Origin of the sequence: Limosilactobacillus difficilis (assembly GCF_947387495.1) — a bacterium.
In the GTDB taxonomy this organism is placed as follows: Bacteria; Bacillota; Bacilli; order Lactobacillales; family Lactobacillaceae; genus Limosilactobacillus; species Limosilactobacillus difficilis.
Window position 1 is genome coordinate 1 of record NZ_CANDNU010000005.1, and the last position, 57,671, is coordinate 57,671.

General features: G+C 51.4%; 45 protein-coding genes, 1 other RNA gene and 1 other annotated feature (1 of these 47 running past the window's edge). Of the genes, 38 read left to right on the forward strand and 8 right to left on the reverse strand.

Annotated elements, in window-relative coordinates; translation table 11 throughout:
- Nucleotides 1-178: 178 nt before the first annotated feature.
- The 4 genes from ssrS to rpsD form a co-directional block, all read right to left on the reverse strand.
- Nucleotides 179-366: non-coding RNA, 6S RNA (gene ssrS / locus QOR82_RS01660), on the reverse strand.
- Nucleotides 367-427: 61 nt separating this feature from the next.
- Entirely contained in the window at nucleotides 428-1,723 is a 1,296-nt protein-coding gene (locus tag QOR82_RS01665) for a replication-associated recombination protein A (protein WP_283583033.1), read from the reverse strand.
- A gap of 12 nt (nucleotides 1,724-1,735) precedes the next feature.
- Nucleotides 1,736-2,200 (reverse strand): YueI family protein, encoded by a 465-nt coding sequence (locus QOR82_RS01670; protein ID WP_283583034.1) that lies wholly within the window; start codon nucleotides 2,198-2,200, stop codon nucleotides 1,736-1,738.
- Between the two features lie 97 nt (nucleotides 2,201-2,297).
- Nucleotides 2,298-2,903, reverse strand: a complete 606-nt coding sequence (gene rpsD, locus QOR82_RS01675; RefSeq protein ID WP_283583035.1) for a 30S ribosomal protein S4 — start codon at nucleotides 2,901-2,903, stop codon at nucleotides 2,298-2,300.
- A gap of 312 nt (nucleotides 2,904-3,215) precedes the next feature.
- Between rpsD and ezrA the strand changes: the two genes are divergently transcribed.
- From ezrA to QOR82_RS01730, 11 genes are all read left to right on the forward strand, one after another.
- Nucleotides 3,216-4,922, forward strand: coding sequence for a septation ring formation regulator EzrA (gene ezrA / locus QOR82_RS01680; RefSeq protein ID WP_283583036.1), 1,707 nt, complete (start codon nucleotides 3,216-3,218; stop codon nucleotides 4,920-4,922).
- 99 nt (nucleotides 4,923-5,021) lie between these two features.
- On the forward strand, nucleotides 5,022-6,176 hold the full coding sequence (locus QOR82_RS01685) for a cysteine desulfurase family protein (protein ID WP_283583037.1): 1,155 nt from the start codon (nucleotides 5,022-5,024) through the stop codon (nucleotides 6,174-6,176).
- 23 nt (nucleotides 6,177-6,199) lie between these two features.
- Nucleotides 6,200-7,417 (forward strand): tRNA uracil 4-sulfurtransferase ThiI, encoded by a 1,218-nt coding sequence (gene thiI, locus QOR82_RS01690; RefSeq protein WP_283583038.1) that lies wholly within the window; start codon nucleotides 6,200-6,202, stop codon nucleotides 7,415-7,417.
- A gap of 116 nt (nucleotides 7,418-7,533) precedes the next feature.
- Nucleotides 7,534-8,028 carry a thiol peroxidase gene (gene tpx / locus QOR82_RS01695; protein ID WP_283583039.1) on the forward strand — a complete coding sequence of 165 codons (495 nt, stop codon included), beginning with the start codon at nucleotides 7,534-7,536 and terminating at the stop codon, nucleotides 8,026-8,028.
- A 38-nt stretch (nucleotides 8,029-8,066) separates the two neighbouring features.
- Nucleotides 8,067-8,281 (forward strand) — a binding site (T-box leader).
- A 62-nt stretch (nucleotides 8,282-8,343) separates the two neighbouring features.
- Nucleotides 8,344-11,001 carry a valine--tRNA ligase gene (locus tag QOR82_RS01700; RefSeq protein WP_283583040.1) on the forward strand — a complete coding sequence of 886 codons (2,658 nt, stop codon included), beginning with the start codon at nucleotides 8,344-8,346 and terminating at the stop codon, nucleotides 10,999-11,001.
- A 327-nt stretch (nucleotides 11,002-11,328) separates the two neighbouring features.
- Nucleotides 11,329-13,335, forward strand: a complete 2,007-nt coding sequence (locus tag QOR82_RS01705; RefSeq protein WP_283583041.1) for a YSIRK-type signal peptide-containing protein — start codon at nucleotides 11,329-11,331, stop codon at nucleotides 13,333-13,335.
- Nucleotides 13,336-13,472: 137 nt separating this feature from the next.
- On the forward strand, nucleotides 13,473-13,775 hold the full coding sequence (locus QOR82_RS01710; protein WP_283583042.1) for a hypothetical protein: 303 nt from the start codon (nucleotides 13,473-13,475) through the stop codon (nucleotides 13,773-13,775).
- 22 nt (nucleotides 13,776-13,797) lie between these two features.
- Nucleotides 13,798-15,342, forward strand: a complete 1,545-nt coding sequence (asp1, locus tag QOR82_RS01715) for an accessory Sec system glycosyltransferase Asp1 (RefSeq protein ID WP_283583043.1) — start codon at nucleotides 13,798-13,800, stop codon at nucleotides 15,340-15,342.
- Between the two features lie 3 nt (nucleotides 15,343-15,345).
- Nucleotides 15,346-16,869 (forward strand): glycosyltransferase, encoded by a 1,524-nt coding sequence (locus QOR82_RS01720; RefSeq protein WP_283583044.1) that lies wholly within the window; start codon nucleotides 15,346-15,348, stop codon nucleotides 16,867-16,869.
- Between the two features lie 16 nt (nucleotides 16,870-16,885).
- Nucleotides 16,886-17,683, forward strand: coding sequence for a tyrosine-protein phosphatase (locus tag QOR82_RS01725; protein ID WP_283583045.1), 798 nt, complete (start codon nucleotides 16,886-16,888; stop codon nucleotides 17,681-17,683).
- 127 nt (nucleotides 17,684-17,810) lie between these two features.
- The gene (locus tag QOR82_RS01730) at nucleotides 17,811-19,190 is read left to right on the forward strand and encodes a hypothetical protein (protein WP_283583046.1); all 1,380 of its coding nucleotides are present in this window, start codon (nucleotides 17,811-17,813) and stop codon (nucleotides 19,188-19,190) included.
- 48 nt (nucleotides 19,191-19,238) lie between these two features.
- Here the strand turns inward: QOR82_RS01730 and QOR82_RS01735 are convergent, their stop codons facing one another.
- Both QOR82_RS01735 and QOR82_RS01740 read right to left on the reverse strand, forming a co-directional pair.
- Complete coding sequence (locus tag QOR82_RS01735) at nucleotides 19,239-20,402, reverse strand: MFS transporter (protein WP_283583091.1); 1,164 nt, start codon at nucleotides 20,400-20,402, stop codon at nucleotides 19,239-19,241.
- Between the two features lie 41 nt (nucleotides 20,403-20,443).
- Complete coding sequence (locus tag QOR82_RS01740; RefSeq protein ID WP_283583047.1) at nucleotides 20,444-20,680, reverse strand: hypothetical protein; 237 nt, start codon at nucleotides 20,678-20,680, stop codon at nucleotides 20,444-20,446.
- Between the two features lie 143 nt (nucleotides 20,681-20,823).
- On the opposite strand from QOR82_RS01740, the gene QOR82_RS01745 reads away from it, so the two are divergent.
- The 27 genes from QOR82_RS01745 to alaS all read left to right on the forward strand — a co-directional run bounded on the left by QOR82_RS01745 (nucleotide 20,824) and on the right by alaS (nucleotide 55,024).
- Nucleotides 20,824-21,090, forward strand: a complete 267-nt coding sequence (locus QOR82_RS01745; RefSeq protein WP_283583048.1) for an ACT domain-containing protein — start codon at nucleotides 20,824-20,826, stop codon at nucleotides 21,088-21,090.
- A 14-nt stretch (nucleotides 21,091-21,104) separates the two neighbouring features.
- Entirely contained in the window at nucleotides 21,105-22,448 is a 1,344-nt protein-coding gene (locus QOR82_RS01750; protein WP_283583049.1) for a PFL family protein, read from the forward strand.
- A gap of 254 nt (nucleotides 22,449-22,702) precedes the next feature.
- Nucleotides 22,703-24,370 carry a glycoside hydrolase family 13 protein gene (locus QOR82_RS01755; protein WP_283583050.1) on the forward strand — a complete coding sequence of 556 codons (1,668 nt, stop codon included), beginning with the start codon at nucleotides 22,703-22,705 and terminating at the stop codon, nucleotides 24,368-24,370.
- A gap of 286 nt (nucleotides 24,371-24,656) precedes the next feature.
- Nucleotides 24,657-25,511 carry a transporter substrate-binding domain-containing protein gene (locus QOR82_RS01760; protein ID WP_283583051.1) on the forward strand — a complete coding sequence of 285 codons (855 nt, stop codon included), beginning with the start codon at nucleotides 24,657-24,659 and terminating at the stop codon, nucleotides 25,509-25,511.
- A 7-nt stretch (nucleotides 25,512-25,518) separates the two neighbouring features.
- Nucleotides 25,519-26,679 (forward strand): ArgE/DapE family deacylase, encoded by a 1,161-nt coding sequence (locus QOR82_RS01765; protein ID WP_283583052.1) that lies wholly within the window; start codon nucleotides 25,519-25,521, stop codon nucleotides 26,677-26,679.
- Nucleotides 26,680-26,832: 153 nt separating this feature from the next.
- Nucleotides 26,833-28,188: an APC family permease gene (locus QOR82_RS01770; RefSeq protein ID WP_283583053.1), complete on the forward strand. Its 1,356-nt coding sequence runs from the start codon at nucleotides 26,833-26,835 to the stop codon at nucleotides 28,186-28,188.
- A 122-nt stretch (nucleotides 28,189-28,310) separates the two neighbouring features.
- Nucleotides 28,311-29,630 carry a bifunctional folylpolyglutamate synthase/dihydrofolate synthase gene (locus QOR82_RS01775; protein ID WP_283583092.1) on the forward strand — a complete coding sequence of 440 codons (1,320 nt, stop codon included), beginning with the start codon at nucleotides 28,311-28,313 and terminating at the stop codon, nucleotides 29,628-29,630.
- Nucleotides 29,631-29,682: 52 nt separating this feature from the next.
- Complete coding sequence (locus QOR82_RS01780; RefSeq protein WP_283583054.1) at nucleotides 29,683-30,363, forward strand: JAB domain-containing protein; 681 nt, start codon at nucleotides 29,683-29,685, stop codon at nucleotides 30,361-30,363.
- Between the two features lie 167 nt (nucleotides 30,364-30,530).
- Nucleotides 30,531-31,535, forward strand: a complete 1,005-nt coding sequence (locus QOR82_RS01785) for a rod shape-determining protein (RefSeq protein WP_283583055.1) — start codon at nucleotides 30,531-30,533, stop codon at nucleotides 31,533-31,535.
- A 94-nt stretch (nucleotides 31,536-31,629) separates the two neighbouring features.
- The gene (gene mreC, locus QOR82_RS01790) at nucleotides 31,630-32,487 is read left to right on the forward strand and encodes a rod shape-determining protein MreC (RefSeq protein ID WP_283583056.1); all 858 of its coding nucleotides are present in this window, start codon (nucleotides 31,630-31,632) and stop codon (nucleotides 32,485-32,487) included.
- Nucleotides 32,488-32,493: 6 nt separating this feature from the next.
- Nucleotides 32,494-33,027 (forward strand): rod shape-determining protein MreD, encoded by a 534-nt coding sequence (mreD, locus tag QOR82_RS01795; RefSeq protein WP_283583057.1) that lies wholly within the window; start codon nucleotides 32,494-32,496, stop codon nucleotides 33,025-33,027.
- Between the two features lie 111 nt (nucleotides 33,028-33,138).
- Nucleotides 33,139-34,395, forward strand: coding sequence for an EF-P 5-aminopentanol modification-associated protein YfmF (yfmF, locus tag QOR82_RS01800; protein ID WP_283583058.1), 1,257 nt, complete (start codon nucleotides 33,139-33,141; stop codon nucleotides 34,393-34,395).
- Nucleotides 34,388-35,680, forward strand: a complete 1,293-nt coding sequence (gene yfmH / locus QOR82_RS01805) for an EF-P 5-aminopentanol modification-associated protein YfmH (RefSeq protein ID WP_283583059.1) — start codon at nucleotides 34,388-34,390, stop codon at nucleotides 35,678-35,680. Before yfmF ends, yfmH begins: the two co-directional genes overlap by 8 nt.
- An 85-nt stretch (nucleotides 35,681-35,765) precedes the next feature.
- Nucleotides 35,766-36,890, forward strand: a complete 1,125-nt coding sequence (locus tag QOR82_RS01810) for a helix-turn-helix domain-containing protein (protein ID WP_283583060.1) — start codon at nucleotides 35,766-35,768, stop codon at nucleotides 36,888-36,890.
- 41 nt (nucleotides 36,891-36,931) lie between these two features.
- Nucleotides 36,932-37,519 (forward strand): CDP-diacylglycerol--glycerol-3-phosphate 3-phosphatidyltransferase, encoded by a 588-nt coding sequence (gene pgsA, locus QOR82_RS01815; protein ID WP_283583061.1) that lies wholly within the window; start codon nucleotides 36,932-36,934, stop codon nucleotides 37,517-37,519.
- A 139-nt stretch (nucleotides 37,520-37,658) separates the two neighbouring features.
- The gene (locus tag QOR82_RS01820) at nucleotides 37,659-38,903 is read left to right on the forward strand and encodes a competence/damage-inducible protein A (protein ID WP_283583062.1); all 1,245 of its coding nucleotides are present in this window, start codon (nucleotides 37,659-37,661) and stop codon (nucleotides 38,901-38,903) included.
- A 79-nt stretch (nucleotides 38,904-38,982) separates the two neighbouring features.
- Nucleotides 38,983-40,059 carry a recombinase RecA gene (gene recA, locus QOR82_RS01825; RefSeq protein WP_283583063.1) on the forward strand — a complete coding sequence of 359 codons (1,077 nt, stop codon included), beginning with the start codon at nucleotides 38,983-38,985 and terminating at the stop codon, nucleotides 40,057-40,059.
- A gap of 172 nt (nucleotides 40,060-40,231) precedes the next feature.
- The gene (rny, locus tag QOR82_RS01830) at nucleotides 40,232-41,791 is read left to right on the forward strand and encodes a ribonuclease Y (RefSeq protein ID WP_283583064.1); all 1,560 of its coding nucleotides are present in this window, start codon (nucleotides 40,232-40,234) and stop codon (nucleotides 41,789-41,791) included.
- Between the two features lie 106 nt (nucleotides 41,792-41,897).
- Nucleotides 41,898-44,546, forward strand: a complete 2,649-nt coding sequence (gene mutS / locus QOR82_RS01835; RefSeq protein WP_283583093.1) for a DNA mismatch repair protein MutS — start codon at nucleotides 41,898-41,900, stop codon at nucleotides 44,544-44,546.
- A gap of 10 nt (nucleotides 44,547-44,556) precedes the next feature.
- Complete coding sequence (gene mutL / locus QOR82_RS01840) at nucleotides 44,557-46,602, forward strand: DNA mismatch repair endonuclease MutL (RefSeq protein ID WP_283583065.1); 2,046 nt, start codon at nucleotides 44,557-44,559, stop codon at nucleotides 46,600-46,602.
- Nucleotides 46,603-46,658: 56 nt separating this feature from the next.
- The gene (gene ruvA / locus QOR82_RS01845) at nucleotides 46,659-47,258 is read left to right on the forward strand and encodes a Holliday junction branch migration protein RuvA (RefSeq protein WP_283583066.1); all 600 of its coding nucleotides are present in this window, start codon (nucleotides 46,659-46,661) and stop codon (nucleotides 47,256-47,258) included.
- Nucleotides 47,259-47,276: 18 nt separating this feature from the next.
- Nucleotides 47,277-48,296, forward strand: a complete 1,020-nt coding sequence (ruvB, locus tag QOR82_RS01850; protein WP_283583067.1) for a Holliday junction branch migration DNA helicase RuvB — start codon at nucleotides 47,277-47,279, stop codon at nucleotides 48,294-48,296.
- A 14-nt stretch (nucleotides 48,297-48,310) separates the two neighbouring features.
- Nucleotides 48,311-49,141, forward strand: a complete 831-nt coding sequence (locus QOR82_RS01855) for a tRNA-guanine transglycosylase (RefSeq protein WP_283583068.1) — start codon at nucleotides 48,311-48,313, stop codon at nucleotides 49,139-49,141.
- A gap of 108 nt (nucleotides 49,142-49,249) precedes the next feature.
- Nucleotides 49,250-49,657 carry a preprotein translocase subunit YajC gene (yajC, locus tag QOR82_RS01860; RefSeq protein ID WP_283583094.1) on the forward strand — a complete coding sequence of 136 codons (408 nt, stop codon included), beginning with the start codon at nucleotides 49,250-49,252 and terminating at the stop codon, nucleotides 49,655-49,657.
- A 110-nt stretch (nucleotides 49,658-49,767) separates the two neighbouring features.
- Nucleotides 49,768-50,724, forward strand: a complete 957-nt coding sequence (locus tag QOR82_RS01865; RefSeq protein ID WP_283583069.1) for a DHH family phosphoesterase — start codon at nucleotides 49,768-49,770, stop codon at nucleotides 50,722-50,724.
- Between the two features lie 2 nt (nucleotides 50,725-50,726).
- On the forward strand, nucleotides 50,727-52,112 hold the full coding sequence (locus tag QOR82_RS01870) for a DEAD/DEAH box helicase (protein WP_283583070.1): 1,386 nt from the start codon (nucleotides 50,727-50,729) through the stop codon (nucleotides 52,110-52,112).
- A gap of 257 nt (nucleotides 52,113-52,369) precedes the next feature.
- Nucleotides 52,370-55,024, forward strand: a complete 2,655-nt coding sequence (alaS, locus tag QOR82_RS01875; RefSeq protein ID WP_283583071.1) for an alanine--tRNA ligase — start codon at nucleotides 52,370-52,372, stop codon at nucleotides 55,022-55,024.
- Between the two features lie 90 nt (nucleotides 55,025-55,114).
- Here the strand turns inward: alaS and QOR82_RS01880 are convergent, their stop codons facing one another.
- Nucleotides 55,115-56,083: an AEC family transporter gene (locus QOR82_RS01880; protein ID WP_283583072.1), complete on the reverse strand. Its 969-nt coding sequence runs from the start codon at nucleotides 56,081-56,083 to the stop codon at nucleotides 55,115-55,117.
- A 36-nt stretch (nucleotides 56,084-56,119) separates the two neighbouring features.
- On the reverse strand, nucleotides 56,120-57,671 hold the 3' portion of the coding sequence (locus QOR82_RS01885; RefSeq protein ID WP_283583073.1) for a malolactic enzyme. The gene runs 86 nt beyond the window's last position; the window shows 1,552 of its 1,638 coding nt (coding positions 87-1,638); its start codon lies beyond the right edge, outside the window; its stop codon occupies nucleotides 56,120-56,122.

Below are 57,671 nucleotides of genomic sequence, written 5' to 3' on the forward strand. Positions count from 1 at the left end.
CACATAAGCATTTCGCGTTCTTTTATAGTAAGATGTATATAGCTCATAACGGATTACCTCGATTAGTTTGATTTGGTTATTAAACTAATTCTACCCGTTATGGGTTATTTTTTTAATTTATGTTGCACTTGAATTGTAAATTCTCAAGAACTAAAAAAGCCCCAGGTAAAACCCAGGGCGAAACTCCGTTCGTGCCGTTAATTGTCATTCAGTGTTGACCTGTATGTGAAACAGGTGGGGCACGGCCGCAGAGCTTTCAACTACCAAGTGAAAAGGCATGTTGTCCGCAAAGCGATGCACTAGTCCCAATATAATAAGACTGTAAGGCAAACCTGCGTTTAGACAACGCGTACACAACAGAATTTCTATTAATTATGCTAGCAGGTTTTGCGAAGAATTACAATCAAGTCGCCTGTATTAGGCCAGATTAATGGCGTTTTTTAGCGAGCCCCTGTTCTTGCGCCCGTTTGAGCCGCTCGTACTGATTGCGATAGCTGGCCTCAAAGGTTCCGTTGCCCTTTGGCCGGAAGTAGTGGGCGTGTTGGATCTTATCGGGGAGATATTGTTGGGCCACCCAATCTTGGGGAAAATCGTGTGGGTACTGGTAGTTAAGGCCATGTCCCAATTTGTGAGCCCCCTTATAGTGAGCATCCTTGAGATGGTCAGGGACTTCACCGTAATTGCCCTGCCGGATTTGTTTGATAGCGCGGTCAATCGCCATGATTCCCGAATTGGATTTTGGCGAGAGACAGAGCTCAATGACGGCGTCGGCCAGGGGAATCCGTGCTTCCGGGAATCCCAGTTGCTGGGCCGCCTGGACTGCTGTGACGGCACGCTGAGCCGCTGGCATGTTGGCGAGACCGACGTCTTCGTAGGCGATTACCATCAGTCGTCGCGCGATGCTAGTGAGATCGCCGGCCTCGATCAGGCGGGCCAAGTAGTGGAGGGCGGCATCAGTGTCCGAACCGCGAATTGACTTCTGGAAAGCTGAGATGATGTCGTAGTGGGCGTCACCGTCAGCGTCGGCCGCTAAAGTTTTTTTCTGGATGCTTTCCTGGATCACCGGCACCGTCAAGTGGATTGTCCCGTCATCATCCGGATCCGTCGAGCGGGCGGCTAATTCTAGACCGTTGAGGGCGGAACGCAGGTCGCCATTGGTTGCCCGGCAGAGGAGCTTTTTAGCATCGTTATCCAAAGCGAGCTTCATCTCGCCGAGGCCCCGCTTTTTATCGCTCATTGCCCGGTCGATAGCGGTGGCAATGTCTTGTTCGCTGAGGGGGTAGACCGGGAAGATCTGTGTCCGGCTCCGGATCGCTGGGTTGATGGCGATGTAGGGGTTTTCGGTTGTTGCCCCGATCAGGATGATCCGGCCGCTTTCGAGGTGGGGGAGGAGGAAATCCTGCTTGGTCTTGTCAAGGCGGTGGATTTCGTCGAGCAGGAGAATCATCGTGCCGCTCATCTTGGCTTCCTCTGCCACGATTTGTAGGTCCTTCTTGCTATCGGTAGCGGCGTTGAGCATTCGCAGGCCATACTTGGTTGATCCGGCGATGGCGCTGGCAATGCTGGTTTTGCCAGTCCCCGGTGGTCCATAGAGGATCATCGATGACAGCATGTGGGCTTTGACCATCCGGTAGATAATCTTGCCAGGGGCGACAAGGTGGCGTTGGCCGACCACCTCGTCGAGGCTGCGCGGCCGCATCCGAAAGGCTAGTGGTTGTGGCAAATTAACACCTCCTTAGTGTTTGAACAAGTGGAAGAAACCATGTTTATGTGGCTTCTTGGCTGCCGTTTTGGGTTCTGGGGCGGCTGAATCCGGATAGCGTTGGGAAATATCGACGGGACTTTGGTAGACGGCATCTGCGGCGGCATAGACGATCGCTAGTTTATCTGGATCAGTGCGGAATTCCGGATCACTTTTCAAGGTGAAATGGACGTTGGCTTTGCTGGCTGCCAGCATGTAAGGATGGACCAGGTCGTGGTTGAGGTTATTGTTAATGAAGAGGGTTGCCTGCGGGTGGGCCTGGAATTCTTGCTGTAGCTGGTTGATCCAGGAACGCTCTTTGATTTCTTGACAGCTGATGGTGACGTAGACGCGTTCGCGAAAGGTACCGAGGTAATGACGCTGTTCGTCGGGATTGATTTTGCGTTGGCCGTAGATTCCTTGCTTGAGACGGTCTTGGACGTTATTTTCTTCGGTCATTTGCTCATCCTCCTCTCATCACATCTTGGGTGATATGTCGAAAATAAAAAATCCCATGGAAGACTCCACGGGATTTGTGAATGACAACGAGTAAAAATTACTTGTTGTAGTATTCAACGATCAGTGATTCATCGATGTCAGCATCGAGGTCGTCACGTTCTGGCAGACGAACCAGCTTGCCTTCCAGCTTGTCAGCGTCGAATTCAACGTATGACGGACGGGAAACAACTGATTCAACGGCGTTGGTGATCACGTCCAACTTCTTGGACTTGTCACGAACGGCGATGATTTGGCCAATCTTCACTTCGTATGAAGGAATGTCAACGCGCTTGCCATCAACGGTGATGTGACCGTGGTTTACCAGCTGACGAGCCTGACGACGCGTCGTTGCCAAGCCCAAACGGTAAACCATGTTGTCAAGCCGACGTTCGAGGAGGATCAGGAAGTTATCACCGTGGGTGCCTTCCTTGATCTTGCCGGCACGAACGAAGAGGTTGGCAAATTGACGTTCAGTCATGCCGTACATCATCCGAACCTTTTGCTTTTCCCGAAGTTGGGTGCCGTATTCTGACATCTTGCCATGACGGTCGCGACCATGGTCACCAGGAGCGTATGGACGACGAGCCAATTCCTTACCAGTACCAGACAGTGAGATGCCAAGACGACGAGATACACGCCAACTTGGACCAGTATAACGAGACATATTAATGTTCCTCCAATAAAATAGTTTGGAGTAAAATAATCCGATTGTGAGTTTGGTATTCGTGCAGGTTGATTTGAATTTTTCACCTTTGCAGCATCGGTTACTGAAAACACCATGCGGCACCAATCTGTTGACGAGCTTACCACTCACCGCTGCAATTATTTTACACGCGTATCATCATACAGCAATGACCAGGAGCGTGTCAACGTTTTGCCCCGGCTTTTGTCGGAATTATTATTAGAATGTTCATAATTAGTGGGGCTTCTTATGCTATAATTTTGGGTGATAATTTACTTTAGGGTGGGATTTTACATGTTTCAGGTTGTTGTTGGGGTCTTAGTACTGGTTATTATTATTTTGGTGGTGATCTACGTCATGCAGCGGCGCGCATTGACGACTATCCGTCAGGCCAAACACCTGCACGAGCAGCTAGCCACACAAAAGATTGACGAAGAGTTGGCAAAATTGGATGAAATGGAGCTCAGTGGCGATTCCAAAAAAGAAGCGGAGCGGCTTCACCAACAGTATGACCAGCAAGTGAAAGACTCATTGCAGGCGGTCCGCAAACAGGTTGTCCAACTGGAAAGCAACCTGCACGGCATCCGGGTCTTCACCATTGGCAAGCAGCTGAGCGATCTACAGCAGGCGGCTTCGAAAATCAACCAAACAGCTGCTCGAATTAAGCTGCAGATCAAGCAGATCCGCGACCAGCAGACAGCCCAGCAAGAAGCCGTTGCGAGTCTCAACAAGGAGTTGCAGACGGCCGATAATAAGCTGGAAGACGACGGTTACCTTTATGGCGACAGTTTGAGCGCCCTAGAGAAACAATTGACAACCCTCAAGGCAGACTACCAAAGTTTCGTCCAACTCGTTCACAGTGGCGACTATGCAGCAGCTGAGCAGAACCTGAGCCAGCTGCAAACGTCCCTCGCCACCTTTCAGGACTTGTTGAAGAAAATTCCGCCTTTGTATAAGCCGTTGCTGACGGTTTATCCGGATCAGCTCAAAGAATTGGCAGGGGGCTATCAGCAGCTCCATGAGCAGGGCTATCACTTCGTAGAAGAAGCGATCGATCAAAAAGTCGACCGTCTGCAGGAGCAGCTGACACTCGCCAAACAACAGCTGAACCGGTTAGAATTGACCGATGTTGCCCACACCAACCAAGAACTTACCAAGCAGATCGAACATTATTATGACATCATGCAGCGCGAACTCGATGCTCGGCCGCACGTCCATGACGCCCTAAAGAAGTGGGGCCAGCATCTCGAACACGCCCACAAGCAGAATGACACCTTGCTGGACCTGCTTAATCGCCTCAGCCAATCCTACACCCTTAACCACGATGAAATGGCCCATACCCGTGAACTGGATGAGCAGCTTCAGCAGCTGGCCGACGAATATCACCAGACGACTGCCGCCGTCAACGGCAAGGAAGCGGTCGACAGTCAAGTACTAGCCCAGGCCAAGCAAGCCAAGGCGACCCTCGATCAGATCGAAAGCCAGCAGGAAAAGCTCAACGACCAGGTGGCAACGATGCGTGACGACGAACGGCGGACCCGCAAAGCCGTTACCAAGTTCGTTACCAAAATCCGGACAATCAAGCGGCGGGTGGAGAACCTGAACCTGCCAGGAATTGATAAGTCCTACATGGACTACTTCTTCCTGGTCAGCGACGAAATTTCGCGGCTGGATAAGGATATCAACAAGCCTAAGATCAACATGGACGACATTACCAAGCAACTGCTGATGGTTCAATCCGATCTCCAAACCCTGGAGGATAAGACCGACGACCTCCGCGACAGTGCTGAGCTGACGGGCCGTCTGATTCAGTACGCTAACCGGCTGGCTGAACAAAATGCCGCTGTCGCTAAGGCCATTGACGAGTCGCAGCAGCTTTACAGCAAGTACCAGTACCAAGAAGCGCTCGAGAAGATCGCAACGGCACTGGAAGTGGCGGAGCCGGGAGCCTACAAACGACTTGAGGACGGCTACTACCGGGATATCAATGGGGAAGGTTAGCCTTCACTTCCCTAAAGTAAGTAATGTTGTTATAATGAGGCAAAAAGGGGCGTGGTGCGATGCAACGCCCCTTCTTTAATCGAAACGAGGAGAAATTCAATGATTTACTTTGATAACAGTGCGACGACGAAAATTGATCCGTCGGCTTTAAAGAGTTATGACCAGGTTTCGCAGAAGATCTGGGGCAACCCGTCGAGCCTTCACCAGTTTGGTGAACAGGCTTGGCATCTCCTGGAACAGTCACGACAGCAGATTGCGTCCCTGTGCGGCGTTAAACCAGCGGAAATCATCTTCACCAGCGGCGGTTCGGAAGGCGATAACTGGGTGATCAAAGGCACCGCCATCGCCAAGCACGAATTCGGCAAGCACATTATCACGTCAAGTGTCGAACATGGGGCGGTGATGAATGCGATGCACCAGCTGGAAGAACTTGGTTTTGAGGTCACCTACTTGCCGGTCGATTCAAAGGGGCGGGTCAGCCCCGACGATGTGGCCCGGGCCATTCGTCCCGACACGATTTTGGTGTCGATCATGGCAGTTAACAACGAAATCGGTACGATTCAACCGATTAATGAGATTGGCAAGGTCCTGGAAAAGTACCCGAAAATTCACTTTATGGTTGACGCAGTGCAGGCGGTCGGCAAGCAGTTAGATTCGATGGTCTTTGGGCCACGGGTTGATTTTGCTACTTTCTCCGGCCACAAGTTCCACGCTCCGCGGGGTACCGGCTTCGTTTACGCCCGTGCCGGCCGCAAAATCGCGCCCCTGGTGAACGGTGGCGGTCAGGAACGTGGCATGCGCAGCGGCACGGAGAACACGCCGGGTGACGTTGCGATGGCCCGGGCCTTGCGGCTAGTCAAGGATGGGGAAGCAGCCGCTTGCCAGCAGGAACGGCAGATCAAGCAGCGGATCTATGACCATATCAAAGATCTGCCACACGTCCACGTTATTTCCGGCGACGGTCACGATCAGGGCTTTGCGCCGCACATCCTGACCTTCGCGATCGCCGGCGTCCGCGGTGAGACGATCGTCCATGCCTTTGAAGAACACGACATTTATATCTCAACGACCAGTGCCTGTTCATCAAAGAAACACGTCGAAGCTGGTACGCTGGCCGCAATGAAGGTGCCGGACGAGATTGCTACTAGCGCGGTGCGGATTAGTCTGGGCGACCAGAATACCCTGGCAGAGGCTGATGAATTTAACCGCGTCTTCGACGAACTCTACGCTGGCTTCAAGAAGATTATTGATTAAGGAGAAAGGAGACTTCTACTTTCATGCACTATGATGAAATCATGGTTCGCTACGGGGAGTTGTCAACCAAGGGCCGCAACCGCAAGTCCTTCATTGACCGTCTCGGCAGCAACATCCGGGCCGCCCTCCACGATTTTAGCGACCTCGAGATTCACCCCGGTCCTGCCCGAACCCACATTGTTTTGAATGGTGACGACTATGAAGCCGTCATGCAGCGGTTGAAAAACGTCTTTGGCATTCAAAGTTTTTCACCGGTTTTGAAGGTCGACCGCGATTTTGCGGCGGTGGCTGCCGCGGCCGAGGAGATGATGGCGGCCCTGGTCAAGCAACCGACGACCTTTAAGATTCAAACCCGGCGGGCTGACAAGAAATTCCCAATCGATACCTTTACGATGAACGACCGGCTAGGCGGTGACCTGCTGGATCACTTTGACCAGCTATCGGTTGACGTCCACCACCCGGATCTGGAAATGCGGGTGGAAATTCGGCGTGATGGTATTTATCTCTCCTGCGAGACGATTCCGGGTGCTGGCGGTCTGCCGGTTGGGACCGCGGGCAAGGGGATGATGATGCTCTCCGGCGGCATCGATTCTCCCGTGGCGGCCTACTTGGCGATGAAGCGGGGCGTCTCCCTGGAGATGGTCCACTTCTACAGTCCGCCTTACACCTCGGAGCAGGCTCTCGCCAAGGCTAAGGAACTGACGGCGCGCTTGGCCCAGTACTGTGGTTCGATTAAATTCATCCAAGTGCCCTTTACCGAGAGCCAGGAGGACATCAAGGAAAAGGTGCCGGAGGGCTATCTAATGACGGTTCAGCGGCGGATGATGTTGCGCTTGGCAGTGGCACTGGCTCACCGGCGGCGCGGTCTAGCCATCTTCAACGGCGAATCTCTCGGTCAGGTGGCTTCACAGACGATGCAGTCGATGCGGGCCATCGAGGACGTCACGACCTTGCCGGTTTTGCGCCCGGTCCTCAGCTATGATAAGAACGAAATCATCAAGATCGCCAAAGATCTGGATACCTATGATCTTTCGATCTTACCTTATGAAGACTGCTGCACGGTCTTTACCCCGCCGCGTCCGAAGACGAAGCCGCGGGTTGACCGGGCCCGGGAGTGTGAGGACTTGATCGACGTTCACGGTTTGATGGAGCGTGCTCTGGCAGGCATCAAGATCACGACAATCCATCCCGGCGACGAGTTCCTCAACCAAAATGAGGATGTTTTTGCCGAATTATTGTAAAAAACGTTTTCAGGGACTTTCAACTGCGTCAATCTGTGTTATTCTAGAACCTAACCTAGCGTCGGGTTGGCGGCGATAAGACCGTTGCCCAGGAATTTTTGAAAGGAGCGTTCGTTGTGCAAGTAACCATTGAAGGAAAGCCATACCAGTTGGTGGGGGATTTGCCGAAGGTCGGCGTTGATATCCCACACTTTAAATTGTTCGATAAGACGAATCAACGGGTGAAGACCCGGGAATTGTTCGGTAAGGTAACGCTGTTTAGCGTCGTCCCGGACATCAATACAGACGTCTGCAGCATTCAGACCCGCAAGTTCAACCGGGCGATGGAGGATTATCCGCAGGTCAACTTCATTACCGTCTCTACCAACACGGTGGCCGAACAACGCGGCTGGTGCGCTGCCCAGGGTCTGGATAATATCCGTCTCTTATCGGACGCTGAACAGTCCTTTGGTTACGCCCTGAAGGTGCTGATTCCGGATACTGGCAACTTGGCCCGGTCGATCTTCATTATGGATGCGGATGGCAAAATCCGTTATGAACAATTAGTACCGGAAGAAACCGATGAACCGGATTACCTGGCAGCGTTGAACGCTTTGAAAAAGTTGCTCTAAGCCTTGACGCTCGAAGAAAAAGCAAGTACACTAATTTCAATCAAGCAACGACCGAGAGAGTACGACCAAGCTGCCGTTTCAGCGAGTACCCAAGGAGTGAAAGGGGTGCCGGCAATTGGCTCGGAAAGTAGCTCGCGAGCTGATCCGCTGAAAAAGGTAGGCGGATCCGGAGATTCTGCTTCGTTAACAAGTGACTTAAGTGGGGCCCGGAAGGCCTAAGTTAGGTGGTACCGCGAGCAAGCTCGTCCTATGTTTTAGGACGGGCTTTTTCTTTGGCCCAGCGCTGGAGTCATTTGGCAGTGAGGAGGTTATTTTATGGTAGAAAAAAAGCAAATGTCCACCAAGTACGACCCGACAGCAGTGGAAAAGGGCCGCTACCAATGGTGGATCGACAACGGCTTCTTCAAGCCGAGTGGTGACAAAAAGGCCCACCCGTATTCGATCGTGATTCCACCGCCGAACGTCACCGGGAAGCTGCACCTGGGTCATGCCTGGGACACCACCCTGCAAGACATCATCATCCGACGGAAGCGGATGCAGGGTTATGACACCCTCTGGGTTCCGGGGATGGACCATGCCGGGATTGCGACCCAGGCGAAGGTTGAGGCTCGCTTACGCCAGGACGGCATTTCCCGTTATGACCTGGGCCGGGAGAAGTTTATCAAACAGGTCTGGGACTGGAAGGACGAATATGCTGATATCATCCACCAACAATGGGCCAAGATGGGCATTTCCGTCGACTACGACCGGGAACGCTTTACCCTGGATAAGGGACTGAACAAGGCCGTTCGCAAGGTCTTCGTCGACCTCTACAAGAAGGGTCTGATCTACCGGGCAACTTACATCATCAACTGGGACCCACAGGCCCGGACCGCCCTGTCTGACATCGAAGTGGAACACAAGGACGACAAGGGGGCCTTCTACCACGTCAAGTACCCGTTCACCGATGGCACGACTTTCAATGGCAAGGATTACATCGAAATTGCAACGACCCGGCCAGAAACGATGTTCGGTGACGAAGCTGTGGCTGTTAACCCGCACGATGAACGCTACAAGGCGCTCGTCGGCAAGCACATCAAGGTGCCGTTGGTCAACCGGGAAGTGGAAATTATCGCTGACGACTACGTGAAGACCGACTTCGGGACCGGGATGGTTAAGATCACGCCAGCCCACGATCCGAATGACTTCCTGGTCGGCAAGCGTCACAACCTGCCGGAGTTGAACACCTTCAACGAAGATGCCAGCTTGAACGAAAATGGCGGTAAGTACGAGGGGATGGACCGTTTTGAGGCCCGCAAGGCCATCGTTGCCGACTTGAAGAAGGAAGGCTACCTCCTGAAAGTGGACCCGATCGTCCACTCCGTTGGCCACTCGCAGCGGACTGGCGTGCAGGTCGAAGCTCGCTTATCCACCCAGTGGTTCGTTAAGATGAAGCCGCTGGCCGAGGCCGCACTGAAGAACCAGGATGGTGACGACGCCATCAACTTCGTTCCAAAGCGTTTCGAACATACCTTCAAGCAGTGGATGGAAAACTGCCATGACTGGGTTATTTCCCGGCAACTTTGGTGGGGCCACCGGATTCCGGCCTGGTATCATAAGAAGACCGGCGAAGTTTACGTCGGCATGGAAGCTCCAAAGGACGAAGAGAACTGGACTCGCGACCCCGATGTCCTTGATACTTGGTTCTCCAGTGCCCTCTGGCCATTCTCGACGATGGGCTGGCCGGACACCGATGCCGCCGATTTCAAGCGCTACTTCCCGACCACGACCCTGGTCACCGGCTACGACATCATCTTCTTCTGGGTTGCCCGGATGATCTTCCAGAGTCTGGAATTCACCGGCAAGGCCCCGTTTAGAAACGTCATCTTGCACGGGCTGATCCGGGACGAACAGGGACGGAAGATGTCCAAGTCACTAGGCAACGGGATTGACCCGATGGACGTGATCAAGAAGTACGGGGTCGATGCTCTGCGCTGGTTCCTGATTTCCGGTTCGACGCCAGGGCAAGACATTCGTTTCTCCTACAAGAAGATGGATGCTGCCTGGAACTTCATCAACAAGATCTGGAACGCCAGCCGTTACGTGATCATGAACCTCGACGATCAAACCAAGCCGGAACTGCCGGACGAAACCAAGTGGAACTTGTCCGATCGCTGGATTTTGTCAAAACTCAACGCGACGGTCAAGCAGGTCAACACCCAGTTGGAGAAGTTCGAGTTTGGTGAAGCCGGCCGGGCAATGTACAACTTCATTTGGAATGATTTCTGTGACTGGTACATTGAGCTGACCAAGGAAACCCTGAATAACGGGACGGCTGAAGAAAAGACTGCCACTCGTGACATTCTTTGCTACGTCCTCGACCAGACCCTGCGCCTGATCCACCCCGTGATGCCGTTTGTCAGTGAGGAACTCTGGCAAGAGATGCCACATACGGGCAAGTCGATCATGGTCAGCGCCTACCCGGTTGAACATGACGACTTCGCTAACCCTACGGCCGAAGAGGGGATGGACCGGCTGATCGAACTGATCACCGCCGTCCGGAATATCCGGAGTGAGGCCAACGCCCCGCTGTCCAAGCCGGTGGAATTGCTGATCAAGCCCGCTAACGACCAGATCGCAAAGATCTTTAAAGACAACGAAGACTACATTAACCGCTTCTGCAACGTCTCCGCAATTAAGCTGGATAAGGCGATGCAGGCACCGCGTTTGGCGATGAGTGCGGTAATTACCAACGCGGAAGTCTTCATCCCGATGCAAGAATTGGTCGACATGGATGAAGAACGCGCCCGGATGCAAAAGGAAATCAAGAAGCTGGAAGCTGAAGTGAACCGTTCCGCCAAGAAACTGGGGAATGAAAAGTTCGTCAACAACGCGCCAGCCAAGGTTGTCGCTGCTGAAAAGCAGAAGGCGGCAGACTGGCAAGATAAATTGGCGGCTGCGAAGGAGCGTCTCGCTTCACTGAATGCTAACTAAAGTCAATTAACCCCGTGTCTGTTGAGGATGCGGGGTTATTTTGACGGACAATTCAGATCAAGCGATAGGCCGAATAACAAAAAAGATTTGAAAAAGATTAAAAATTCACAAAAAATTAAAATAATTTAAAATTATTTTTCAACAATTCGTCGCTACAACCAGTCCACAAAGGGCGAAACAACGGCAATGAGAACTAAATGAAATCTGAGAAGTGGCCAGAGCCTTTCACTTAGCGGTTGATCAAAACGGGCGGGGGGGGGTAAGATATGAGTGGCCAATAGTTTAGCTACCGCATTATTTCTATTTACTATTAGGAGGTAAATTGTTATGTTTTCTAGCAATAATAAGGAAATGAATCGCGTACGGAAGGCTAAGAAGATGCCTAAGTACGGTCTGGCTAAGTTGAACGTGGGTGTTGCTTCCGTTCTGCTTGGTACTGGTTTAGTATTTGCCGGCGGTGCTTCAGTTGCACATGCCGATGTTAACACCTTACCACAGGATGCTAACCAGGCTACCTTACTGGCTCAACAAAACCAGAACTCAGCTGCTAACAGCAGTGCTACTTCACGTGAACAGGCTATCTCAGACGCTCAAAACACGGTTAACCAAAACAGCTCTGCTGTAGCAAGCGACCAAGCTCTGCTGAAGTCCGCTCAGGCTGGTTCTTCTGCTGCTGCACAATACTCAGACGCTGTTAAGAGTGCTTCTGCTGCTAGCGACGCCGAAGACGCTGCTAACACGAGCCTATCTAACGCCCAAGTTGCTAAGGACAACGCGCAGAACAACTACAACAACGCTTCAGCTGCTGCTTCCAACGCTAACGGCGCTTGGAACATGTGGGGTTCATCCGCTGCTTCATCACTGCAGGCTCGTCTGTCAGCCGCTACTGACTCAGCTAACGCTGCTTCTGCCGCTGCTTCAGCTGAATGGGTAAAGCATAACACTAACAAGCAGAACCTGGCTGACGCCAACGAAGTTCTGTCAAACGCTAAGACTGAGAGTGCTAAGAAGGCTGCTCAGGAGACGGTTGACAGCTATGCTAAGTTGTTGAAACATGACCACATCAAGACCTTGGACGCTGCTTACCAGCAAGCTGCCGGTAAGGTTAGCTTCATCAAGGAAATGCTTAATGGTCAGCGTGCATGGAACAGCAATGGTGACAAGCGAGACTTCGACGCAATGGCTAAGGATGTCATCGCCAAGAACAGTGCTGCTGCTCAGGCACAAAACGAATTAGCCAAGGCTAACAGCGACCTGGTTAACGCTAAGGCTGCCCTGGCTACTGCTACTGCAAACGCCAATGCTGCTTGGAAGACCCTGCAAGACATTGAAACGGCTGCTTACCTGCATGAAGACAGCTACTACACTGACGCTATCAACAAGGCTCAGTCTGCTAAGAGTACTGCTGTTGCCAAGGCTCAGCAGAGCGGCGCTTACAATTCTTACATCAGCAATTCCAACAAGGTTAAGGAAGAACAGGCTAAGATCAAGCACAGTCAAAGTGTCCTTTCAGATGCACAAAATGATCTGAAGAACGCTAAGAACGATGCCCAAAAGGCGGCTGCTCAAAACCACATTAAACTCGCTCAAAAGGCATTGGCAGAACAACAAGCTCGTTTGGCTACGGCACAAGCCAAGGTTGATGCTAACAAAGATGCTGCTGCACCATTCATCAAGGCAATCAACGATGCTAACCAAGCAATCAAGGATGCTAAGAATGCTAACAAGCTGCACCAGGCTGCTGTCAAGAACTCTGCTGACTACGAAAAACTGGTTGCACCAATCGTTGATCAACTGAAGCAGGACCAAGCTAACTACGACGAAGCCGTTGCTGCTCTGAACGCGCTGACGAACAACTCTTCAGCAAACTCCAGCGCCAACAGTTCTGCTAACTCTTCAGCAAACTCCAGTGCCAACAGTTCTGCTAACTCTTCAGCAAACTCCAGTGCTAACAGCTCAGCAAACAGTTCTGCTAACTCCAGTGCTAACAGCTCAGCAAACAGTTCTGCAAGTTCTGACGCATCAACTGACAAGACTGCTGAAATTAACCAGCTGATCCAAGAAGCTAAGGACCTGCTGAACCAAGCTTCAGCTGCTCTGAAGGCTGGTAACGCTAGTCAAGCTCAAAAGCTGGCTAACCAAGCTCTGGCTCTGTTGAACCAGGCCAAGGCACTGCAGGAACAAGTTAACACTTCAGCAAAGCAACCAGCTGCTGCTACTGCTAACAAGCTGCCACAGACTGGTAACGCCAACGAAGCCGCTGTTGCTGGCTTGGGTGTTGCTGCTCTGACGGCAATGCTTGGCATGGGCGTTATGTCCAAGAAGCGTGCTTAATTCTTCGCTGAAGAATAAATATTAGCTAATATAATAAGGAGGCTGCCATGCATGCGTATGGCGGCCTTTTTTGGGTAAAGATTCGGTGTTCCTGTGTGTTATACTCAGGAAGGAAAATGTTTTTAAAGGAGTTTGCAATGGTAAAAAAAGACCTTGGCTTTTCGATCCAGTATCCGGATAGTGAAAAAGCCCAGACACCAAAAGTTAAGCAAGATTTCGACATTGATGAATATGATCCAGAAGAAGTCGCCAAAATGCGCAAGCAAGCCGAAACGATTATTAAACTCACCAAGGCGATGGGCGTAAACACGGCGGATTCGATGAACGACAGTGCAGCAGCCTCAGCAGCTCAGCCACAGTCTACGGCCCCTTCCCACATGACCCGTGAACAGTACCGGGCCGATATGGCTAACTCTTCCCACCCGAATGCCCGTCACTGAGTTTTGACTAATGGAGACTACAATGATTTATTTTATTAACTTTAACCTACCCGAAAAAAAGTCCGGTATTGAGCACGCAGAACTCAAACGGATGAAACTCTTTGCTGAGCACCAAACACCGGCCAAGCTGATCACTCGTGAATGGAGTGCCAACCTGCACGATGTTGCCGCGGCGGCTGGTTTAGTAGACGACCAGCTGCTGAGCATGTTTGATTACTATCAAGGACGGGAACACGTCGTTCGCCAAACGCTTCACGTCAATGACCTCGACTTCGGGGTTGACAACATCACCATCCAGGACGAGACCAACAATGTCCGTTACCTCTTAAACCGGCCGGATGGTCATTTCCTGGCGCGGGTCAACTACGATCCTGCTCACGATAAACAGGTGATGAGCACGGAAATGTTTGACGGTTATGGCAACCTTTACTGTGTTAACAACTACGACAGCCGGGGCTTTGTGTCGGAGATCGACTGGTATTCGCCAGATAACAAGGTCGAACGCAAGGAATGGCTAGCGGCTGATGGCCAGGTGGTCATTCAGCAGTTCTTCCACTATGACCTGCATCAAAAGCTGGTTGATACCGGTTGGTGGCTACGGGACCATCAAGGAAAAATCTTCACCTTTAATACCTTGCGAGAATTCTTCCAAAAATTTCTCAACGATGTCAACGCAACTGGCAAGAACATTTTCATTTTGGACCGGTCTCTGCTGGCCGATGACATCATCCTAGATCTGAAGCGGCCGGCTTACACCGTCTTCCACCTGCACAATTCCCAGGGGGCCGATGCCCAGGACGAGATGCATTCGATCCTCAACGACAACTACGAATACGGTTTATACAACATCGACAATTATTCGGCCGTCGTCTCGGCAACCCCGAACCAGACCGAAGACGTGCAGAAGCGTTTCCACCCGCAGCATGCTAAGCTCTTCACCATCCCCGTGGGAATTGTACCCGATGAGCGCCTGAATGCGCCGCGGATTAGCGAAGAAGACCGGACCTTTGGCAGAGTGATCATCGCTGCCCGGATTTCGAGTGAAAAGCAAATGCCGCGGATCGTTCATTCACTGGCACTGGTCCACAAGGAAGTACCCGAAGTCAGCTTGGACATCTGGGGCTACACCAACTCCGAAAAAGAAAAGGATGCGATCAAGAAGGCTGCCGAGGAAGGTGGTATTGCGAATGCTGTATCGATCAAGGGCTATTCCGAAGATATCGGGGAAGTTTACGACCATGCCCAAATCTTCGCCTTGGCGTCGACGATGGAAGGCTTCAACCTCGCGATCATGGAAGCTATTTCACACGGGGTGGTCGGGGTGACCTATGACACCAATTACGGTCCCAACTCGATTATCCAGGACGGTAAAAATGGTTATGTCGTGCCGTACAATGACGAACAAGCGATGGCCGATCGGATCACCAAGTTGCTGAAGGATCCGCAACTGCTGCAGACGATGAGCACGAACGCTTATGAATCAGCGCAACGTTACTCCAGTGACAATGTTTGGAAAGCCTGGAAAGCATTGCTGGACGATGCCAAGAAGCAATTAGGGGAGGACTAGACTGTGAATTACTTAGTTAGCAACAACGTTTTTACCTTTAACAACGGTCCCGAATTCTCGGCATTTGAGCGTTTGGCAGCTTTCAACCGGCACGGAATTCCCACTAAGCTGGTTTTAAAGGACTACTCCAGTACCCTGTCGATGAACCTAGCCAGTCACCACATTGACCCGCACAGTGTCATCAACATGTACGATTACTTCCAGGGCACGGTGGACGAGGACAATCGCCCGCTTAACGTTCACTACCTGCCATCGTTTCCCTTTGAGACCTACCACTTGAAGGGGATCGATAATAACAAGGCCAAGTTTGACTACTATGGCAACCGCAAGGGAACCATCAACTTTATGCCGAGCCAGGTCACCAAGGTGGGAAGCATTGACTACTTTGACCGCCTGGGGCACGTCGTGGTTACGGAACACTGGGACTCCCGGGGGTTCCCGAGCCGCTTGGATAGCTACCACCTGGACGGGTCGGTTGGCACCTCGCGTTTCCTGCGGCGGGACGGCTCGACGGCGTTGGTGGTCACGCACATGAATATCCAGGGGCAGGTCCGGCCGACGATGTGGAAATTGTTGGATTACCATGGCCGTAACTGGATGTTTGACAATGAAGACGCGCTGTTTGGTTTCTTCCTGAATGAACTCAACCGCCAGCAAAAGGGCAACTTCATTTCCGACCGCCGCATCATGGACCAGTTTGTAATGTCGGTCCAGAACCCACTTTCCCGGATCGCCGTGGTCCATGACATTCCGGTGCAAAACCCACGTCACGCTGTCAAGTCGGCCCTGCGACCTTTGCAGGAGACGCTGTTTGATCCGCACCAGCAGTTCCCGGTTCACTTCGACCAAATCGTCTTTCCAACTGATGAAGAACGGCAGACCTTTGCGGACCGTTTTGCTGGCAATCTGCCGGACACAAAGTTTGTCACGGCCGTTGATTCTTGCGTCAAAGTGACGGTCCAAGAACATCAAAAGCAGCAAATCCTGCCAATTATTGCATACCGGGGGATGCTGGGCAGCACCAAGAAGACTGGTGACCTCGTGCGGGCCTTCAACACCATGGCCAAGCATAGTCCGGCCCTCCGCCTGAAGTTGCAGGGCTACTTTGAAAACCAGGACGAGGAAAAGAAGCTCAAGGACTTGGTAAAGCAGCTCGCTCTCGAGAGCAAAGTCAGCTTTAAGCCTTACGCTCCTTTTGATGAGGACTTCTTTAAGGACGTGAGCCTCTTTGTCAACCCGACTGACAGCGAAGCCTTCGGAATGAACCTGCTCGAAGCGATGGCCGCTGGGGTGCCGGTGGTGGCCTACAATGTTCCTTTCCTGGCGGACAACTTAGTTCGCGATGGGCAAAACGGCGTGCTGGTCAAGGCCCGCAACCCGCACAGCCTGGCCGAAGCTGCGATGGCGTTGCTGAATGACGATGAGAAGTACCAGCAGCTATCGCAAGGCGCTTTGCAGACGGCCCAAGGCTATAACGAAAGCCACCTGGTAGAAGAATGGCGCAACGTTTTGCAACACGTTTATTAAAGAGGGGTGATCATTAGTGACGGTGGATCTGCTCAATCATATTTTGCCGCTCATCGATGACGGGCCGGCGGATCTAGATCAATCGGTCGAGATGGTCAAACAGGCCGCCAGTCAGGGCGTTACGGCCCTGTTAGCGACTCCCCATGCTGGCGATAATCGTTTTTCCTTCAGTAACCAGGGCATCAAGATGGTCAGTGATGGGCTGAAGAAGGTGCTGGCTCAGCAGAACATTGACATGAAGCTCTGGCCTGCCTCCGTCAACCGTTTGAATGAGACACTTAGCACTAAGTTGCGCGACCAAGCGCTGCTGTATGCGGACGACGGCAAGCACTATCTCCTAGTGGAAATGAGCGATAAAGCGGTCGCCGTTGATGCGGACCAGGTGATGGGGGAACTCTTTAACGCCGGGATTACACCGGTCCTTTGCCACCCCGAACGTAATCCGCACTTGATGGAAAAAAGGGAGTTGCTGACGAAGTGGGCCAATTACGGCTGTAAGATCATGCTGTCAGCGTCGGCATACACCGGTTATTATGGTGATGAAGCTCGGGCGGCCTGCCGGCAGCTGATTGACAGCGGGATGGCCTATTTCTTTGGCTCGGATGCGCACGACGCCAGTGACGGCCCGCGGGGCAACCACCTTGGTGAAGCCTATCAGCAGCTCTTGCGGGAGTACGGCAAGGAAAAGGCCGCCGAGTTTGACCAAAATGCCCGGGACCTCGTCAATGGCGACCGGATTCGTGAGCACAAGGTTAAATCGCGGAAGAAACCGAAGACCTTTGGGATGGCCTTGCGCAACATGTTGAAATTATAATCGACGAAAAGATCAGGTTGATCCTGGTCTTTTTTTGATTTATTCCGGCTTTTTGATATAGACACTCTCTAATAACTGGTACAATTAATAACGAGTGTGTATATTTTCAACAGAAAGGATGATCGACATGTATGATTACCGGCATGAATTACTGGAAATTCTCCGGCATACGACTAGCGATCCGGCTAGCCTGAGTCAAACTCAGCGCAGCTTAACGACGATCCTGCGTCTCTTAAATCAGTTGCAACCATTTGATGAACGAGAGGAGACGCCACTGTCAACCCACAACAGTCGCCGTCACGACTTTCACAATGCCCACCATGATGGGCGGGCTGTCGGCGGCCACGAACACCGCAGCCATCGTTTCCGGATGCGCCAGCGCCGTGACTCGCAGGCAGTAGATTCAACAGTCCCGGTGAAGGAAAGCAATGAGTCTGATCACGAAAAGAGTGAAGCGATGCCGAACAGTGTCCGGGGAGATTTTGCCGCTCTCTTAGACCGCTCCCTCTCCAATGCTGCTGACCAGCATTCAACAGAGTCATTGGATGAGATGAACCGGGAGACGCGACACCATTTGCAATCGGCCAGCGACTATGCCAGCCAGGCGGTTCCACTGACCGAAGCCGAGCTAGCGGCTCAGCACCACTACATCGTCCACCGCAAGCTCAGTGGAGCGATGATCGACCACCAGTACTATCCAGAAAGTATTCTGCATGAGCTCCCCTTTGAGCTGAATGATGGGGATGTTGTGGCGACAGCTGCTCCTCACAGCAGCAATGAACTGCCAAAGATCAAGGAGATCACCGACGATCATTTGCCGCGGCAGGTTCAGTCGATCAACGTCATCCATCACGCCATCCTCAAGGCGGTCAACGGGACGAAGATGCTGCAGATCGAGAGTACCCGTGATGGCGACAGCATTCTTGATCGGGAATTGGGGGCTAATATTCTGATCAATCCTAAGCACTATCCCAACCGCAACCTGAAACCGGGGATGGAGGTCGACTACGCTTACTATGACCACGGCAACGCTCTGCGGGATGCTAAGTCTGGCACCATTCGTTGGGTCTATGAAGAAACTGCTGCTGCCTCATCTGCTAAGCAGAGTAGCGGGAAGAAGCAGGAGAGCAAAGCTGCTAAAGCTAAACCGGCGGCCCCAAGCAAGCCGTCGCCGGTGGTGATCGATGATGACTTTGACCTCAAGCAACGCAAGACCCTGGTGATCAGCGCCAAGCCCGACCGTAATGATGAATTGAAGGCGGCCGTTGACGACCACCACGGAATTTATTACCGGCTTGATGCTTCCCGGGTCCAAAACGTCACGTCCAGTAAGTTAAAGGCGGCCATTCGTCAGGCTGATCTGGTGGTTATTTGCCAAGACGGCATTGATAAGAAGACGACGGAACTGGCCCAGCGTCACGCTCAGAAATACGCTAAGCCAGCTACATTAGCCACCGCGTCGGATAAGCGGGCTCTCGACCACGCCTTAGCCCGGTTAGCAGATTAAACAAAAAGCCAGCACTCGACGGTGCTGGCTTTTTTAATGGCTTATACTTTAGTTGGCGCTGCGGTAGTGACGACTGAGCACGATGATCAGGATGGTTGTGAGGAGCCCGTAAGCGGCCCCGACAAAACCGAGATTGGCGATGCTGGTAAATTTAACCGTCATAGAAGCACTCAGTGAACCGAGCGAAATCCCGATGTTCGCAAAGATCGAGTTGAACGACGAGGCGAGGTCGATCGATTGAGGGTACTTGTGTTCCGCAATGTCGAGGAACATCAGCTGCGTGGAAGCCCCGTAACAAGAGAAGGAAACGCAGAGCAGGGCGATGATGATAACCGCCAGCCAGCGGAAATGCAGCATTGGGACCAGGGCAAGGTAGAGAATCGTCATGAAAATATAAATGATCGGCAGGGAGTTAATTCCGCCGTGGTCGGCGACAAAGCCCCCGAACTTGTTGCCGATGATGAAGACGATCCCTTGGGCGAAGAGCAACCAGTTGAGCCAGGTGTTGTCAAAGCCCATCACGTTGGTAATCAGTGGCCGGATATAGGTGTAAATACTGTAATCCGCCGCGCAGACCGTGACGATGAAGATCACGCCGATGATGATTCGGCTGTCCTTGAAGAGGGTGAACTGTTTAGTAAAGGAACTTTTGACTTGGGGCGTGTCGCGGGGCACCAGCCAGATCAAGGCCAGGAAGACGAAAATCGTCAGAACGGTGATCATCCAGAAACTGTCATGCCAGGAAAAGGTGGTTGAAATCACGGTTCCGATGGGAATCCCAATGACCGACGCGATGCTGAAGCCAGCAAAGACCCAGGAAAGCAGGCTGGCCCGCTTATTGCGGGGAGCGACATAGTTAGCCATTACTAAAACGAGGGAAATAATGGCTCCGGCAACGGTGGAAGTTAAGATCCGGGATAAGAGCAGGGAAAGAAAGCTGTGTGACAGGGCGGTCCAGGTATTGCCGATAAAGAAGATCACCATTAACGTTAACAGGACATGGTGGCGCCGCCAGTGATTGGCCAGGGAAGTGATAAGCGGGGTTGAAATGGCGTAGACTAAGGCAAAAACAGTTACTAATAACCCTAGTGCCGATAGTGAAGCGTGAATTTCCCTGGAAATATCAGGGAGGACACCGACAATCATGTATTCGTTACAGCCGAGCATAAAAGCAACAAAAACAAACAAGATAGATTGCAAACGATATTTCATAATTAACAGGGCGGTCGCTTCGTGGACCGCCAAACTCCTTTCTAGTTTTCCTTTAACCAGTCATTGAGAAATGCTGCTAGTTTTTCCACGTCGCGGTGCTGAAAAGCAAAAGTATTGGTATATTGGTGGCCTTCACGGTCATCATTGGTCAATAGGACGTTTAATTGATGCTCATGTTGGTCGGGAATAATACTGAGTTCGTTGCGACATTCATCGTCACGGTCTTCACCGTCGTAAGTTTCATGAAACCATGATGGATTACTTTCTGTTTGGTGCATTGGATTGATCCTCCTCTAAACAAACCACTCTCTAGTATACAGCTTGGTTAATGGTGAGCGGGAGAATATAGTGATTTTGAGGAGGGAAGCATGGTATATTATTGATAACATTTATCGCAGTTGGTTTTATGAAGGAGGGCATTATGAAAGCAATTTTAACGACGATTGGCAAGGACAAACCCGGGATTGTCGCCGGTGTCAGTGGTTTTCTAGCAAGCAAAGATATCAACATTCTGGATATTTCCCAAACAATTATGGATGGCAATTTCACGATGATGATGCTGGTAGAATTGACGAACCAACCAGATTTCAACCAACTGGTCGGTCAGCTCGATGCACTGGGCCAAAAGCTGGGAGTGGATATTAACGTCCGCAACGAGGCTCTTTATAACGCTATGCACCAACTATAGGAGGCTGAGCCCTGATGGAAACGGCAAAGATTCGCGAAACTTTACGGATGATTAATGATGAACAACTGGACCTGCGGACAATTACCATGGGCATTTCTCTCTTTGATTGTGCCGACAGTGACAGTGATCGCGCCTGTCAAAAAATCTACGATAAAATTACGAGCAAGGCCCGGCACCTCGTCCAAGTTGGGGAGGAATTGGAAGCGGAATACGGGATCAAGATCGCGAATAAGCGGGTGGAGGTGACGCCGATCGCGATGATCGCCGCTGCTTCTGGCGACCATGATTACGTGAAATATGCCCGGACCCTCGATCGGGCAGCTCATGAAGTCGGGGTAGACTTTATCGGTGGTTTTTCTGCCCTCGTTCAAAAGGGTTACGGCAGTGGTGATCAGGTGTTGATCCATTCTTTACCTCAAGCGCTAAATGAAACTGACTTGGTGTGCGCTTCGGTCAACGTCGGCTCGACGAAGGCCGGCATTAATATGGACGCCATCAAACAGATGGGGGAAATTGTGCTTGCCGCCAGCAAGTTAGATTATATGTGTAACGCGAAGTTGGTGACTTTCTGCAATGCCGTCGATGACAACCCCTTTATGGCGGGGGGCTTTCTCGGTGTCGGCGAAGCGGATACGGTGATTAATTGCGGTGTATCGGGCCCTGGCGTGGTAAAGGCCGCCCTCGAAAAGGTGAAAGGACAGTCAATCGATGTCGTAGCCGAAACAATCAAGCAGACGGCTTTTAAGATTACCCGGCTCGGTCAGTTGATCGGCAGTGAAGCCGCCAAGCGTTTGCATACTCGCTTTGGGATTGTTGACCTCTCCTTGGCACCAACGGCAGCCGCTGGTGATTCGGTCGCGGATGTACTGGAAGAAATCGGCTTGTCAACGGTCGGGACCCACGGGACCACGGCGGCTTTGGCAATGCTCAATGATGCCGTCAAAAAGGGTGGTATTATGGCCTGCAGTCACGTCGGCGGGTTGTCCGGGGCCTTTATTCCGGTCTCCGAAGATGCGGGGATGATTCGCGCCGTCGAAAATGATCAGTTGCACTTTGATAAACTCGAAGCAATGACGGCCGTTTGTTCAGTTGGGTTGGACATGATTGCGGTGCCAGGCGATACCAGTGCCGCGACGATCAGTGGGATGATGGCTGATGAAGCGGCGATCGGGATGATCAACGCTAAAACGACGGCCGTTCGGGTAATCCCGGTACCAGGTAAGCAGGTCGGCGACACCGTTGAATTTGGCGGTTTGCTTGGCCATGCCCCCGTGATGAACGTCGGTGATGGTTCGCCGGCCGCGATGATTAACCGCGGCGGGACCTTGCCAGCTCCTATTCACTCCTTTAAAAATTAAGAAAAAGCTACCAGTGCCTCGGTGGGCTATGGTAGCTTTTTATTATTAAATAAATATAATTTAAGGTTTTTTATGGGCAATCGCCGTTGTGCAAACGGTTGCCAAACGGTCACAAATCAGTAAAAAAATTATATTTATGTGTTGGCTGTCGTGGAAACGGTTGCACAATACGAAAAAGTTTCTTATACTATAATCGTCAATTAAGAAAAGCGCTTTCGAGCGCAGGTCATCTTATAAGAAACGAGGAAGATAAAATGAGTGATTGGTGGAAAAAAGCAGTTGTTTACCAGATCTATCCGCAAAGTTTTCAAGACAGCAACGGTGACGGGATTGGTGATCTGAAAGGCATTATGTCCCGCCTTGACTACTTGCAAAGCCTCGGGGTGAACACCCTTTGGCTGACGCCAATTTACGAATCACCGATGGTCGATAACGGCTATGACGTGGCTGACTACAAGGCGATCAACCCGATTTACGGGACGATGGATGACTTCGACCAGCTTTTAAAGGATGTCCACGATCGGCACATGCACCTGCTGATGGACATGGTGGTTAATCACACCTCTGATCAATGCAAGTGGTTCCAAGAATCAAAGAAGTCGCGGACTGGCAAATACGCTGATTACTACATCTGGGAAGACCCCAAGCCGGATGGCAGTGCCCCGACTAACATGGGCGGGGTCTTCGGTGGCTCAGCCTGGGAATACGTTCCGGAACGGAAGCAGTATTACCTGCACATGTTTGCCAAGCAGCAAGTCGACCTGAACTGGGATAACCCGGAAGTACGCAAGGCGGTTTACGACTGCATGATTTTCTGGGCCAAGAAAGGGGTCGACGGCTTCCGGCTCGACTCACTGAACTCCCTGTCCAAACGGCGGCCGTTTGTCGATCTGCCGAAAGCTGCCGGCAGTGACTATGGCAACGTCTTCGCTTGCGTATCCAACGGGCCGCATCTGCACGAATACCTGCGGGAGATGAACAAGGAAGTCTTCTCCAAGTACGACATGCTGACCGTCGGGGAAACTTCGAACACGACCGTTGAGGAAGCCACCAAGTACATCCGGCCAGACGAACTGTCAATGGTCTTCCAGTTTGAACACATGGATGTTGACTCTGGGCGCTTTGGCCAATACTCCAACGTTCGCTTCAAGATGAGCGACCTGCGTGATACCCTGGCTAAATGGCAGAAGGGGATGGCCTGGAATGCCCTTTACCTCGGCAACCACGACCAACCGCGGCTGGTTTCCCGTTTTGGCGACGACAAGCACTTCCGCAAGGAATCAGCCAAGATGCTTGCTACGATGTACATCCTGCAAAAGGGAACACCGTACATCTTTGAAGGTGACGAAATCGGGATGACCAACGTCAACTTTAAGAGTATTGACGATTACCACGACCTTGACTCTCACCAGATCTACAACCATATGCTGGACTGGGGCGTTTCCAAGGAAGAGGCCTTGGATATCATTCAGCGCAAGTCCCGGGACAATGGGCGGACACCATTCCAGTGGGACGACAGCAAGGAAGCTGGCTTCACGACCGGCAAGCCGTGGATGACGGTCAATGCCAACTACAAGCAGATTAATGCTGCCGAAGCGGAGAAGGATCCGGACTCAATCCTGGCTTACTACAAGAAATTGTTGAAGCTGCGCAATAACACGGCTACCTTGATCGAAGGCGACTTCAAACTTTTGTCGGCCGATGACTCCAGCATCTTTGCTTACCAACGTTCTGATGACAAGGCCACTTACCTGGTTATCACTTCCTTTGCTAAGGAAAAGGTTCGTTACGACCTGGCAACGATCGACAAGCAATTCGACCAGCTCGAGCTTGCTTTGAACAACTACGACGATCTTGAAGAAAGTGACAACGTGCTGTACCTGAAGCCATACCAGGCCCTAGTACTGAAAGTTAAAGATTAGGATTTAACTGAATTAGCAAAAAAGGAGGACGCCAAAATGCGTCCTCCTTTTTAAGTGGCGTTGAGCCACTCCTGCCAAGGGTATTTTCATTATAGCACGGTTGATTATTCATAAATTTCGAATAAAATTGGTATTTCGCTTGTCAAATGCAATAATATGCATTATGATAGGGAACATCAAATGAATATATGCATCCATTATGACGGATGAAAGCAATAATCAGCTGATACATGAGGATTTAGCTCATGATGATTGAATAAAAATTAATTCAGCGGGAGGAATAATTATGAAGTGGCAAAAGCTGAAAAAATTAGCATTGGTCGGGGCGGCAGCACTCCTGACGATCTCATTTGGTTTGGCGGGCTGTGGGAAGAAGTACAGTGCTGCTGACCAAAGCGTACAACGGATCAAGGACAAGAAGACCCTGGTGGTTGGAACGTCGGCCGACTTTGCCCCGATGGAATTTCCGATTACCCAGAATGGCAAAACTAAATATGTCGGCTTCGACATGATGCTGGCTAATAAAATCGCTAAGGACATGGGAGTGAAGGTCAAAGTGGTCAACATTGCCTTCCCATCGTTGATCAGTGAACTGAAGAATAACAAGGTTGATGTGGTCCTAGCAGGGATGACCTACACTCCATCGCGGGCTAAGGCGGTCGCTTTCTCCAAGCCCTACCACAACGACAAAGACAAGGGAACAAACAACGTGCTTTTGATCAAGAAGAGCAACCTCAATAAGTACACGACCAAGGCTTCGTTGAAGGGTAAGTCCGTCGGGGCCCAACAGGGTTCAAACCAGGAAGCACTGGTAAAGTCAAAGCTGAAGGATTCAAAGTTGGTGGTTGAAAGCTCGAACAACGCGATGGCTACCGAAGTCAAAAACGGGACTATTCAAGCGATGATGTGCAACGGGGACACCGCCAAGGGCTACGTTCACAAGTACCCGAACACTTACGCTTTGGCCAAGGTGAAGATCTACACGCCGGCTAAATACACGGCCGACCGGGTCATCGTCCGGAAAAACGACAAGGCCCTGTTGAAAGAGGTCAACAAGGTGATCGACCAGCAAAAGAAGAGCGGCAATTTGACAAAGATGTATAACAAGGCCATCCAGCTCCAGCACAAATACGGAAAGTAGGCTCATTATGGATCAAGCAAAACAATTAGAGATCTTCAAGCATATTATCGATATCAAATCCGTCAATGACCACGAAGCAGATGTCGCAGACTATATTGCCACTTTGTTCGAACCATACAAGGACCGAGTGGACGTTTCGCGTGTTACCTTCGCCCCGGGCCGTGATAACCTGGTGATTGCGACTAAGGATGCCCAAGGACCGGTTTTCGGCCTCTCGGGACACATGGACACGGTGGCAACGGGGAATCTGGCGGACTGGCAGACGGACCCCTTCAAGGCGACTGTCAAAGATGGCAAGCTTTATGGTCGGGGTGCGGCCGACATGAAAAGTGGGGTTGCTGCGATCGTGTGCGCCCTGCTGGAAATGCTGGACGGGACCGCACCGTTGCCGGGACCGGTCAAGCTGCTGCTGACGGTGGGCGAAGAAACTGGTGAATACGGGGCTGCCCAGCTGACTAAGGAAGGCTATGTCGACGACCTCGGCGCCCTGGTGATTTCGGAGCCGGGTGATGACATGAAGGAATTGACTTACACTGCGAAGGGCGTTATCGACTACAAGGTCACTTCCCTGGGCAAGTCGGTGCACAGCTCCTACCCGGATCAGGGGATCAATGCCATTACCAACCTTCTCGATTTTGTCAACCAGGTGGAGGGGGTTCTCGACCAGTTTGAACACGTTGAAAACCCGGTCCTCGGTCACCAGGTTTCCAGTGTGACGAAGATCGGCGGCGGGGATCAAGTCAATTCAATTCCTTCCGAGGCTTGGGTGATGGGCAACATCCGGACGATTCCAGAACACCCGAACAAGGAAATCTATACGGCGTTAGAGGGATTGGTCGCCAAGTGCAACCAATTACCAGATCACCAGCTGAAGATCGAGTATTCCTATCCTGAAGAACCAATGGCCGGCGACCCACATTCTAAGCTGCTGCAGCAGGCTCAGCAGGTCCACGATGAGATGTTCGACCAGGCTGTGAAGGTGGTTGGCTCTGGTGGGGCCAATGATGGTTCCGAGTTCTCGCAAGCGGAAAACGACTTCACTACGGTGTTGATCGGACCGGGATCGGCAAGTTCACACCAGTCCAACGAGTACTGTGATCTGGCAGTTTACTACCAGTCGATCAAGTACTACGAAAAGTTGGCCCAGCTGTACTTTAGCGAGTTGTAGACGAGGAGAAAGGCATTCAATTAAGCCGGCGGGATAAGTCTGCCGGCTTTTCTTATCCACCGAATGAGCGAAAAAAGGGCTTGCTTCGGGTTGCTATTAGTGTTAAATTAAAAAATGGATTTTTTATTAAAATTTGATTAAAAAGGGGCGAGAATGATGGATAAACAGCAAGAGGACCACGAGCTGAAACGTTCGCTCGGTCTTGGATCAGCATTATCAATTGTTGTGGGGACCCTGATCGGTTCAGGGATCTTCTTCAAACAAGGATCAGTATTGGATAGTGCTGGTTCATCTACGATGGCCCTGTTAGCCTGGATTCTTGGTGGGATCATCACTCTTGCCGGTGGGCTGACGGTGGCCGAAATCGGGGCCCAGATGCCGTACACGGGGGGGCTTTATGTTTATATCGAAAACATCTATGGCCGTCTGATGGGCTTCATGGCCGGCTGGATGCAGGTGATTGTCTACGGACCAGCGATTATCGCTTCGGTGGCCGGTTTTATGAGTATCCTAATGGCCAACTTTTTCGGCCTGGGTAGTCAATGGCGGGTTCCTTTGGCGATTATCACGGTCCTGATCATTACGATCATCAATATTTTGCAGAACCAAGCCGGAGCCTGGTTTGCGATTATTACGACTATTGCCAAGATGGTTCCGATCGCGGCCATCATCATCTTCGGGGTTTTCTTCGGCCACCAGCACGCCCTGGGACAAACGGTTGCCGAAGTACACCAGAATGCTGGCAACTTCGGGGTAGCGATTCTGGCGACCCTCTTTGGTTACGATGGTTGGATCTTAGTTGCTAGCCTGGGTGGTGAAATGAAGAATCCCCAAAAGGTACTGCCCAAGGCGATCGTATTGGGGATCACCTTCGTCCTGATCGTCTACACGCTGATCACTTACGGGGTACTTCGCTTCTTGCCAGTAGAAACGATTCACCGGCTCGGCGAAAACACGACTTCTTACATGTCCAAAGCTGCCTTTGGACCGATCGGTGGCAAGCTGCTGGATGCCGGGATTATCATCTCGATGATGGGGACCCTCAACGGCAAAATTATGACCTTCCCGCGGATCGTTTATGCGATGGCCAAGCGCCACGACTTGCCATTTTCCCACATCCTTGGCTATGTGACTCCGAAGTCGCACGAACCGGTTTCCGCCCAGCTGTTCATTTTGATATTGGCGGCGATTATGATGTGCTTCTTTGATCCGGACCGCTTGTCAGACCTGTGTGTGTTCACGGTTTACATTTTCTATACGCTGGCCTTTATCGGGATCTTCATTCTGCGGAAACGCCACCCTGATCCGGCTGTGCGGCCGTTTAAGACGCCGCTCTACCCATTTGTGCCGATTGTGGCCCTGGCCGGGGGGATCTTCGTTTTGATCAGTGAAGTCTTCAATGACACCCCGGGAGTGCTGCTCTTTGTGGTAATCGTGATTGTCGGTTTGCCGGTCTTAGCCCTGGTTAAGTGGCTGGACAAGCGCCGTGTCGATAAGAGTAAATTCTAAACTAGTGGGATTGCTTCACTTATAAGATGATATTGAGATCGAGAAATATTTTTCCCGGTCTTTTTTTGTTTTGCATTCGCCCAGTGGCTTTGCCATAATTGGAAGCAAATGGAGGCGTGATGATGACAGAAATTCAAACGGTAGAAGACGCCCTGGCTTTTATCCACGGGCGGACGAAATTTAAAAAGATTCCAACCCTCAAGCGGATGCGCCGCTTTCTGCAAGAACTGAACGATCCCCAGCAAGGACTGACCTACATCCACGTCACGGGAACGAACGGCAAGGGATCGGTCGTGGCGATGACTCGGCAGATCTTGATGGAGCAGGGGCTGTCCGTGGGGACATTCACTTCGCCCTTCATCACCAAGTTCAACGAGCGGATTGCGCTCAATGGTCAGCCGATCAGCGATGCGGACCTCGTTACTTACACCCGGCGGGTTGCCCAGGTCGTTGACAAATTGGACCAGACCTTGCCGACGGGCGGACCGACGGAGTTTGAAATCGACACGGCAATCATGTTTTGCTATTTTGCCGCCAAGAAACCGGACGTGGTGATCTTGGAAGTCGGCATCGGTGGGCTCTTTGATTCGACAAACGTCATTGAGCATCCAGTGGTGACGGCGATCACTACCGTCGGTTACGATCACATGAAGGTGTTGGGCAACACCTTGGCCGCCATCGCCCGGCAAAAGGCGGGAATTATCAAAGCTGGCCGGCCGATGGTCATTGGGCAACTGCCTAAAGAAGCATTGCAGGTGGTCAAGCAGACGGCCGCTGAACAAGCTGCTCAGCTTTACCAACCAGGCATTGACTACCAGGTGGCCAAAACTAATGGTCATGATTTTCGGGCCCAAATCCTTTACGATGGCCCCGGGTTACATCATGTGAAGGCTCAGCTGGGACTAGGCGGTGACTACCAGGTTCAAAATGCTGGCGTGGCCATTACCCTGGCAGAAGTTTTTTGTCAGGAACGGGGGATGCCGTTTGACCGCCAGGCCCTGGTCAAAGCCCTTTTGGCTAGCCGTTGGCCAGGTCGTTTAGAAGTTGTCAACGATGAGCCGCTGGTGATTTTGGACGGGGCCCACAATTTGCCGGGCATCCAGGCCCTCTGCCAGACGATTCGCGATGACTTTGCCGACCGGGACGTCTACTTGCTGGTCGCGATCTTGGCCGACAAGCAATACGAATTGATGCTGGGTGAATTGGCCAGTCTGCCGAACGTGCACATCACGGTGACGAACTTTGCCGGCCCGGGGCCGAAGCGGCCGAGCGCAGACCTTGGCGCGGTAATCGAAGAACTGAAGAGTCGTTACCCGATCAAAATGGTCGATCCGTGGCAGGTGTCTTTTGCCCAACTAGCCCGGCAATTGAGCAGTGAAGATGTCCTGATGGTGACCGGCTCGCTCTACTTTATTTCAGATGTCCGTCATCTTTTCGACTAATTTACGGCCTTTTTGGACCTTCTGCCGTATTTAATGGATAGGAGGGATGATAATGTTGAAAATGAAACATAAGCGGACACGCTGCTTGACTTTGCCAGATGATGCGACCATGTTGGACTTCCAACACCGCTACCGGCAGTTAGTTAAAGAATACTTTGCCCGGGTGGCTAACGGGTCGCAACTGATGCACCACTTTCTGACGTGTTGTCCAGGGCCGGCTGAGCTGCGCAATTTGAGTGCCGAAGACGAAGCGGCCCTATTAGATGAAAATGAAGCAGTAATGGGACCATTATTGGCAGCAATCAGTCTGGGACAGGTAGCGTTGACTTGTCCCCACCAAATGATCGGCCATGCCTACTCAAGCAGTCAGCTGGGGGATGACCTGGTCGAAGAGATGGCCGCTTGTCAGGCTGAAGAAGTGATTATTGCTCTGACGGACATCCATAACGAATTAATCGGCAAACGGGTTCTCTTTCGGGGTGGTCTAGCCGAGTGTCAACTCTATCCGGACCGGATTTTTAATTACGCTCTGCGAACCGGCGCCAAGGGAGTAGTGATGGTCCACAACCACCCGACCGGTGACATTAATCCGTCAAAAGAAGACTTGCGGATGATGAACCGGCTCAATCGGGGGTGTGACCTCCTGGGCCTGTGCTTATTAGATTGCTTTATCATTGGGCGGGGGGAATATTATAGTTGGCGTGAATCGGCCGTCGATGAGGAAATTTGCTAAGGATCTTAAACTTTTCTTATGCCTGCCTAGAAAAAGTTCCAGAAGGGCGTTGAATTGTTGTATAGTAGTGACTGTTAAACTGCTGCTCGCGTATGGTATAATGTTGCCGATAGTGAAAACATTTCATACGTGAGTATCAATGATTCAATACGAAGGGAAGAAAAATTTTGCTAGGAATGGGAACAACTAATATTGGTATTGATCTTGGCACTGCCAATACGATTGTTTATATCGAAGGCAAAGGGATTGTTCTTCGCGAACCATCCGTCGTTGCTCGTAACACCAAGACTAATGCGATCATCGCCGTGGGTTCAGAGGCCCGGGACATGATTGGACGGACACCGGAAAGCATCGCCGCAATTCGGCCGATGAAGGACGGTGTGATTGCCGATTACGATACGACTGTTGCTATGATTCAGTATTACATGAACAAGGCGCTTGGTAAGCGGTCAAGCAAACCCTACGTCATGGTTTGTGTACCAACTGGTGTGACTGAGGTTGAAAAGCGGGCTGTGATTGATGCCACGCGGGTAGCCGGCGCGCGTGATGCGTACGTTATCGAAGAACCATTTGCAGCTGCAATTGGGGCTGGCTTACCGGTTATGGATCCGACCGGGAGTATGGTTGTTGACATTGGTGGCGGGACGACCGACGTTGCCACGATCTCTTTAGGCGGAATTGTTTCAAGCCGTTCGATTCGGATGGCTGGTGACAAGATGAACGATGCGATTGTTGCCTTTGTTCGCAACCAAAAGAACCTCTTGATCGGTGAACGGACGGCGGAAAAGCTCAAGTGGGATATCGGTTCTGCTTCCCCAAAGGATGCTGCTGAAATGGGGACGACGGAAATTCGCGGTCGCGACCTGGTTACGGGCTTGCCGAAGACGATCGAAGTTTCGGCGGTTGACGTTTCAACGGCTCTTCAAGACGTAGTTAATGACATCATCACCGCGATCAAGGGTACTTTAGAGGACACGTCACCTGAAATTGCGGCGGACGTGATTGATCATGGGATCGTGCTGACTGGTGGCGGAGCATTACTGAAGAATCTGCCAACCGTTATCGCTGATGCAACGAAAGTTCCAGTGTTTATTGCCAAGGACCCATTGGACTGTGTTGCGATCGGGACTGGTGAGTCACTGAAGAGCATTGACGTAATGAAGAAAAAGTAATTAATGGTGGATTGCGCCACCGTTGAGCGGGGCTGTCTGCAAAACCAAGACGTTTTGCCGGCCCCGTTCCTTGTTATTCAAATGGAGGATATTAATGCATAGATTTATCTCGAACCGCCGGCTAGTGATCCTCGTTGTCATCCTGGTTGTGTGTTTCGGATTAATGGCTGGTTCGGTGGCTTTGCGTAATCGCCGGAACACCCCACCTTTGATTCAACAATTTGGCAATGATGTGGTGGGCTTCGCTGACGGGGTGGTTGCCTACCCGGCCAACGGTTTACAGCATGGGATGGATTCAGTTTCGGAGCTGATGAATACTTACCAGGAAAACCGGGAATTGAAGCAGCAGGTTTCGCAATTGGCCCAAACCCAGGTCCGTGACCAAACCTTAGCCAAAGAAAATCGGCAGTTAAAGCAGGAATTAAAACTCAATCACTCGCTGACGGATTATTCGACCGTGACGGCATCAGTACTGAGCCGGACACCTTCAACTTGGCAGCAGCAACTGATCATTAATAAGGGACAGACAAGCGGCGTTAAGAAGAACATGCCGGTCTTGTCTGGTTCCGGTTTGGTCGGTCGGGTCAGCGAAGTGAACAAAACCAATTCGAAGGTGGAACTGCTGAGTGACACTGGGGAATCGGCTAACCGTTTTGCGATCCATATTGATGGTGCTTCAGGTAAGAGTGTCAATGGGGTGATCACCGGCTATAATTCCTCAACCAATTTACTGGAAGTAGGCCAGGTGAGTTCCAAAGCCAAGATTTCGAAGGGTGAAAAAGTTGTCACGTCCGGCATGGGCGGGATCACCCCGAAGGGCCTCTATGTCGGTCGGGTTGCCCGGGTCGGCAAGGATGATTATGGCTTAGCCCAGAAGATTTATATTACCCCGGCAACCAACTTTAATGAAATCAATATCGTCACGGTTGCCGAGCTCGATTCAGAGGAGTAGTGACTAATGTATCGTCTTTCGCGTTTAAGATATGTTTTTCCGCTTGGTCTCCTAGCAGCCTTTTTTCTAGACGGGAGTCTGTCTAAGCTTTGTGCTGATCTGTTTTTCAAGTATCCCTATGCCATGTCGAGTCAGTTGGTAATGCTCTGGCTGGTTTTCACTTACTTTTTCAAAGAAGATATTGATGTACCTTTGATGGGGGCAGCGGTGATCGTTGGTATCCTTGCGGACGTCTATTACGCCGGCATTTTAGGGCTGTTTATGTTTTTATATCCAGCGGTGATCATGATGACCCGGTCGCTGGGCAAACTGTTGGATCGGACCTTTCTAAGCATGATTTTAATTTTCTTCATTGATCTGACGGTCTTTGAAGCCCTCAACTATTTTGCTTATAGCGCCATTGGCATTATTCATGTCGATTTTGGTGACTTTTTGGTATATAACCTGGCCCCGACTTTAGCTTTGAATTTGATCTACTTCGTTGTTTTGTACTGGCCGATCGGGCGGCTTTTCCGCTGGTCATTGAGTGGACGCCGTTAATTCTGACAGCAAGTGACATGACACATTTAAAATTTCACAGGAGGCTGAGAGAAACGTTTTTTCTCAGCTTCCTTTCTGTTTAGTGATTGCAACAAAAGGAGGAACGAGTAAATGGATTTGACAATTCGCCAGGGGGTGAATCTCCATATTATTCCGACGGATCAATTTCGTTTAACAACGGTCGTCGTCAATTTTGCCACTCCCCAAACGGCGACAAACCCAACTGTTCGCCATTTATTGGCCAATATTTTAGAAAGTAGTTGCCAAAAGTACCCGAGTCAAACTTTACTAGCCCGGAAGTTGGATGACCTCTACGGAACCTTCCTTAGTGCCAACGTGGCACGGGTAGGGCAGTTGCATAATTTTCGATTGCGTGCACAGATGATCAATGATCAGCAGGCGGGCGAAGCACTGTTTGTCCAGGTGATGGACTTGCTCGCCGAAATATTGTTTCACCCGCTGAAAGATGACGACGGTTTTGATCCCACTACCATCAAAGTGCAACGTGCTAACTTGGCGGGGATTCTTCGTTCGGTGACCGATGATAAGCAATTTTACGCCTATCAACAGGTTGAGAAGCAATTTTATGATTTAGATAGCGTTATGTGGCACCCGAGCTATGGGGAACTGGAACTGCTGGATAAGATTAGACCGGCGGACCTGGTGACTGCCTACCGGCAAATGCTGGCTTCGGATCAGGTAGATATCTTTGTACTGGGCAATGTCGACACGGCAACGGTTGAGCGGAGTTTGCAGAGCTGGCCCCTAGCTGCGCGCCAACAACTTTCGACCATTGCCGACTATCATCAGCCCTTTCACCACCACTTGCGAGTACGCAAAGAACATCAGCGGCTCAGTCAAGCCAAGCTCGATGCGGCTTTTTCGCTGCCCGTCTATTACCGCGACGAAGGTTATTACGCGGCTTTGGTGATGAACGGACTACTGGGAGGATCACCATATTCCAAACTCTTTTTAAACGTTCGCGAAAAAGCAGGGCTTGCCTATTATGCTGATAGTCAGGTGCGGGCTTTTGGTGGTCACCTTGTCGTTGAAACGGGGATTCAGACGAAAAATTATTCGCGGGTGCGCGACTTGATCAAACAGCAGGTTGTTGAACTTCAAGAAGGTCGATTTACGGATGAACAATTGGCGGAAGTCAAAGCCGCCTTAGTCAATGATTATCAGATCGGTCTGGACTCACCACTCAATATTATTGAGCATCGCCTGGTCAACGAGATGAGCCGTCACCGGGAATTGATTGATGTTCCGGCGGCAGTTGAGGCAGTGACAAGACAAGAGGTTATTGAGGCAGCAAGGCTGCTGCGCCTCCAGGCAGTATATTTTCTGGGCGGTGAACAGAATGAATAAGCAAGTGGATGAACAACTAAAGATCAGTCGTTATAGTCAGGTTTTGGATAACGGCCTGCGAGTCGAGCTCTTGCCAATGGCCGGTTATCACAAAACCTACGCGATCATGAGTGCCGACGTCGGTTCCATCGATAATGATTTTTGCTTGGCAGATGGGCAGCACGTCCACTTGCCGGCGGGGGTAGCCCATTACTTGGAACACAAACTCTTTGAAAAAAAGGACCATGACGCCTTTGACCTCTTCGGCAAGCTTGGTGCGGATTCCAATGCTTTTACGGACTTTACCCGGACGTCTTACTTGTTTTCGACGGCGGGCAAGCTGCACCAATGTCTGGATATTCTGCTCGATTTTGTGCAGGAGCCTTACTTTACCCCGGAATTGGTCGATAAGGAGCGCGGCATTATCGCCTCAGAAATTCAGATGTACCAGGACCAGCCAGCCGAGCGCCTCTACATGGGGATGATGGCCAATCTCTACCCGCACGACCCGATGCGAAACGACATTGCCGGGACGGTGAACTCCATTCAAAAAATTACTGCTGACGACCTGTACCAGCTCTACGACAACTTTTATCATCCGGCCAACATGAGTCTCCTGGTGGTCGGCAAGCTGGATCCACAAGAGACGATGGCGTGGATTGTGGATAATCAGGCTAAAAAGCAGTTTAGGGCGCATTATCAGCGGCCACGTTCATTTACGCCAGCTGACCCCACAGCTCGCGATGTGATTAGAAGTGGGCACGTTACAATGCCCGTTACCCGGCCGCAAGTCATGGTTGGTCTTCGGGGAATTCAGCACTTCACGAGCGGTCGCGAGCGGCTGAAGTACCGCTTGAGCGCGGATCTCTTGCTCGCCTTGCTGTTTGACGAAAATTCGGCGAACTTCCTGAAACTATATAATGCCGGAATTATCGATGATACTTTCGGCTATCAATTAGAAATGCAGCGGGGCTTTCACTTTGCCGGCTTTTCAACAGCAACCGAGCAGGGCGACGCGTTTATTAATCAGGTCGAGGATATTTTGAACCGGGCCGATGCCGAATTGGACCGTTCGCAGCAATTCTTTACTACGATTAAGCGGGCCTGGATTGGTCGTTTGGTGGGAATGCTTGATTCTCCCGAAACAGTGGCCGAGCGCTTTGCCGGTAGGCTCTATGACAATGCATTATTGACCGATGAAATTGCTGCTTTGAAGACGATTGAGCTGAAAGACCTGCAACGGGTGGTTGACTTGCTGATCAAACCAGCGCGGCTGACTAATTACCAAGTTTTGCCTAAGAATTAAGAACTTTCTTATCATTTGCCCAAAAGGCTTTATGCTATACTAATTGAGGTTAGTCAGAAAATTAAAAAAACGAGGAATCGATAATATGAGTGAAAACGAACAACCAAGTTCTAACAAAGAGCACCGCAGTGATGTTGGCCAAAAACTGCGGGCTGCTCGTGAAGCTAAAGGCTACACCCTAGATGCTTTACAACAGATTACCAAGATTCAGAAGCGTTATTTAATCGCCATCGAAGACGATAAATTTGACCAGCTGCCGGGCGATTTTTATGTTCGGGCCTTCGTCAAACAATATGCCAATACGGTGGGCCTTGACGGCGATGACTTGTTAAAGCAGTACGATGATGAATTGCCGCAAACCAAGACTCATGAATATTCCGAGCACATCACCCAGGCGGTCGAAACGCGAACCAGTCACCATAAGGCAGCTGAACAGATGGAAGCGGCCCGGCGCAAATACCTACCGACGATTGTAATCGCTGTGATTGTCGTCTTGATCCTTGCTGTAATTTGGGTGACGGCAATTGTGCGTCACCGGGAAAACTCGACCAGGATCGATCGAAGTTCGGTTTCGGTTTCGGGTGAATCGAGCAAGAAGGAAAAGCAATCATCATCTTCCAGCAAGAAGAAACCAACCAAGACAACGAGTGCCGTTAAGCTGACGGAAGCTTCCCGCAATTCGACGAGTGTTACCTACAATGCCAAGTCGCTGAAGAAGAGTGCCCAGTTGGTCCTGACGACCAGCGGCCAATCCGCTAACTCCGTAATGGTCGACAACACAACCCGGTTGAACCGGATGATGGTTGCTAATGGCAAGGAAAACGTAACAGTGGCGAAGAATGCCAACACGGTTGTCATCCGCATCGGGACGCCAGCTAATACTAAGGTCAAGATCGGTGGCAAGACCATCGACTTCACGGCCAACAATCGTTACCCACAGACGCGGACGATCACGATTCACTTTGGCAATACTAGCTCTTCATCCAGCTCCAGCAGCTCGACGACAAGCTCCAGTCGGTACAATAGCAGTTCAACGACTAATAACAACAGTGGTAGTACTTCACGGACAACCACGACTGGTACAACTAATACGCGGTCGACCGGTACGACGAATAACCAGTCGCAAACAACGAGTGCCCCGGCAAATCGCCAGCAAACGACAACCACAACCAATCGGGGGACTTCAACGGCAACCAGTAGCAACCAGTAATGCTGGGCCAATTGCGATAACTTTTAGAGGGGGAAAATACATTGAATTTACCTAATAAATTGACGGTGATGCGTCTGATTATCATCCCGTTTTTCCTGATCCTGATGGTGCTACCGATGGGGATCTGGGGCAGCGTGAGTTTTGGCGGCGCGACGATCCCAGCAACTGAATTATGGGCGACGATTCTTTTTATCATTGCCACACTCACCGATAACCTGGACGGCCGGATTGCCCGCAAGAACCACCTGGTTACCAACTTCGGCAAGTTTGCGGATCCACTGGCGGACAAAATTCTTGTAATGACGGCCTTCGTGGTCTTAACGGGAATCGGGACGGTACCGGCCTGGGTCACGGCTATCATTCTTTGGCGCGAACTGGCGGTAACCGGCCTGCGCTTATTGCTGGTTGAGCAGAGCGGGATTGTCCTGGCAGCCAAGATGCCGGGCAAGATTAAGACGACGACGCAGTTTATTGCGATTATTTTCTTATTGCTGCATAATGTTTTCTTTACGTTGATTCATGTGCCGTTTGGCGAGATCATGTTGTACATTTGCCTGTTCTTTACTATTTACTCTGGGGTCGACTACTTCTACCAGGGGCGCGATGTTTTCAAAGATGGTTTCAAATAAAATATGATTAGCTAGCTAAGTGGATCGTTAAGACTCTCAGCATTTCCTTTTCGGAGGCTGGGGGTCTTTATCCTTTTGACGCCAAAATGCGGTAAAATATGAACGAAGTGACGTAGCTATTAATAGGGAGTGATGAGTTGTGGATGCAGAAATTGTGACGATCGGAACCGAGATTGCTCTCGGTCAGATTACTAACACCAATGCGCAGTTTTTGGCTGACCAGTTGAGTCGGGTCGGCATCGAAATCCCTTGGCAGACGACGACTGATGATGAGCCGTCCCGGATTGTGGCGGCAACGCGCCACGCGTTAGGACGCAGCGACCTCGTTTTTGTTTGCGGGGGCTTAGGCCCCACAGCCGATGACACTACGATGGCGGCGGTCGCTAACGCCCTCGGTACCAGCTTGACTGTCAATGATGATCACTGGCAACAGATTAAGCAGTCATTAAAGCCGCGGTTTGCTGAGGTGCCAGCAGAAAATGTACGGCAGGCGATGTACTTAAAGGGTGGGCAGTGGCTGCCTAATCCAGTAGGCCTAGCCCTCGGTGCCTGGTATGAAGGCAAGCAGGGAGTAGTCGTCGTCTTGCCAGGACCGCCACGCGAATTTAAGGCGATGGTAACCCAGGAGCTAATGCCACGGCTGCAGCAGCACTTTGGGACGGGCAAGGCTATCTTTAGCCGGACCCTTCACTTCTTCGGCCGTCCAGAATCACCATTGATGGACGATTTGGCAACCATTACACCAAAGTGGCCGCAAGTAGTCGTTACCTCTTATGTTCAACCACTGGAGATTCAGGTTCGCCTGACGATTCACAACGTGGACCAAGCAACGGCCAAGCAGCAGCTCGATGGTTTGCAAGAAGCGATTGCTCGACTAGAACCTGAAGCCTTTTTCGGGGCAGGTGATGATATTAGCTTGGCGGGCGTCGTTGTTGATTTGCTGGAGCAGCGTCATTTGCATATCACGGCGGCCGAAAGTTTGACGGCCGGAATGTTCCAGAGTACGCTTTGCTCGATTCCGGGTGCCTCAACGGTCTTTGACGGGGGTTTTGTTACCTACGCAGCCGAGCAGAAGGAAAAGATGGTGGGTGTGCCTTCGTCGGTGGTTACCCAGCACGGAGTGGTCAGTGCCGAAACTGCCCAGGCGATGGCGGAAGGTTGTCAGAAACAGGTTGATTCTGATATCGGGGTCGGACTGACCGGAGTAGCCGGCCCAGAAGCCCTGGAGGATCAGCCGGCGGGCACCGTTTGGCTAGGCTTAGCCATCAAGGGCTGGCCAACTCAAACCAAGTTGCTCCATCTGCAAGCACATAACGGGCGGCAAAGTGTCCGTGAACAAGCTGCGCAGAGTGCTCTTATGATGGTCTATCAAGCATTGAAATAGAAGCGAACATTTGTTTGACAAAATCAGATGAAACAGATATCATAATTAGCAGAGATAAAAAACGTTAGGAGGAAGCGAATTGGCTGATCAACGAAAAGCGGCTCTTGATGCGGCCTTACGCAAGATTGAGAAAAATTTTGGTAAAGGCTCAATTATGCGGATGGGAGATTCTGCTGACACGCAGATTGCGAGCGTCTCGAGCGGTTCCTTAGCGATCGATGAAGCATTAGGGGTAGGAGGTTACCCTCGTGGCCGGATTATCGAAATCTACGGTCCCGAAAGTTCTGGGAAGACCACGGTGGCCCTGCATGCAGTGGCTGAAGTGCAACGTCAGGGCGGGACGGCAGCTTATATCGATGCTGAAAACGCCCTGGATCCCCAGTATGCCCAAGCACTGGGGGTAAATGTCAATGATTTGCTGCTCTCCCAGCCTGACACCGGTGAAGAAGGATTGGAAATTGCCGACGCCTTAATTGCTAGTGGGGCTGTTGACATCGTCGTCATTGACTCCGTTGCGGCTCTGGTTCCCCAAGCCGAAATTGAAGGAGAAATGGGTGACACCCACGTCGGTTTGCAAGCACGGTTGATGTCGCAGGCTCTGCGGAAGTTATCTGGTGAGATCAATAAGACGAAGACGATTGCCATCTTTATCAACCAGATTCGGGAAAAAGTTGGGGTGATGTTCGGCAATCCCGAGACGACCCCTGGTGGTCGGGCCCTCAAGTTCTATTCGACGATTCGAATGGAGGTTCGGCGTGGTGAACAGCTGAAGGAAGGCACCAATGTCATTGGTAACCGTGCGAAGATTAAGATCGTCAAAAATAAGGTAGCGCCGCCTTTCAAGCGGGCTGAAGTAGATATTATGTACGGTCAAGGGATTTCCAAGACGGGTGAACTTCTCGATATGGCGGTTGACAAAGACTTTGTCAAGAAGTCAGGTGCCTGGTACTCCTATGGCAAGGAACGGATTGGCCAGGGTCGGGAGAACGCTAAGAAATGGTTTGACCAGCACCCAGAGAGCTTTAATGAGTTGATGAATAAGGTGCGGGTTGCTTACGGGATGAAGCCAGATCCGACCATCGCCGCCGAAAGTGACGCCAAGAAGGAAAAGGATCCTAAGCAAGAAACCCTCGAAGAGGCCAGCAAAAACAACTAATGCCATTTGAGCGTGATGCCTAAGAAGCGGGCATGACGCTCTTTCTCGTTAGAGCGGCAATAATTGACACCACCTGTTGGGGAGGATAAAATAAAAAGGTGTGGCTTTTTGCCCACAGTAACTAGCAATTATCAACTAAGATGAAAAGATATGTTATATCGGAGGTGTCAAAATGACTTCTTTCGGCATTTTAGTTGCCGTTATTGCACTGTTGATCGGGGCCGTGGCTGGCTACTTTATCGCTTCCACGCTGATCAACCAGCGCTTAGCAGCAGCTCAAAATAGCGCCGAGGGGATCATTGCCAGCGCGAAAAAAGAAGCGGAAACCACGAAACGGGAAGCAAGAGTGGAAGCAAAGGATAATGCCCACCGCTACCGGGAAAAAGTGGAAAAAGAGTTGGAGAGCAGACAGAATGAAGTGCAAAAGCAAGAAGAACGCCTGCTTCAACGTGAAACCGCTCTGGATCGCAAGGATAATTCCCTGGAAAATCGTGAAAATGCTGCAACTGAACGCGAACATAAGCTGGATCAGCGTGATGACCAGCTGCGCAAGGACCGGCAGCACGTTAAAGAATTAGTCGCTCAGCGGCAGAGCGATTTGGAGAAGGTTGCCCAGTTGAGTCAGGATCAAGCCAAGGAAATGGTTGTCAACCAAGTCAAGAACCAGTTGGCCCAGGAACGGGCCGTGATGATTCGCGACAGTGAACAAGAAGCTGAGCTGACGGCGGACCGCAAGGCTAAGAACTTAATTGTCTCCGCCATCCAGCGGTCAGCAGCCGATGTAGTTTCCGAAGCAACTGTATCGGTTGTCAACCTGCCTAATGACGACATGAAAGGTCGGATCATCGGGCGTGAAGGGCGAAATATTCGAACCTTGGAGACACTCACCGGGATCGATCTGATTATTGATGATACTCCGCAGGCGGTAGTCCTCAGCGGCTTTGATCCGGTCCGGCGAGAAATTGCCAAGATGGCCCTGGAGAAACTGATTCAGGACGGCCGGATTCATCCGGCTCGCATTGAAGAAGCGGTCGAAAAAGCCCGCAAGGATATGGACGCTAAACTGCGTGAAGTCGGTGAACAAACGATTTTTGATCTTGGTATCCACTCGATGGCACCGGATTTGATCAAGACGGTTGGGCGGATGAAGTATCGGACCAGCTATGGCCAAAACGTCCTGCAGCACTCGATTGAAGTGGCCAAACTTGCCGGTATTATGGCTGCCGAACTTGGTGAAGACGTTAATCTGGCCAAGCGGGCCGGCCTGCTGCATGATATTGGCAAGGCAATCGACCACGAAGTTGACGGCTCCCACGTTGAACTGGGGGTTGAGTTGACGCGGAAGTTCAAAGAGAATCCTGTTGTCATTAACACGATCGCTTCTCACCATGGCGACGAGCCAGCTAAATCGGTGATTGCCGTCCTCGTTCAGGTAGCTGACGCTATTTCCGGCGCTCGGCCGGGGGCTCGCTCCGAGTCACTTGAGCAGTATATTCAACGACTTAAAAAACTCGAAGAAATTGCTAACCGACATCGCGGCGTCGACCACAGTTACGCAATCCAAGCCGGTCGCGAAGTGCGTGTTATCGTCAAGCCCAAGAAGGTTTCAGACCTGCAGGCAGTGACCCTTTCTCACGACTTAAAGAACGAAATTGAAAAAGAACTCGAATATCCTGGTCACATCAAAGTGACCGTTATCCGTGAGGTGCGGGCCGTCGACTACGCTAAGTAAGCGCGACGCCTGCAGTCAGGAGGTTGGAAAAAACGGTGTTTTCTCCAACCTCTGTTTTTTGATCAAATAGAACAAGCGGGGTATAAACGTGGCAAAACTAACACCAATGATGCAACAATATCAGCATGTCAAGGACCAGTATCCGGACGCGTTTCTTTTTTACCGAATTGGCGACTTTTATGAACTTTTCAACGATGATGCCATCAAAGGCTCGCAGCTATTAGAGTTGACCTTGACCCACCGTAGCAAGGCGACTGCTAATCCGGTACCGATGTGTGGGGTGCCCCACCATGCTGTTGAGTCTTATATCGACACCTTGATTGATAAGGGGTATAAAGTTGCCATTTGTGAGCAGATGGAAGACCCTCGTAAGGCCAAGGGAATGGTAAAGCGGGCAGTGACACGGCTGGTCACCCCTGGAACGCAAATGGATTTGACTGGGGATGCGGCGCGGAGTAACAACTATCTTGCCGCCTTGGTGCAGCGGGATGATGAGTTTGATCTGGCTTACACTGACCTTTCAACAGGTGAGCTCAAAACGACGACGGTCCAGGGACAGGACGCCGTGATGAATGAACTGATCAATCTGGAGTGCCGGGAACTGGTTGCTGATGATTCATTAGCGGATTCTGTGCGAACGGTTCTGACAAAGCGCAATGTTTTGTTGTCGCACCAAAACAGTCTTTCCAAGTCCAGCGAAATTGCCTATCTCACCCAGGATTTGGCTGATGAGCATTTGCAGCATGTCGTCGCCCTCTTGGTTTCTTATTTGCTGACGACGCAAAAACGTTCCCTGGACCACTTACAAAAAGCGGTGGCTTACCAGGTCAGTTCTTACATGAAACTGGATCACTACTCCAAGACCAATTTGGAGTTGATGACTAACATGCGCAGCGGCAAGCGCCGGGGCACCCTCGCGTGGCTGTTGGATGAAACCAAAACCGCGATGGGAAGCCGTCTTTTAAAACAGTGGCTAGACCGGCCGCTGATCAACGAAGGCCAGATCAATGAGCGCCTAGATAAGGTCGCGGTTCTGCTCGATCACTATTTTGAACGTAATAACATTCAGGAGGAACTGACTAAGGTTTATGACCTGGAACGCTTAGCTGGTCGGGTGGCTTACGGAAACGTCAACGGCCGTGATCTGATTCAGCTAAAGACTTCCCTGGAGCAGGTTCCGAAAATCAAGTACGTCCTGGAAACGCTGGACTCACCAGTATTTGCCGAACTTAACGAGCAGTTGGACCCACTGACTGACATCACTAATCTGATCGACAATGCGATTACCGAGGAGCCGCCGATTTCCGTTACCGAAGGTGGGGTGATCAAGGCCGGGTTTAATGACCAGCTTGACAAGTACCGCGATGCGATGAACAACGGCAAGGAATGGATTGCTGCCCTGCAAGAGAAAGAGCGGCAGGCAACGGGCATCAATAATCTGAAAATTGGCTACAACCATGTTTTTGGCTACTATATTGAAGTCACGAAAGCTAACCTTAGCAAAATTCCGGAAGATCGCTACGAGCGCAAGCAAACTCTGGTGAATGCGGAACGTTTTGCCACGCCAGAACTGAAGGAGAAGGAATCCCTTATCCTTGGTGCTGAAGAAAAATCAGTTGCTCTCGAGTATGATCTTTTTGTTCAGGTACGTAGCCAAATCAAGCAGGCTATTCAACGCTTGCAAAAACTCGCTCGGGCATTGTCCGAGCTGGACGTCTTGCAAAGTTTTGCGGTGGTCAGCGAAGAATATCATTTTGTGCGCCCAACCTTTTCCAAGAATCACAACTTGGCGATCAAAGACGGGCGGCACCCGGTTGTTGAAAAATTCATGGGTCACCAGGAATACGTGCCCAATGATGTGATGATGGATCCGCAAACCGATATTCTCTTGATCACCGGACCGAACATGTCCGGGAAAAGCACTTATATGCGGCAACTGGCCCTAACAGCAGTGATGGCCCAGATGGGCTGCTTTGTTCCCGCCAAAAAAGCTGTATTGCCGATCTTCGACCAGGTCTTTACGCGAATCGGTGCTGCTGATGACTTGATTTCGGGTGAAAGTACCTTCATGGTTGAGATGATGGAAGCAAACAACGCTTTGCAACACGCGACACCGAATAGCCTGATCCTCTTCGACGAAATTGGACGGGGCACTGCGACCTACGACGGGATGGCGTTGGCCCAAGCAATTATTGAGTACGTCCACAACCGTGTTCGCGCCAAGACGCTTTTTTCAACCCACTACCACGAGCTGACAACCCTTGACCAAAGTCTAAGACGATTGAAAAATATCCATGTTGGCGCGACCGAAGAAAACGGCGAACTGGTTTTTCTTCACAAAATTGAAGCTGGTCCAGCTGATAAGTCTTATGGGATTCACGTTGCGAAACTGGCCGGGATGCCGCAGAGCCTGCTGAAGCGGGCTGGGGTAATCCTGCAAGGACTAGAAAAACGTGGCGACGAGGATGCCGCACACGTTGGCACCAGTGGTCAAGCTGAGACCGTCCCAGCGGTGTCGTCAGCTTCGCAGTCTGCAGAGTCGCAAGCAACAAAACATCAGGCAGCCGTTAAATCGGCTTCCACCCTGGCTGCAGATTCGGACGGCCAGCTAGAATTATTCCAGCCGGCTCCGGCAAAGAAGACTGACAGCAAAGAAAAGAAGATCATTCAGCAGCTGCACAAGCTAGACTTGATGTCGATGACCCCGATGGAAGTTATGAATCAGATCTACAAGTGGCAACAAGCGTTAAAGTGAGGTGAAGAGCATGGGTAAAATTCATCAATTGGATGCCGTTTTAGCCGACCAAATCGCTGCTGGTGAAGTGATCGAGCGCCCGGCTTCGATCGTCAAGGAATTGGTGGAAAACTCGCTCGATGCGGGAAGTACGCGGATTGACGTTTTGGCCCAGGATGCCGGGATGACCAGTATTCGGGTGATCGATAACGGGTCAGGTATCGCCCATGATGACGTCCCCCTGGCTTTTCAACGCCACGCCACTAGCAAGATTGCTAGCGAGCGTGACCTTTTCAACGTGCAGACGATGGGTTTTCGTGGTGAGGCGCTGCCTAGTATTGCGTCTGTCGCTGATGTGACGATGACGACGGCGGTAGAGGGAGCCGCCGGGACGGCCTACCACATCAAAGGAGGCCAGGAACTCAGCGAGCAGCCGGCGAGTGCCCGTCGGGGGACTGATATCCTGGTCCGACAGCTGTTTTACAACACGCCGGCGCGCTTGAAATACATCAAATCGCCCCACACGGAGCTCAGTCGGATGGTCGACATTATCAACCGCCTGGCGCTGGCCAATCCCGGAGTCGCGATCAGCTTTAGCCATAACCAGCGGGAGCTCTTTCGTTCGGCGGGTAATGGCAATCTTCAACAAGTGATTGCGGCGATCTACGGAGTGAAGGCGGGACGGCAGATGCTTGCTATCCATGGTCAGGATGCCGATTTTAAGATCAGCGGCTATACCTCCCTGCCGGCGCTAAACCGGGCTTCACGACAATATATCACCCTGACCATTAACCACCGCTATGTTCGCAATTACGCCTTAACTAAGGCGGTGATTGCCGGCTATCGGTCGAAGTTGATGGTGGGACGTTACCCGATTGCTGTCATTGACGTTCATTTGGATCCCCTGTTGGTCGACGTCAACGTGCACCCTGCCAAGCGGGAAGTCCGGCTCAGTAAGGAGGAGCAGTTGACGAAGTTAGTGAGCCAAGCGGTCGATCAAGCGATCGCTGACGCAAACTTAATTCCCGACGTAGGTGACCGGGCAATTCAGATCCATGAACATCAGCGAGTCAATGAAACCCCGCTTGATATTCAGCCAGGACATTCTCAGGCAGTTCGCTACCCGACGGGGGTCAGTGCTCCAGAACAATCATCGGCACAGGTTTTTCGGCCAATTCAACCCAACGAGGAAGAGGCGGGGACTGCTAGCAACCCTGCCGCGGCTGACGCTGGCGACAGTTTTGTCAAGGAGCCGGTGGTGGTCCACAAAAAAGCCGAGCTGCACAGCCCTCAAATGGCCGCTTTTGACCAGCACTATCAAGAAGCAGTTGCGACCGGGCCCTTTGATGACGAACTTACTAAGACAACTCAACCGGCTGACGATCAGTCCCAGCCAAAAGCTGAGCAGCAGGAGTTGGCGATCGACGACCGTGGCGATAGTGCTCACCAGCGTTTTCCTCAACTGGTCTATCTGGGACAGTTGCAGGGGACTTTTTTGCTGGCCCAAGCCTCAGACGGACTCTACATTATCGACCAGCATGCCGCTCAGGAGCGGATTAATTTTGAAAAATTCCGTCGTGAATTGAGCCAGGTCAGTCCTGATCAGCAGCAATTTCTGACGCCGCTCGTTTTGACCTACTCGACAGCTGACGCACTCAAGATCATTGACCATCTTGATGTTTTGCGGCAGGTGGGGTTGGATCTGCAACAATTTGGCCAAAACAGTTTCATGTTAGCATCGCACCCGACTTGGTTTATTGAAGGGCAGGAAGAAGACACCGCCCGGGAAATGATCGACTGGGTACTAAAAGATGGTAAGCTGACAGTCGGACAATTTCGACTCAAGACGGCCGCGATGATGAGCTGCAAGCGGGCTATCAAGGCCAACCACCACTTGGACCGGCGTCAAGCGGAAGCTCTCCTGGTTAACCTGAGCCATTGTGAGAATCCCTACAATTGTCCCCATGGGCGGCCAGTGACGATTCACTTCACGGACACGGACCTTGAAAAGATGTTCAAACGGATTCAGGATCATCACGAGCCATTTGCTGATGAATTCGATGATCATGACTTTTAAAAGTCAGTTCAGGACATGTTAAAATATTGAAGATCAAAAGAAGGGCGGCAGAGAAAGTGTATGAATACCTAAGCGGGCTGGTAACAATCGTCCAGCCTAACTACATCGTGGTGGACGTCAACGGCGTGGGCTACCGGCTCCTCTGTGCGAACCCGTACCGTTACCATGTCGACTTGCACAAAACCGTGAAGGTCTTTGTTTACCAAGCGGTACGCGACGATGATATTTCGCTCTATGGTTTTGCCGACAGTGATGAAAAGGAGCTGTTTGTGCAGTTGTTGGGCGTGTCGGGAATCGGCCCCAAGAGCGCTCTGGCAATTCTCGCCAACCCTGATCATCAGGGCTTGGTCGATGCAATTGCTAATAATGACGTTTCCTACTTGACTAAATTTCCGGGGATCGGCAAGAAGACCGCCGGCCAGATCGTCCTGGACCTGCGCGAGCGAGTGCAAAAGATGCCGACGGGGCCTTTGCTGCGGTTGAATGACCAGTCGGTCGATGAAGACAATCCGGCTCTCGCCGATGCCTTAGCCGCCTTAAAGGCACTGGGCTACAAGGAGCGGGAGGTCAAGAAACTGGCCAAACGCTTGGCCCAAACGGATGCCAAGACGACGGACGATTACCTGCGGGCCGGTTTAAAATTGATCAGTCAATAGCTGTGAGGAGGGATTTTGATGGTAGATGATGATCAGCGGGCCTTGCTTTCTGGACAGGCCGAAAACAACCAGGAAGAGGAAGCTGAACTTCAGCTCCGCCCCCAAACACTCAACGAATATATCGGCCAGCAAAAGATTAAACACGAGTTGCAGATTTATATCAAGGCAGCGCGGGAACGTGAAGAAGCCTTGGATCACGTTTTGCTTTACGGTCCGCCGGGGCTTGGCAAGACGACGCTGGCGATGGTGATTGCTCACGAAATGCACGTCGGTATTAAAACAACAAGCGGACCGGCCATTGAAAAGGCGGGTGACCTGGTGGCACTGCTCAACGAGTTGCAGCCAGGCGACGTTCTCTTCATCGATGAAATTCATCGTTTGCCAAAGCCAGTTGAGGAAATGTTATATTCGGCGATGGAAGATTTTTACATTGATATTGTGGTCGGCGAGGGCCCGACAGCGCACCCCGTCCATTTTCCGTTGCCGCCGTTTACCTTGATCGGGGCGACGACACGGGCCGGGATGCTTTCGGCACCGTTGCGGGACCGTTTTGGTATCGTTGCCCACATGAATTACTACCAGACCAGCGAACTGGAGCAGATCATCTTTCGTTCCGCCAAAATTTTTAAAACCGCGATTAGCCAGGAAGGGGCCCACGAGCTGGCTCGTCGGTCGCGGGGAACGCCGCGAATTGCCAACCGCTTGCTGAAGCGGGTTCGCGACTTCGCCCAGGTGGCTGGCAAAGACACGATTGATCAGACCAGTGTCAGCCAGGCCCTGGAGCTGTTGCAAGTTGATGACCAAGGCTTAGACGACGTCGACCGGAAGCTCTTGCAGACGATGATTGATTATTACAATGGCGGTCCGGTCGGGCTCAAAACGATTGCGGCCAACATTGGTGAAGAGACGAACACGATTGAAGAAATGTACGAACCATATCTCTTGCAGATTGGCTACCTCAGTCGGACGCCACGTGGCCGTAAGGTAACACCAGCCGGGTACGCCCACCTGGGAATTGAATTTCCGAGTCAGCATTAACGGAGGAAGAGAGCATGAATCAGGGACAGATCTCGTTTACTATCAACCAAACATCTAACCGTACTCGGGCGCGGCGGGGAGTACTCATTACCCCTCATGGCACTTATCGCACGCCCTTGCTCGTGAAACCACTTAGCGCTGATTCTGATCAGGGGATGGCTTGGACGAGTGGTCTGAGGGTCAAGCTTGCTCACCACGAGCATGAGCTCAAACGAGCTGGGGGTCTTCCCGGCTTGCTCCACTGGCCGGGCAGCCTCATCGTTGCTAGCGGCAGTTCGGATGTTTTTAACAATGGCCATGCTTTTAAGCTGGACCAAAAGGGAATCCACTATGTCGGTGATGAAAAGGAGGCCTTTTTGTCACCGGAAGTGAGCGTGCGAGAGGCTGCGGTGAGTGGAGCTGATATCGCGATTGCTCTCAGTGACTGTCCGCCTTACTACTCATCCTATGATCACCTAAAAAAACACACGGAACAGAATAACCGTTGGATGAAACGGGCCGCTCAGGCTCATGACCGGCAGAACGTGGCATTGTTTGGCGTCATTGAAGGCGGGGGCCTGAAAGAATTGCGGCAGATCAGCATTGACTTCGTGACACAGCTGGGTTTTGCTGGTTATGTGATCGGTGGCTTGACCAGGGACGTTGCTTTGCCGGAGGCTTCGCGACTCATTCAAGAAGTGGTGCCGCGATTGCCGGCGGAGGCGCCACGCTTGTTGGAACGGGTTGGTGACGAAGAACTTTTGTCCGTGGCCATCAATAGTGGGGTTGATATTTTACTCGCCAGCCCTGACGCAGATTTGCGACGGCTGCAGCAACGCTTAAGCCAAATTAATGCTAATTTCTAAGCTGATCTGGGGATGATTGGTGCAGAAGCAAGCATTTTCTTGTATAATGTGGAGTGTTAATATTTTTAAGCGATGTGAAAGGATGAATAGAGATTGAATAGTTCTTCAATGTCAAGTATTATCTTGATCGTGCTGATGATCGCTTTCATGTACTTCTTCATGATTCGGCCACAGCAAAAGCAGCGGCGTGAACACCAGTCGATGATGAGTAGCCTCAAGAAGGGGGACCATGTCATTACGATCGGCCGTTTGCACGGTGATGTTTACGAACTGGACAAGCAGAACAATACCGTGACGCTCGATTGTGAAGGAATTTACCTCAAGTTTGACCTCGGGGCCATCATGCGGGTGGTTCCAGCTAGTCAGGAAACGAGCCAGGCTGCTGCTGATAAGAAACCGGCAGAAAAGAGTGCTGCTAGCAGTGAAACTGACAGCGCTGATGACCAAGCCAGCAGCAGTGCCGAATCAGCAGCTAGCGAACAGGCAGCTGATTCTGCTGAAGCAAGTGAAAAGTAGTTTCTTATAGACACAAAATTCAGACCCCTAGCTATAGTGCTAAGGGTCTTTTTTAAACGATTGCTAAAGATGGTATACTTAAGTGTTAACAAATTTTGAGGAGGGTTCTCATGGCCGTTTTAGAAGATATTATGAAAGCCATTAACAAATATAACCGGATCATCATCCACCGTCACCAACGGCCTGATCCGGACGCAATCGGTTCCCAAGTGGGTCTGGCCGAAATTTTAAGGGCTTCCTTCCCATATAAGGAAATTTTCGTCGTAGGCAAAGACATTGCTGATTTTGACTGGATTGGTGAAATGGACGAAATTGATTCCGGATTGTATGAAAATGCCCTCGTCATTGTCACCGACACGGCGAACAGTCCGCGCATTGATGACCGGCGCTTCAACCAGGGCGAAATGCTGGTTAAAATTGATCACCATCCTAATGATGATCCCTTTGGCGATGTTGTCTGGGTTGATGACCAGGCTGCTAGCTGTTCAGAGATGATCTACGCCTTTTATCAGCACTTCGCGGGCCAGCTCAAGCTGCCAAAGACGGCGGCCGACGCGCTCTATGCCGGAATTGTTGGGGACACCGGTCGCTTCCTCTACCCAGCAACGACGCCCAAGACGATGCTAGTCGCTGGGGCCCTGATGGCTGCTGGTGCTGATGCCAGCGCGATCAGTCGTCGCGAAGACGTAATTACGATGCCACTAGCGAAGTTGTCGGCCTTTGTTTACCAAAATTTGAAATTGACCAGTCACCAGGCCGCTTACGTGGTTCTCAGTGCTGACGTGTTAAAAAAGTTCGGTTTGACGGAGGCTGGAACTTCAGCGGTCGTCCCGTTGCCTGGCAAGATCGATGTTGTCAGTGCCTGGGTTATCTTTGTGCAACAAGATGATGGTCATTATCGGGTTCGGCTACGCTCGAAAGGGCCAGCTATTAACGGCTTAGCAAAGAATCACCGTGGTGGCGGTCACCCGATGGCCAGTGGAGCCAAGGCTGCCGATGAAGCTGAGATGAAGCAGATTATCCAGGAATTGGATCAGTTATGCCAGCAGTGGCAAGAAAAGGAATAGTTATGGCAAATAGTTTTCAAGATTTTCATTTTCAACCCTTTGTCAACCAAGCAATCACCGATCTGGGTTTTAAACAGCCGACACCGGTGCAGGAGAAAGTGATTCCGGTTATTCAGGCTGGCAGGAGTGTTGTCGGACAGTCAGCAACCGGGAGTGGGAAGACCCACGCTTTTTTACTGCCAATCTTTGATCAGCTGCAGGCTGACTTGCACGAGGTTCAAGCCGTGATCACCACACCGAGCCGGGAACTGGCTTACCAGATTTATGCTGCTGCCAAACAGATTAATCACTTTGCTCCCCATGCCTTTATCGTTCATAATTACGTTGGCGGGACTGACCGGGAGCGGCAGGAAAAGCAACTGGCTAAGCAGCAGCCCCAGTTAGTCATCGGGACCCCGGGGCGTGTCAATGACATGGTTGAACATGGTGGTTTGGATATTCACACTGCCCATCGTTTCGTCGTTGACGAGGCCGATATGACCTTCGACATGGGCTTTTTGACGACTGTTGACCAAATTGCCAGCCGCTTTCCTGATGACTTGCAGATGATGGTCTTTTCGGCGACGATTCCGGTGAAATTGCGGCCGTTTTTGAAGAAGTACATGGAAAATCCGGTGGTGGAAGAAATTCCGGTTGCTACGGTGATCAACCCGAATGTCGATAACTGGTTGTTGTCGACGAAAGGGAGTGACAAAAACCAGTTGATCTACCGCTTGCTGACGATGGGTGAACCGTACCTAGCCCTGGTCTTTGCAAACACGCGTGAGCGGGCGACTGAACTGGCCGATTATTTGAACAGTCAGGGCTTGAAAGTGGCCTTGGTTCATGGTGGTTTGGCCCCCCGGCAACGTAAACGAGTGATGCGGGAGATTAAGAAGCTGGAATACCAATACATCGTGGCAACGGACTTAGCGGCCCGGGGAATCGATATCGAGGGTGTTTCCCTGGTGATCAACGATGATATCCCGTCTGATCTCGAATATTTTGTCCACCGGGTCGGACGGACTGGTCGGGCCAATTTGAAGGGAACCGCGATCACCTTGTACGCCCCGGCAGAGGACGAGTTGATTAACCAACTAGAAGAGCGGGGAATTCACTTCAGCCCGAAGACGATTAAGGACGGGCGGGTGGTTGACACCCACGACCGTAACCGGCGCCAGAAACGACTCAAGAAGCACGACCAGCTTGATCCGTCGATGATCGGCTTTGTCAAAAAGATGAAGAAGAAGGTCAAGCCCGGCTATAAGAAGCGGATTCGTAAGGCAATTGAAGATGACCGGGCCTACAAGTGGCGTAAAGCTAAGCAACACGAGGAACGGCATGCTCGGCGCCAGCGGCAACGGCGTCACCGGGCTGAGCGAGCAGCTCGGATGAAAAAACAGGATTGATTTTCAGAGAGAGGACGTATATAATTTTCTCTGTTTGGGATATGCTGCTGGTAAGGAACTTGCAGAAACGTTTTGGTGATGGAAAAAACGACGAATTACCTCCAGTGCTCCCCAGATGATCAACGATAATCAGGTCCGTTTCGGACATTTAAGAGGTATACGATTAGTCATCGTTTGCAAGACGAGTGGTACCGCGTCATGGGCGTCTCGTCACCGCAACGGTGGCTTTTTGTTTGCTTAAGAAAGGATGGAATTCAATGAAGGAATTAAAACACCTTAACAGCGCCCAGGTGCGGAGCATGTTCTTGGAATTCTTCAAGGAACATGGTCACAAGATTATGCCGAGCCAATCACTGGTTCCGGTCGACGACCCGACTCTGCTCTGGATCAACTCTGGAGTTGCCACAATGAAGAAGTACTTTGACGGCAAGGTGGTTCCAGATAACCCGCGGATGACCAGTTCGCAGAAGAGTATTCGGACTAACGACATTGAAAACGTCGGTAAGACCGCACGTCACCACACGATGTTTGAAATGTTGGGGAACTTCTCAGTCGGTGATTACTTCAAGAAGGAAGTCATCCCCTGGGCATGGGAATTGCTGACTGGCGACAAGTGGTTTGCCTTTGATCCTTCCAAGATTTATATCACTTACTACCCAAAGGACACCGACGCCTACGATTTGTGGCGGAAAGTCGGGGTTGCTGAAGATCATTTGGTTCCCGACAAGGATAACTTCTGGGACATCGGGCAAGGTCCATCCGGTCCGGACACGGAAATGTACTATGATCGGGGCCAAGAAATGAATAACGTGGCCGAAGACGACCCGGAAAACTATCCTGGTGGCGAAAACCAGCGTTATCTGGAAATCTGGAACATCGTATTCAGTCAGTTCAACCATACTCCAGAAGATACTTACGAACCACTGCCCCATAAGAACATCGATACTGGGATGGGGCTGGAACGGGTGGTTTCCATCTTTGAAAATGCCCCAACCAATTTTGAAACCGACCTTTTCTTGCCGCTGATCCACCAGACGGAAGGTTTCAGCACGAAGAAGTACGCTGCTAACAAAGACGACGACATCCAATTTAAGATCATTGCCGACCACATTCGGACCATTACCTTTGCGATCGGTGACGGAGCCTTGCCGTCAAATATGGGCCGTGGTTACGTCATCCGGCGTCTCTTGCGGCGGGCCGTGGTTGCCGGCAAGAAGCTGGGAATCGACGAACCATTCCTCTACAAGATGGTCCCGACCGTTGGGAAGATCATGGAAGATTATTACCCAGACGTTTTGCAAAATGCTGACTACATCCAAAAAGTTGTTAAGTCTGAAGAAGACCGCTTCAGTTCGACCCTGAACGGCGGTTTGAATCTGTTAAACTCCGTGATTGCTGATGCCAAGAAGAGTGGCAACAAGCAGATTGACGGGCGGACAGCCTTTAAGCTCTATGATACCTACGGCTTCCCGGTTGAATTGACCCGTGAATACGCAAATGATGAGGGCTTGAGCGTTGATGAGGAAGGCTTCAGTGCCGCTATGACCGAACAGCAAAACCGTGCTCGGCAAGCCCGCGATATGGACAACGGGATGGGGGTTCAGGAAGACGTTTGGACCGAATTCACCGATGCCAGCAAGTATGTTGGCTATACCGACCTGCAGGTTGACGGCGCCAAAGTGATTGGTCTGGTCCAAGACGGCAAACACGTCGATCAGGCCGAACCAAAGGATAAGACGGACGTTGAAGTCATTTTTGACAAGACGCCGTTCTACGCCGAAATGGGTGGCCAGGTTGCCGATACCGGTGACATTATTGACAACTATGGTAAAAAGGTCGGTCGGGTCGTCGACGTGCAACACGCACCGCACCAGCAAAACCTGCACCGGATTCAACTGACGATGCCAATCAAGCTGGGATCCCGTTACAAGCTAGTAGTAGATCGGGAGCGGCACTTGAAGATTGAAAAGAACCATACTGCTACTCACCTGCTCGATCAAGCCCTGCGGAACGTCCTGGGCGGTCACACCCAGCAGGCTGGTTCCTTGGTCGAAGAACATTACCTACGTTTTGATTTCAACCACTTTGGCCAAGTCACGGCCAAGGATCTGAAGGCTGTTGAAAAGATGGTCAATGAACAGATTTGGAAGGAAATTCCGGTGGAAACGGTTGAAACCGACATCGATTCCGCTAAGGAAATGGGGGCAATTGCTCTCTTCTCCGACAAATACGGCAAGCGGGTGCGGGTCGTTAAAATTGGCGACTTCAACACCGAATTCTGTGGCGGCGACCATGTCAAGAACACTAACGAACTCGGTCTGTTTAAGATCGTTTCTGAAGGTGGGGTTGGTGCTGGTATTCGCCGGATCGAAGCGGTTACGGCTAGTGATGCCTTCGCCTTTATGCAGGATCGGGTCGATTGGCTCGACCAAGTAGCGGCTGATTTGAAAGTCAGCCAGCAAAAGGACGTTCCCCACCAGGTAAGCGAACTGAGTAAACAGCTGAAGCAGACCAAGAAGCAGGTAGCTGCTCTTCAGTCCAAGATTGCGGCCCAACAGGCTAGTGATGTCTTTGGTGACGTTCAACAGACCGCGAAGGGGACACTCATCGCTGCCCAGGTTAAGGTCGCTGGCATGGGTCAGCTCCGTGAACTCGCTGACCAGTGGCGGGACAAGGAACTATCTGAGGTGCTAGTATTGGCGACAGCCAATGGCGACAAAGCTAATATGCTGGTTGCCGTTAGTGACGATGGTGTCAAGAAAGGTCTGAAAGCTGGTAACATCATCAAGGCCATTGCCCCAGCCATCAACGGCGGCGGCGGCGGCCGGCCAAACTTGGCCCAGGCCGGTGGCAAGAAGGCGGCCGGTATCCCGACTGCTCTTAAACAGGCGGCTGAATTGATGAATAAATAAATGACAATTTCTTGCATTAGCAATCACGATGCTGGAAATTGTGAACGCAAAAAGGGTGGACGCCAGTTAGCGCCCACCCTTTTTGTGGCCTTAAACAAATTGAAGAATTGACATTAAAATTGGGACAACAACGACGAAGAGGACGGTACTCATCACGACCACGTCGGTGGCGTACTTCACATCGCCATGGGCTTCAGCGGCCAAGATTGGCAGGACAGCCAGCATCGGCGTGGCGGATTGGACAACCAGGGTCTGTCGCATCAAACTTGGTAGCTGAAGACCAACTGTTCCAGCTCCTAACTTAATTAGGAGAATCAGGACCAGTGGGGAGATAATAAAGCGGCCTAGTAATGCCAGAATGGAATCGCGTTCGAAATGGAAATTATTGAGACCAGCGTCATAAAGAACGATCCCGATATAGATCAGTGACAGCGGTGTCACTAGACTGCCAACATAAGACACGGTCTGACCCAGGAAGTTTGGTACCGGGATGCCGATCAACAACCAGATGATTGAGAAGATGAAACCAACGAGTGGCATTGGCAGGAGCTTATGCCAGTCGAATTCTTGCTTGCTTTTATTCTGGTCACTAGTCGGGTCATCGTTTTGAATGAGGAAGACCCCGAAGGCCCAGGTCGAAACGGTGTTGACGATGTAGTAGATCAAGAAGTACGACATCGCTTTTGAGCCGAAGAGGGCGTTGTTCAGCGGCATTCCGATGAAAATCGTGTTGGCGTTGGCGACAGCGTTGATGAAGATTCCACGCTGCCCTTTGCGAATGTGAAAAATTTTGACGGCGGCAAAGGCCAGGAGGTAGGAGATGACGACCGCTAGGGCCGGAAAGATGATCCCAATGCCGAGGCTTGCCAGCTTATCGCGGCTCAGGTATTTCATAACACTTACAAAAATCGATGCTGGCAGAGCGATTTTGGTGATCAGACTGGCAATGTTGGAGCCAAAAGTGTCACCGAACCAGCCGTTGCGGCGCAGAATGTAGCCCAGCGCCATGATCAGGACGATTTCGACGACGCTGGAAACGGAAGTCAGAAAAACAGTCATATGTTAAGGTGCCCCTTTCCATTTAGCAATATTCTTTTAGTAATGGGGAGTCCACTTGAGCTTGGCAACGGCCTTTTTGGCGTCGGTGATCCCGTCAGCCGCCAGTCCCTGGTCAATTGCGGACTGGGCAACGACCTCGGCAACCGTCGTCGTAAATTCTTCCAGCTTAGCAACTGGTGGCAGGACAGCAGCTCCCGGTTGGTCGGGGTCGACAATTCCACCAAGGGCGTGGGCGGCAGCTACCAGCATTTGGTCGTTGACTACTTTGGCACCGGCAGCGATCTCCCCGAAGCCGACGCCGGGGTAGACGAGGGCGTTGTTGGCCTGACCGATGGTGTAAGTAGTCCCCTTATATTCAACGTTGTCGACGGGAATCCCGGTCGCGGTCAAAACGCGGCCGTCGGTCCACTTGATCAGGTCAGCCGGCATGGCTTCAATCAACTTTGTGGGGTTGGAGATCGGGAAGATGATTGGCCGATCGGTGTGGGCCGCCATTTCTTTGACGACGTCTTCGGTGAAGGCACCAGCTTGCTTAGACGTCCCGATCATAACGGTTGGGTGGACAGCTTTGACAACGCTCAGCAAGTCGGTGAGTTCATCAGCGTTGGTAAATTCGCTGCGCGACCGGGTAAATTGCTTTTGCTCCGGAGTCAGGCCTTCAGTATCGTCAAAGAGCAGACCCTGGACGTCGACAAGGTAGAAGTGCTTCTTGGCCTCCGCCGGAGCGACGCCCTGGCGAACCATTTCGTCGTAGAGCATCTTGGCGATCCCCATGCCGGCGGTTCCAGCACCAAAGGTCAAGAACTTTTGATCGGCGATCTTTTCCTTACTGATGTTCAGTGCTCCGAGGACGCCAGCAAGGGCGATGATCCCGGTTCCTTGGACATCGTCGTTAAAGACTGGCATATCGTCTTTGTACTTGTTGAGAATGACGGTAGCATTATCACGACCAAAGTCTTCAAAATGAAGCAGGGCCTGGGGGAAGAGCGAACGTGATGCCTGGACGAAGGCATCGACGAGCTGGTAATACTTGTCACCGGTAACACGGCGGTGACGTTCACCGAGGTAGGTTGGATCGTCGAGCAGTTGCTGATTGTTCGTCCCGGCGTCCAGGGAGACGGCGAGAACTTGGGCGGGATCGATACCGGCAGCGGCAGTATAGACCATCAATTTGCCGACGGCGATGTCGGTTCCGTTGACGCCCCAATCGCCGATTCCCAGGATTCCTTCCGCATCGGTGACGACGATCAGCCGGATGTCGCGACCATCGGCAGCATTCTGCAAGCTAGTCTTTACCTGGTCGGGGTGGTCAACCGATAGGAAGGCAGCCTGTTGAGGTTGGACGAAGATTTGGCTGTAATTTTCGATCGATTCCGCGATCACTGGATCGTAGACAATTGGCATGAACTCGACGATGTGCTGACCCATCAAGTAAAAGAAGAGGGTCCGATTGGTGTTAAAGATTTCCATCAAAAATTGCCGCTGGGGCAGGCCGGCCGGCTTCGTCTTGAACTGAGCATAAGTTTGATCGGCCTGTTCTTGCAGGGTTTGCACTTTAGCCGGCAGGCTGCCGATCAGTCCCAGGCGT

What these genes read in the sequence shown, in the direction of transcription:
- mutS (WP_283583093.1), top strand. Translation starts at nt 41,898, where the DNA reads ATGATGCAACAATATCAGCATGTCAAGGACCAGTATCCGGACGCGTTT.
- thiI (WP_283583038.1), top strand. Translation starts at nt 6,200, where the DNA reads ATGCACTATGATGAAATCATGGTTCGCTACGGGGAGTTGTCAACCAAG.
- alaS (WP_283583071.1), top strand. Translation starts at nt 52,370, where the DNA reads ATGAAGGAATTAAAACACCTTAACAGCGCCCAGGTGCGGAGCATGTTC.
- QOR82_RS01780 (WP_283583054.1), top strand. Translation starts at nt 29,683, where the DNA reads ATGTTGAAAATGAAACATAAGCGGACACGCTGCTTGACTTTGCCAGAT.
- mreD (WP_283583057.1), top strand. Translation starts at nt 32,494, where the DNA reads ATGTATCGTCTTTCGCGTTTAAGATATGTTTTTCCGCTTGGTCTCCTA.
- QOR82_RS01745 (WP_283583048.1), top strand. Translation starts at nt 20,824, where the DNA reads ATGAAAGCAATTTTAACGACGATTGGCAAGGACAAACCCGGGATTGTC.
- rny (WP_283583064.1), top strand. Translation starts at nt 40,232, where the DNA reads ATGACTTCTTTCGGCATTTTAGTTGCCGTTATTGCACTGTTGATCGGG.
- yajC (WP_283583094.1), top strand. Translation starts at nt 49,250, where the DNA reads ATGTCAAGTATTATCTTGATCGTGCTGATGATCGCTTTCATGTACTTC.
- QOR82_RS01705 (WP_283583041.1), top strand. Translation starts at nt 11,329, where the DNA reads ATGTTTTCTAGCAATAATAAGGAAATGAATCGCGTACGGAAGGCTAAG.
- yfmF (WP_283583058.1), top strand. Translation starts at nt 33,139, where the DNA reads ATGGATTTGACAATTCGCCAGGGGGTGAATCTCCATATTATTCCGACG.
- QOR82_RS01730 (WP_283583046.1), top strand. Translation starts at nt 17,811, where the DNA reads ATGTATGATTACCGGCATGAATTACTGGAAATTCTCCGGCATACGACT.
- QOR82_RS01765 (WP_283583052.1), top strand. Translation starts at nt 25,519, where the DNA reads ATGGATCAAGCAAAACAATTAGAGATCTTCAAGCATATTATCGATATC.
- yfmH (WP_283583059.1), top strand. Translation starts at nt 34,388, where the DNA reads ATGAATAAGCAAGTGGATGAACAACTAAAGATCAGTCGTTATAGTCAG.
- QOR82_RS01870 (WP_283583070.1), top strand. Translation starts at nt 50,727, where the DNA reads ATGGCAAATAGTTTTCAAGATTTTCATTTTCAACCCTTTGTCAACCAA.
- QOR82_RS01740 (WP_283583047.1), bottom strand. Translation starts at nt 20,680, where the DNA reads ATGCACCAAACAGAAAGTAATCCATCATGGTTTCATGAAACTTACGAC.
- QOR82_RS01810 (WP_283583060.1), top strand. Translation starts at nt 35,766, where the DNA reads ATGAGTGAAAACGAACAACCAAGTTCTAACAAAGAGCACCGCAGTGAT.
- QOR82_RS01685 (WP_283583037.1), top strand. Translation starts at nt 5,022, where the DNA reads ATGATTTACTTTGATAACAGTGCGACGACGAAAATTGATCCGTCGGCT.
- QOR82_RS01710 (WP_283583042.1), top strand. Translation starts at nt 13,473, where the DNA reads ATGGTAAAAAAAGACCTTGGCTTTTCGATCCAGTATCCGGATAGTGAA.
- QOR82_RS01880 (WP_283583072.1), bottom strand. Translation starts at nt 56,083, where the DNA reads ATGACTGTTTTTCTGACTTCCGTTTCCAGCGTCGTCGAAATCGTCCTG.
- QOR82_RS01755 (WP_283583050.1), top strand. Translation starts at nt 22,703, where the DNA reads ATGAGTGATTGGTGGAAAAAAGCAGTTGTTTACCAGATCTATCCGCAA.
- mutL (WP_283583065.1), top strand. Translation starts at nt 44,557, where the DNA reads ATGGGTAAAATTCATCAATTGGATGCCGTTTTAGCCGACCAAATCGCT.
- QOR82_RS01855 (WP_283583068.1), top strand. Translation starts at nt 48,311, where the DNA reads ATGAATCAGGGACAGATCTCGTTTACTATCAACCAAACATCTAACCGT.
- ruvB (WP_283583067.1), top strand. Translation starts at nt 47,277, where the DNA reads ATGGTAGATGATGATCAGCGGGCCTTGCTTTCTGGACAGGCCGAAAAC.
- QOR82_RS01750 (WP_283583049.1), top strand. Translation starts at nt 21,105, where the DNA reads ATGGAAACGGCAAAGATTCGCGAAACTTTACGGATGATTAATGATGAA.
- QOR82_RS01865 (WP_283583069.1), top strand. Translation starts at nt 49,768, where the DNA reads ATGGCCGTTTTAGAAGATATTATGAAAGCCATTAACAAATATAACCGG.
- QOR82_RS01670 (WP_283583034.1), bottom strand. Translation starts at nt 2,200, where the DNA reads ATGACCGAAGAAAATAACGTCCAAGACCGTCTCAAGCAAGGAATCTAC.
- QOR82_RS01700 (WP_283583040.1), top strand. Translation starts at nt 8,344, where the DNA reads ATGGTAGAAAAAAAGCAAATGTCCACCAAGTACGACCCGACAGCAGTG.
- QOR82_RS01775 (WP_283583092.1), top strand. Translation starts at nt 28,311, where the DNA reads ATGACAGAAATTCAAACGGTAGAAGACGCCCTGGCTTTTATCCACGGG.
- ezrA (WP_283583036.1), top strand. Translation starts at nt 3,216, where the DNA reads ATGTTTCAGGTTGTTGTTGGGGTCTTAGTACTGGTTATTATTATTTTG.
- QOR82_RS01735 (WP_283583091.1), bottom strand. Translation starts at nt 20,402, where the DNA reads ATGAAATATCGTTTGCAATCTATCTTGTTTGTTTTTGTTGCTTTTATG.
- mreC (WP_283583056.1), top strand. Translation starts at nt 31,630, where the DNA reads ATGCATAGATTTATCTCGAACCGCCGGCTAGTGATCCTCGTTGTCATC.
- QOR82_RS01760 (WP_283583051.1), top strand. Translation starts at nt 24,657, where the DNA reads ATGAAGTGGCAAAAGCTGAAAAAATTAGCATTGGTCGGGGCGGCAGCA.
- QOR82_RS01770 (WP_283583053.1), top strand. Translation starts at nt 26,833, where the DNA reads ATGATGGATAAACAGCAAGAGGACCACGAGCTGAAACGTTCGCTCGGT.
- rpsD (WP_283583035.1), bottom strand. Translation starts at nt 2,903, where the DNA reads ATGTCTCGTTATACTGGTCCAAGTTGGCGTGTATCTCGTCGTCTTGGC.
- asp1 (WP_283583043.1), top strand. Translation starts at nt 13,798, where the DNA reads ATGATTTATTTTATTAACTTTAACCTACCCGAAAAAAAGTCCGGTATT.